Source organism: uncultured Microbacterium sp. (assembly GCF_945952435.1).
In the GTDB taxonomy this organism is placed as follows: domain Bacteria; phylum Actinomycetota; class Actinomycetes; order Actinomycetales; family Microbacteriaceae; genus Microbacterium.
Map to the genome: position 1 here is coordinate 1 of NZ_CAMFHZ010000003.1, position 57523 is coordinate 57523.

The 57523-nt window shown below is 70.9% G+C and carries 47 protein-coding genes and 4 tRNA genes (1 of these 51 cut by a window edge); 33 read left to right on the forward strand and 18 right to left on the reverse strand.

Annotated features, from left to right (window positions below; genetic code table 11):
• Positions 1-141 precede the first annotated feature (141 nt).
• Positions 142-1164 carry a sugar-transfer associated ATP-grasp domain-containing protein gene (locus Q0P88_RS01825; RefSeq protein WP_295010583.1) on the reverse strand — a complete coding sequence of 341 codons (1023 nt, stop codon included), beginning with the start codon at positions 1162-1164 and terminating at the stop codon, positions 142-144.
• Between the two features lie 113 nt (positions 1165-1277).
• Between Q0P88_RS01825 and Q0P88_RS01830 the strand changes: the two genes are divergently transcribed.
• Positions 1278-2000, forward strand: a complete 723-nt coding sequence (locus Q0P88_RS01830; protein WP_295010584.1) for an alanine racemase C-terminal domain-containing protein — start codon at positions 1278-1280, stop codon at positions 1998-2000.
• Positions 1988-3070, forward strand: coding sequence for an alanine racemase (locus Q0P88_RS01835; protein ID WP_295010585.1), 1083 nt, complete (start codon positions 1988-1990; stop codon positions 3068-3070). The genes Q0P88_RS01830 and Q0P88_RS01835 overlap by 13 nt, the downstream gene beginning before the upstream one ends.
• 75 nt (positions 3071-3145) lie before the next feature.
• On the opposite strand, the gene Q0P88_RS01840 is transcribed toward Q0P88_RS01835, so the two are convergent.
• Positions 3146-3358: a hypothetical protein gene (locus Q0P88_RS01840; protein WP_295010586.1), complete on the reverse strand. Its 213-nt coding sequence runs from the start codon at positions 3356-3358 to the stop codon at positions 3146-3148.
• 182 nt (positions 3359-3540) lie between these two features.
• Here Q0P88_RS01840 and Q0P88_RS01845 point away from each other — a divergent pair, with 182 nt between their 5' ends.
• Entirely contained in the window at positions 3541-5652 is a 2112-nt protein-coding gene (locus tag Q0P88_RS01845; RefSeq protein WP_295010587.1) for a type IIA DNA topoisomerase subunit B, read from the forward strand.
• A gap of 24 nt (positions 5653-5676) precedes the next feature.
• Complete coding sequence (locus tag Q0P88_RS01850) at positions 5677-6588, forward strand: arginase family protein (protein ID WP_295010588.1); 912 nt, start codon at positions 5677-5679, stop codon at positions 6586-6588.
• Between the two features lie 15 nt (positions 6589-6603).
• Here Q0P88_RS01850 and Q0P88_RS01855 read toward each other — a convergent pair whose 3' ends face one another.
• The gene (locus tag Q0P88_RS01855) at positions 6604-7812 is read right to left on the reverse strand and encodes a glycosyltransferase (RefSeq protein ID WP_295010589.1); all 1209 of its coding nucleotides are present in this window, start codon (positions 7810-7812) and stop codon (positions 6604-6606) included.
• 88 nt (positions 7813-7900) lie between these two features.
• On the opposite strand from Q0P88_RS01855, the gene Q0P88_RS01860 reads away from it, so the two are divergent.
• The 4 genes from Q0P88_RS01860 to Q0P88_RS01875 are packed head-to-tail and all read left to right on the forward strand — an operon-like array spanning position 7901 to position 11943.
• Positions 7901-8908: an NAD(P)-dependent oxidoreductase gene (locus Q0P88_RS01860; protein WP_295010590.1), complete on the forward strand. Its 1008-nt coding sequence runs from the start codon at positions 7901-7903 to the stop codon at positions 8906-8908.
• A complete protein-coding gene (locus Q0P88_RS01865; protein WP_295010591.1) occupies positions 8905-9702 on the forward strand; it encodes an MBL fold metallo-hydrolase in 798 nt (265 codons plus the stop codon). The genes Q0P88_RS01860 and Q0P88_RS01865 overlap by 4 nt, the downstream gene beginning before the upstream one ends.
• Positions 9702-11024, forward strand: coding sequence for a F390 synthetase-related protein (locus tag Q0P88_RS01870; protein ID WP_295010592.1), 1323 nt, complete (start codon positions 9702-9704; stop codon positions 11022-11024). The genes Q0P88_RS01865 and Q0P88_RS01870 overlap by 1 nt, the downstream gene beginning before the upstream one ends.
• Entirely contained in the window at positions 11011-11943 is a 933-nt protein-coding gene (locus Q0P88_RS01875) for a 3-oxoacyl-[acyl-carrier-protein] synthase III C-terminal domain-containing protein (RefSeq protein WP_295010593.1), read from the forward strand. The genes Q0P88_RS01870 and Q0P88_RS01875 overlap by 14 nt, the downstream gene beginning before the upstream one ends.
• Positions 11944-11999: 56 nt before the next feature.
• Here the strand turns inward: Q0P88_RS01875 and Q0P88_RS01880 are convergent, their stop codons facing one another.
• Positions 12000-14444, reverse strand: a complete 2445-nt coding sequence (locus Q0P88_RS01880; protein WP_295010594.1) for a DNA topoisomerase (ATP-hydrolyzing) subunit A — start codon at positions 14442-14444, stop codon at positions 12000-12002.
• Positions 14445-14534: 90 nt separating this feature from the next.
• Between Q0P88_RS01880 and Q0P88_RS01885 the strand changes: the two genes are divergently transcribed.
• Entirely contained in the window at positions 14535-15653 is a 1119-nt protein-coding gene (locus Q0P88_RS01885) for an alkaline phosphatase family protein (protein WP_295010774.1), read from the forward strand.
• Between the two features lie 21 nt (positions 15654-15674).
• Here the strand turns inward: Q0P88_RS01885 and sepH are convergent, their stop codons facing one another.
• Positions 15675-16745 carry a septation protein SepH gene (sepH, locus tag Q0P88_RS01890; protein WP_295010595.1) on the reverse strand — a complete coding sequence of 357 codons (1071 nt, stop codon included), beginning with the start codon at positions 16743-16745 and terminating at the stop codon, positions 15675-15677.
• A gap of 198 nt (positions 16746-16943) precedes the next feature.
• On the opposite strand from sepH, the gene Q0P88_RS01895 reads away from it, so the two are divergent.
• Positions 16944-17237, forward strand: a complete 294-nt coding sequence (locus Q0P88_RS01895; protein WP_295010596.1) for a DUF4193 domain-containing protein — start codon at positions 16944-16946, stop codon at positions 17235-17237.
• Between the two features lie 124 nt (positions 17238-17361).
• On the opposite strand, the gene Q0P88_RS01900 is transcribed toward Q0P88_RS01895, so the two are convergent.
• Positions 17362-17844, reverse strand: a complete 483-nt coding sequence (locus tag Q0P88_RS01900; RefSeq protein WP_295010597.1) for a DUF3093 domain-containing protein — start codon at positions 17842-17844, stop codon at positions 17362-17364.
• Positions 17845-17856: 12 nt separating this feature from the next.
• Between Q0P88_RS01900 and dut the strand changes: the two genes are divergently transcribed.
• The 4 genes from dut to acnA all read left to right on the forward strand — a co-directional run bounded on the left by dut (position 17857) and on the right by acnA (position 22729).
• Complete coding sequence (dut, locus tag Q0P88_RS01905; RefSeq protein WP_295010598.1) at positions 17857-18330, forward strand: dUTP diphosphatase; 474 nt, start codon at positions 17857-17859, stop codon at positions 18328-18330.
• Entirely contained in the window at positions 18327-18935 is a 609-nt protein-coding gene (locus Q0P88_RS01910) for a DUF3710 domain-containing protein (RefSeq protein ID WP_295010599.1), read from the forward strand. The genes dut and Q0P88_RS01910 overlap by 4 nt, the downstream gene beginning before the upstream one ends.
• Entirely contained in the window at positions 18932-19747 is an 816-nt protein-coding gene (locus tag Q0P88_RS01915; RefSeq protein WP_295010600.1) for a DUF3159 domain-containing protein, read from the forward strand. The genes Q0P88_RS01910 and Q0P88_RS01915 overlap by 4 nt, the downstream gene beginning before the upstream one ends.
• Before the next feature lie 159 nt (positions 19748-19906).
• Complete coding sequence (acnA, locus tag Q0P88_RS01920) at positions 19907-22729, forward strand: aconitate hydratase AcnA (RefSeq protein WP_295010601.1); 2823 nt, start codon at positions 19907-19909, stop codon at positions 22727-22729.
• A 190-nt stretch (positions 22730-22919) separates the two neighbouring features.
• Here the strand turns inward: acnA and Q0P88_RS01925 are convergent, their stop codons facing one another.
• Complete coding sequence (locus Q0P88_RS01925) at positions 22920-24089, reverse strand: citrate synthase (RefSeq protein WP_295010602.1); 1170 nt, start codon at positions 24087-24089, stop codon at positions 22920-22922.
• Between the two features lie 131 nt (positions 24090-24220).
• On the opposite strand from Q0P88_RS01925, the gene Q0P88_RS01930 reads away from it, so the two are divergent.
• A complete protein-coding gene (locus tag Q0P88_RS01930; protein WP_295010603.1) occupies positions 24221-25534 on the forward strand; it encodes a citrate/2-methylcitrate synthase in 1314 nt (437 codons plus the stop codon).
• Between the two features lie 60 nt (positions 25535-25594).
• Positions 25595-27577, forward strand: coding sequence for a 1-deoxy-D-xylulose-5-phosphate synthase (gene dxs, locus Q0P88_RS01935; RefSeq protein ID WP_295010604.1), 1983 nt, complete (start codon positions 25595-25597; stop codon positions 27575-27577).
• Between the two features lie 69 nt (positions 27578-27646).
• On the opposite strand, the gene Q0P88_RS01940 is transcribed toward dxs, so the two are convergent.
• The 3 genes from Q0P88_RS01940 to Q0P88_RS01950 all read right to left on the reverse strand — a co-directional run bounded on the left by Q0P88_RS01940 (position 27647) and on the right by Q0P88_RS01950 (position 30562).
• Entirely contained in the window at positions 27647-28354 is a 708-nt protein-coding gene (locus Q0P88_RS01940; protein ID WP_295010605.1) for a TetR/AcrR family transcriptional regulator, read from the reverse strand.
• A gap of 82 nt (positions 28355-28436) precedes the next feature.
• Positions 28437-29963, reverse strand: a complete 1527-nt coding sequence (locus Q0P88_RS01945) for a glycerol-3-phosphate dehydrogenase/oxidase (RefSeq protein ID WP_295010606.1) — start codon at positions 29961-29963, stop codon at positions 28437-28439.
• Complete coding sequence (locus tag Q0P88_RS01950; RefSeq protein WP_295010607.1) at positions 29960-30562, reverse strand: TetR/AcrR family transcriptional regulator; 603 nt, start codon at positions 30560-30562, stop codon at positions 29960-29962. Before Q0P88_RS01950 ends, Q0P88_RS01945 begins: the two co-directional genes overlap by 4 nt.
• A 20-nt stretch (positions 30563-30582) precedes the next feature.
• Between Q0P88_RS01950 and Q0P88_RS01955 the strand changes: the two genes are divergently transcribed.
• From Q0P88_RS01955 to Q0P88_RS01965, 3 genes are read left to right on the forward strand one after another with little or no spacing between them, the layout of a single operon-like run.
• Positions 30583-32259: an FAD-binding oxidoreductase gene (locus Q0P88_RS01955; protein WP_295010608.1), complete on the forward strand. Its 1677-nt coding sequence runs from the start codon at positions 30583-30585 to the stop codon at positions 32257-32259.
• Positions 32260-32263: 4 nt separating this feature from the next.
• The gene (locus Q0P88_RS01960; RefSeq protein WP_295010609.1) at positions 32264-33160 is read left to right on the forward strand and encodes a diacylglycerol kinase family protein; all 897 of its coding nucleotides are present in this window, start codon (positions 32264-32266) and stop codon (positions 33158-33160) included.
• Positions 33161-33164: 4 nt separating this feature from the next.
• The gene (locus tag Q0P88_RS01965) at positions 33165-34802 is read left to right on the forward strand and encodes a GMC oxidoreductase (RefSeq protein WP_295010610.1); all 1638 of its coding nucleotides are present in this window, start codon (positions 33165-33167) and stop codon (positions 34800-34802) included.
• A 197-nt stretch (positions 34803-34999) separates the two neighbouring features.
• On the opposite strand, the gene Q0P88_RS01970 is transcribed toward Q0P88_RS01965, so the two are convergent.
• The 4 genes from Q0P88_RS01970 to Q0P88_RS01985 form a co-directional block, all read right to left on the reverse strand.
• Positions 35000-37144 (reverse strand): 3-hydroxyacyl-CoA dehydrogenase NAD-binding domain-containing protein, encoded by a 2145-nt coding sequence (locus tag Q0P88_RS01970; protein ID WP_295010611.1) that lies wholly within the window; start codon positions 37142-37144, stop codon positions 35000-35002.
• An 11-nt stretch (positions 37145-37155) separates the two neighbouring features.
• Entirely contained in the window at positions 37156-38361 is a 1206-nt protein-coding gene (locus Q0P88_RS01975) for a thiolase family protein (RefSeq protein ID WP_295010612.1), read from the reverse strand.
• Positions 38362-38502: 141 nt separating this feature from the next.
• Positions 38503-39699 carry a ribonuclease D gene (locus Q0P88_RS01980; protein WP_295010613.1) on the reverse strand — a complete coding sequence of 399 codons (1197 nt, stop codon included), beginning with the start codon at positions 39697-39699 and terminating at the stop codon, positions 38503-38505.
• Entirely contained in the window at positions 39692-40273 is a 582-nt protein-coding gene (locus Q0P88_RS01985) for a DUF3000 domain-containing protein (RefSeq protein ID WP_295010614.1), read from the reverse strand. Before Q0P88_RS01985 ends, Q0P88_RS01980 begins: the two co-directional genes overlap by 8 nt.
• 25 nt (positions 40274-40298) lie before the next feature.
• Between Q0P88_RS01985 and Q0P88_RS01990 the strand changes: the two genes are divergently transcribed.
• Entirely contained in the window at positions 40299-41459 is a 1161-nt protein-coding gene (locus tag Q0P88_RS01990) for an alpha/beta hydrolase (protein ID WP_295010615.1), read from the forward strand.
• Between the two features lie 7 nt (positions 41460-41466).
• Here the strand turns inward: Q0P88_RS01990 and Q0P88_RS01995 are convergent, their stop codons facing one another.
• Entirely contained in the window at positions 41467-41913 is a 447-nt protein-coding gene (locus tag Q0P88_RS01995; protein ID WP_295010616.1) for a SufE family protein, read from the reverse strand.
• Between the two features lie 19 nt (positions 41914-41932).
• Positions 41933-42826, reverse strand: coding sequence for a sulfurtransferase (locus tag Q0P88_RS02000; RefSeq protein ID WP_295010617.1), 894 nt, complete (start codon positions 42824-42826; stop codon positions 41933-41935).
• A gap of 142 nt (positions 42827-42968) precedes the next feature.
• On the opposite strand from Q0P88_RS02000, the gene zapE reads away from it, so the two are divergent.
• The 3 genes from zapE (at position 42969) to Q0P88_RS02015 (ending at position 46013) form a co-directional block, all read left to right on the forward strand.
• Positions 42969-44012, forward strand: coding sequence for a cell division protein ZapE (gene zapE, locus Q0P88_RS02005; RefSeq protein ID WP_295010618.1), 1044 nt, complete (start codon positions 42969-42971; stop codon positions 44010-44012).
• A gap of 159 nt (positions 44013-44171) precedes the next feature.
• Positions 44172-45407, forward strand: coding sequence for an ammonium transporter (locus Q0P88_RS02010; RefSeq protein WP_295010619.1), 1236 nt, complete (start codon positions 44172-44174; stop codon positions 45405-45407).
• A 39-nt stretch (positions 45408-45446) separates the two neighbouring features.
• Positions 45447-46013, forward strand: coding sequence for a type II toxin-antitoxin system PemK/MazF family toxin (locus Q0P88_RS02015; protein ID WP_295010620.1), 567 nt, complete (start codon positions 45447-45449; stop codon positions 46011-46013).
• Between the two features lie 15 nt (positions 46014-46028).
• On the opposite strand, the gene Q0P88_RS02020 is transcribed toward Q0P88_RS02015, so the two are convergent.
• Entirely contained in the window at positions 46029-46628 is a 600-nt protein-coding gene (locus Q0P88_RS02020) for a GNAT family N-acetyltransferase (RefSeq protein ID WP_295010621.1), read from the reverse strand.
• A 78-nt stretch (positions 46629-46706) separates the two neighbouring features.
• Here Q0P88_RS02020 and pta point away from each other — a divergent pair, with 78 nt between their 5' ends.
• From pta to Q0P88_RS02055, 7 genes are all read left to right on the forward strand, one after another.
• On the forward strand, positions 46707-48845 hold the full coding sequence (gene pta / locus Q0P88_RS02025; RefSeq protein WP_295010622.1) for a phosphate acetyltransferase: 2139 nt from the start codon (positions 46707-46709) through the stop codon (positions 48843-48845).
• Positions 48842-50038, forward strand: a complete 1197-nt coding sequence (locus Q0P88_RS02030; RefSeq protein ID WP_295010623.1) for an acetate/propionate family kinase — start codon at positions 48842-48844, stop codon at positions 50036-50038. Before pta ends, Q0P88_RS02030 begins: the two co-directional genes overlap by 4 nt.
• A gap of 132 nt (positions 50039-50170) precedes the next feature.
• Positions 50171-50246, forward strand: a tRNA-Val gene (locus Q0P88_RS02035).
• Between the two features lie 173 nt (positions 50247-50419).
• Positions 50420-50495 (forward strand) — tRNA-Gly (locus Q0P88_RS02040).
• A 48-nt stretch (positions 50496-50543) separates the two neighbouring features.
• A tRNA-Cys gene (locus tag Q0P88_RS02045) sits at positions 50544-50614 on the forward strand.
• A 30-nt stretch (positions 50615-50644) separates the two neighbouring features.
• Positions 50645-50716, forward strand: a tRNA-Val gene (locus Q0P88_RS02050).
• A gap of 183 nt (positions 50717-50899) precedes the next feature.
• Entirely contained in the window at positions 50900-52996 is a 2097-nt protein-coding gene (locus tag Q0P88_RS02055; protein ID WP_295010624.1) for an MMPL family transporter, read from the forward strand.
• 66 nt (positions 52997-53062) lie between these two features.
• Here Q0P88_RS02055 and Q0P88_RS02060 read toward each other — a convergent pair whose 3' ends face one another.
• Positions 53063-54406, reverse strand: coding sequence for a deoxyribodipyrimidine photo-lyase (locus Q0P88_RS02060; protein WP_295010625.1), 1344 nt, complete (start codon positions 54404-54406; stop codon positions 53063-53065).
• A 114-nt stretch (positions 54407-54520) separates the two neighbouring features.
• Between Q0P88_RS02060 and Q0P88_RS02065 the strand changes: the two genes are divergently transcribed.
• The 3 genes from Q0P88_RS02065 to Q0P88_RS02075 all read left to right on the forward strand — a co-directional run.
• Positions 54521-55174, forward strand: coding sequence for a YdcF family protein (locus Q0P88_RS02065; RefSeq protein WP_295010626.1), 654 nt, complete (start codon positions 54521-54523; stop codon positions 55172-55174).
• Positions 55175-55436: 262 nt separating this feature from the next.
• Positions 55437-57374 carry a threonine--tRNA ligase gene (thrS, locus tag Q0P88_RS02070; protein WP_295010776.1) on the forward strand — a complete coding sequence of 646 codons (1938 nt, stop codon included), beginning with the start codon at positions 55437-55439 and terminating at the stop codon, positions 57372-57374.
• Positions 57375-57409: 35 nt separating this feature from the next.
• Positions 57410-57523, forward strand: partial view of an HIT domain-containing protein gene (locus tag Q0P88_RS02075; protein ID WP_295010779.1) — the 5' end (the start) only. 438 nt of this gene lie beyond the right edge of the window; 114 of the gene's 552 nt are visible here — the first part of the coding sequence; the start codon lies at positions 57410-57412; its stop codon lies off the right edge, out of view.

Consider the following 57523-nt stretch of genomic DNA (forward strand, 5'->3'; position numbering starts at 1 on the left):
CGTTCCTTTGAGGTCGTTGAGCGAGCGCCGGCGGAGCCGGAGCGAGACGAAACGGTGCGTGTGGAGGCGGCGTTTCGTCTCGGTCGCCTGCGGCGTCCTCGCCCAACGACCCCCCGAAAGGAAGCGAGACGACTCGGAGCGTCAGAACCCGATCGCGTCCCGGTAGCGGGGCTTGTGACCGGTACGGATTCCGGAGACGCTCGGCTTGTTCTCGTACACGCCGGCACCCCAGTTGCCCTCGACGAGAACGGGGCCGTCCGGGCCGACCACGATGTCCCAGCCCACGTACTGCACCTGCGGGACGACACGCGCCACCTGATCCACGAAGGCCTTGACCTCCTCGATCATCGGCAACTGGAAGTCGGCGATGCGGAATCCCGAGTCGGGGTGCACCTCGTGCACGTGCCCGTGCGAGTCGTACCCGGCGCTCACGGCATGGCCGTCGTCGTCGAGCATCGTGTAGAAGCCGCCGAACGACATCTGGTCGCTGACCTCGCCGCGTCCGAACTTCTGGGCCATCGCCAGGATGTGCGTGGTCGAGCCGTCGAAGAACGCGGTCACGCGCGTGGTGTTGACGGTGCCGGGGCAGACCGCGGCGAGATCGGGGTGCTGCCGGATGACCTCCTCGACCAGGAGCCGGCCCTGACCGAGCAGGTCGGCGTGGAACGCTTCCCAGTCCGTGACGTCGGCCGCGTGGTACCGGAACACGCCGGATCCCGCCTGGCCCATCGGCGTCTTCACGATGACGGTGCCGTGCCGCTGAACGAAGTCGCGGAGCTCGTCCGCGTTGCCGGGCTTCACGACCATCCAGTCGCGGCGGAGGAAGTCGCTGAACTTCTCGTCGAACTCGAGCTTGTCGTGGAACAGGTGCCGGAAGGCCGGATCCGAGTAGCGCTCCGAGATCTGGTTCGAAACGGGGTGCGTCATGTACGTCGCACGCTCGGCACGGTTCAGGATCGCGAAGTCGTAGTCGATGTAGTCCTGGAAACCGACGTTGTGCCGCCCGGCGGACCAGAGCATGTCCACCACGATGGCGGGCACGGCCTTGCCGTGCTGCGCCGAAGCCTCCTTCGCGCGCTCGATCACCGAGCCGACGTTGATGCGACGGGCACGCTCGGCGAGGTAGCCGAGTCGAGAGGTCAGGCCGAGGCCGTTCGAGGGCATGCGAACTCCGGGTCGAGGATGGGGGACCGGTCCATTCTAGGCGGCCCTCCTCCGAGACCCCCGGGTGCGCCCCGCCTCGGGACGTACGCGCAGGGCGCCGGTAGGGTGGACGGGTGAATGAGACGCCTTCCGCCCCTCCGTCGCGGAGCGCGATGCTGCGTTCGGTCGTCTCCCGCGCCGCGCTGGCGGAGGGGGCGGCCCGTGCGGTGGACTCCGGCGGAGCGGGCATCGCCGATCTCCGTCGCGACGCGTGGGGCCACGGACTCCTCGACGTCGCACACGCGGTGATCGGCGCCGGCGCCTCGGCCGTGCGCGTGGACGGCGCCGCCGAGGTCTCGCGGCTCACGGCGGCGGGGATCCGCGCGACCGCCGACCAGCCGGCGGACCTCGATCCGCGCCTGCTCTACGGACTTCCGGACGCCCAGGGCGTCCTGCCGGGGACACCGGCTCTGCGCCTGGTCGGCCGGGTGCTCTCGACCAAGGACATCGCCGCCGGAGGCGGTGTCTCCTACGGGTACATCCATCGCGCCCCGGTCGACTCCCGGCTCGCCCTCGTCACCGGAGGATACGCGCAGGGCGTCGTGCGTGCGCTCGGCAGCAGAGCCGTCGTCGAGATCGACGGGGCGGTGCGCCCGATCGTCGGACGGATCGCGATGGACGTGTGCGTGGTCGACATCGGCGACGCGGACGTGGCGCTCGGCGCCGAGGCGACGTACTTCGGCGGGCGGGGTCCGGTGGCGGCCGGGCTCGCCGACTGGGTGCGGATCACCGGCATGACCGCGGGGGAGCTCGTGGCCGTGGCCGGTCAGCGGACGGAGCGCGCATGGGAGGCCTGACGGTGCCCGACGGGATGCTGTCCGGGAACGGCGGTGCGGCGGTGCTGCGTGCCGACGCCGCGGTGCTCCGCGGCAATATCGCCGCGGTCCGCGCGCGGGTGGCCCCGGCCGAGCTGATGATGGTCGTCAAGGACGACGGATACGGCCTCGGGGCGGTCTGGGCTGCGCGGGTGGCCGCGGAGGCCGGTGTCGTCTGGATCGGGAGCTACGACATCCCGACCGCTGTGCACCTGCGCGACGCACTCGGGCCGGAGCCGCGGCTGTTCGCGTGGGTCACGTCCACCGACGAGGAGATCGCGGCTGCGCTGCACGCGCACGTCGATCTCGGCGTGGGGAGCATCGATTACCTGGAGCGCGTGATCGTCCAGGCCGACGCGACGGGATACCGGGCGAGGATCCATCTCAAGATCGACACAGGACTGCACCGGAACGGCCTCTCCGCGGCGGAGTGGGAGGACGGGGTGCGGATCGCGGTGGATGCGCAGCACCGGGGGATCATCGACTTGGTCGGGGCGTGGAGCCATCTGGCCGAAGCGAGCGATGCCGAGGACGATGCCGCGCAGCGTCGGTTCCTGGCGGCGATCGTACGTGCGCAGGAGCTCGGCGCCGAGCTCCCGTTCCAGCACCTGACCGCCTCGGCGGCGACCTGGGAGCGGCCCGAGCTCCGCGGCACGCTCGTGCGCGTGGGGGCGTTCTGCTTCGGCGTCCGTTCGGCGGGCGGTCCCGACCTGTCCGGCATCGCGCCCGCCGCCGAGCTGATCGCGTCGGTGCGCCGGGTCGACGGGGACGAGGTCGTCGTGGGGATGGGATCGTTCGACGGTCTTCCGAGCACCCTCGGGGGACGGGTGCAGGTGGGGACGCCCGCCGGCCCCCGCGATCTGCTCCGTGTCGACGCGGACGCGTCGCGCGTCGCGGCCTGGCCGGGCGCCGAGGTCGGCGACGAGGTGATCGTCTTCGGACGCGGCGGATCGGGCGACGTGTCGCCGACGACGCTCGCCGAGGCGATCGGCACCGTGGGCGAGGAGATCCTCTGCCGTCTCACGGACGGCGTGCGGCGCGAATACCGCTGACCCTGACAGCACACCGGGGCGGGAGCGCGCAAAACGCCCGGGGCCACCAGGGCTCCGGGCGTTCGGGTCGTGAGGTCAGGACTCGCTGAGGCGCGACGTCTCGTCGTGCCAGCTCGTCGCCACGGCGCGCAGCTTCTCCTCGTACTTTCGTCCGTGGTGGGCGCAATAGAGGAGCTCGTGTCCGTTGACCTCCGCGGCGATGTAGGCCTGGGCTCCGCAGGCGTCGCATCGGTCCATCGCCGTGAGGCGGGGGATGACCGTGGTCTCCCGTTCGGTCGTCGCGTTCATCTCGATGCCTCCTAGGTATTTCGGGTCCGCTCTGAGGTGTAGTAAATACAACCACGCCGGGCTGGGAGTCATGCCCGTGAGGCGGCGTGTTTCGCTCTGCGCGTACGCGGCCCCCACCGGTCCGCCGGCCGTTAGGAGTGTCTGCGGCCCGCTGTCTGCGGCCGTCGATACGATGGACGATTGTGACAGCCGAGTACTCCGCCCACCATCTCCAGGTCCTCGAGGGGCTCGAAGCCGTCCGCAAGCGACCGGGCATGTACATCGGCTCGAACGGATCCCCCGGGCTCATGCACTGCCTCTGGGAGATCATCGACAACTCCGTCGACGAGGCGGTGGCGGGTACCGGATCCCGGATCGACGTCGTGCTGCACGCCGACGGCAGCGTCGAGGTGCGCGACCGCGGACGCGGCGTGCCGGTCGACGTCGAGCCCCGCACGGGACTCACCGGCGTCGAGGTCGTCTACACCAAGCTGCACGCGGGCGGGAAGTTCGGCGGCGGCTCCTACGCGGCGTCGGGCGGTCTGCACGGCGTCGGGGCATCGGTCGTGAACGCGCTCTCAGAGCGTCTCGACGTCGAGGTCGACCGCGGCGGCAAGACCTACGCGATGTCGTTCCATCGCGGAGAGCCGGGCGTGTTCGACGACCGGGGCGGCGTCCCGCGCGCGGACGCGCCGTTCCGCCCGTTCGAAGAAGGCAGCGAGCTGCGGGTCATCGGCAAGGTCGCCAAGGGAGTGACCGGCACCCGCGTCCGGTACTGGGCGGACCGGCAGATCTTCACCAAGGACGCGACCTTCCAGTTGCCGGAACTGGAGACGCGGGCACGGCAGACGGCGTTCCTCGTGCCGGGGTTGGAGATCGTGGTGCGCGACGAGCGCGCCACGGCAGGGGACGGCGAGGACGGCGCGGCACCGGCGGCGAACGAGACCTCGTACCACTACGAGGGCGGGATCAGCGAGTTCGTCGAGTATCTCGCGGCCGACGCCCCGGTGACCGACACGTGGCGCCTGCAGGGCTCAGGAGGCTTCACCGAGACGGTGCCCGTGCTGCAGGCCGACGGCTCGATGAAGGCGACCGAGGTGCACCGCGAGTGCGCGGTCGACATCGCGCTGCGCTGGGGCACCGGCTACGAGACGTCGATGCGCTCCTTCGTGAACATCATCTCCACCCCGAAGGGCGGCACGCACCAGCAGGGCTTCGAACAGGAACTGCTGAAGACGTTGCGCTCCCAGGTGGAGCAGAACTCCCGCCGGCTGAAGGCGGGCAACGACAAGCTCGAGAAGGACGACGTGCTGGCCGGGCTCACGGCGGTGCTCACGGTGACGGTGCCGGAACCGCAGTTCGAGGGTCAGACCAAGGAGGTCCTCGGCACCCCGGCGGTGCGCACGGTCGTGGCGCAGGTGGTCCGCAAGGCGCTCGCGGAGCGCTTCTCCTCGACCAGGAGGGACGACAAGAACCAGGCCTCGATGCTCTTGGACAAGATCGTCGCCGAGATGAAGGCGCGCCTCTCCGCGCGGGCGCACAAGGAGACCCAGCGCCGCAAGAACGCCCTGGAGTCGTCCTCCCTGCCGGCCAAGCTGGTCGACTGCCGCTCGACCGACGTCTCCCAGACCGAGCTGTTCATCGTCGAGGGAGACTCGGCGCTGGGCACGGCCAAGCACGCCCGCACGAGCGAGTACCAGGCGCTCCTCCCGATCCGCGGCAAGATCCTGAATGTGCAGAAGGCGTCGATCAGCGACATGCTCTCGAACGCCGAGTGCGCCTCGATCATCCAGGTCATCGGCGCCGGATCCGGTCGATCATTCGACCTCTCGACCGCGCGCTACGGGAAGATCATCCTCATGAGCGACGCGGACGTCGACGGCGCGCACATCCGTACGCTGCTGCTCACGCTGTTCTTCCGGTACATGCGCCCCCTCATCGAGGACGGACGGGTGTTCGCCGCGGTTCCGCCGCTGCACCGCGTGATCGTCATGAATCCGGGCTCCAAGCCGAACGAGACGATCTACACCTACAGCGAGCAGGAGCTGCACACGCTCCTGGCGAAGCTGCGCAAGCAGAACAAGCGGTGGCACGAGCCGATCCAGCGCTACAAGGGACTCGGGGAGATGGACGCCGAGCAGCTCGCGTCGACCACGATGGATCGCTCGGGTCGTCTGCTGCGTCGCGTCCGCATGGAGGACGCCGAGGCCGCAGGACGCGTGTTCGAGCTGCTGATGGGCAACGAGGTGGCTCCGCGTCGGGAGTTCATCATCGACTCCTCGGATCGACTCGCCCGCGAGGCCATCGACGCGTGACGTCAGCGCGGAGAGACTGAGCCGATGGTCGTCCTGCTCTCGGCTCCCACGAATCTCGGTCTGCGCCCGCCCGTGCGCGGCGGCGTGCCCGGCACCGCGAAGGCCCCGGAAGCCCTCAGGGAGGCGGGACTGCATCGTCGCATGACGCAGGCGGGCGCGGTCGACGGTGGCGTCGTGCTCCCCGGGCGCTACGTGGACGACGACGGGCGGCGCGCACCGGGGACCGTGCGCAACCAGGAGGAGATCGTCGCGCACGCCCGTCGCCTCGCGCACCGGCTGCATCGGATCCACGCGTCGGGCGAGACGCCGCTCGTGCTCGGAGGGGACTGCAGCCTGGTGATCGGCGCGGGATTGGCGAACAGGACGGGTCCCCGCGGCGGACTCGTCCACATCGACGGGCACACCGACTTCCGCCATCCGGGCAACAGCGCGCACGTCGGCAGCGTGGCGGGGGAGGATCTCGCGGTCGCGGTCGGCCGGCATCTTCCCGCGCTCAGCGACATCGACGGGCTGGGCCCGTATTTCGCACCCGCGTGCAGCGCGCACGTCGGCCATCGTTCCGAGGACGAGCATGCGGAGGAGCTGCGGGGGTTGATCGGTGCGGTCGTTCCCGCCGAGGACGTGATCCTGCACGGCGGAGCGCGGGCGGCGTCGCGTGTGCGCGCGGTCGACGGGCTGGAGAGCGGCTACTGGATCCAGGTGGACGTCGACGTGCTCGATCCGAGCCACATGCCGGCCGTGGACAGCCCGGATCCGGGAGGCCTCGCACCGGAGGAGATGGTGGAGCTGCTCCGTGCGCTGGCGCCCCACGCCTGGGGTGCGGCGATCACCGTCTTCGATCCTGACCTCGATCCTGGCGGCGCGTACGCGCGGACCGTGGCCGAGATCGTGGCCGAGGGCTTCGGAGAGCTGGGCAGCGCTCTTGCCCGTGCGTGACGCCGGAGAGGCGGGTCAGTCCCCGGCGATCGCCGCCCGATAGACACCGAGAAGCGCGTCGCCGTGCGCGCGTTGTGCGATGCGAGGGCGATGCGCGATCGCCGCGCTGCTCATCCGTGCGATCTCCTCGGGCGCGTCCCGCAGCTCGGCGAGCGCGGCGGCGAGGCCGGCCGCATCCGGAGTGCGGGAGACCCTGTGACCGTCGGCGGGCAGCGCCTCCGCGAGATCCGGATCGGTGACGAGGATCGGGAGTCCGGTCGCGAGCGCCTCCAGCAGCACCATCGGCTGATTGTCGAAGTCCCAGGAGCTGGACACCAGAACGTGCGCTGACCGCATCTCATCCAGCACGGCGCTCTGCGGGACGGAACCGCGCACCTCGACGCGGCCCCGGCCGAGGCGGGCGGCCCGGCGTGCGACGGAGGACCGGGAGACGCCGTCGCCGAGGAGGACCGCCCTGACCCCCGTAGTACGGGCGATCGCGTCGAGGAACACCCCGGGGCGCTTCTCCGGGGAGAGCCGCCCGCACCACAGCACGCGCAGCGGCTCGGTGGCGGCGGGCCGGCGCACCGGGGGATCGGCGGTCGCGTCCAGCAACGAGTCCTCCAGGCCGTTCGAGAGCACCGTGCACGGCGTCGTCATGCCCTGGGCGGTCAGCTTCGCGGCGAAGTGCGCGGAGGGCACGATCACCTGATCCGCGCGCTCCGCCTGGCTCACCATGAGGCGCCACATGCGCCGGGCGGACCGGGTGCGCGCATAGGGGGCCTCGGGATCGAGCCGCACGTCCACGGCGCCGAGACCGCGACGATGCACGGCGGCGAGGATCGCGGTCGTCACCGCGGGGACGGGCAGCACGGCGTGCGTGTAGACGTCGATCCGACCGTGCATGGTCTGCACGAGCGGGATCCTCCGCCGGCTCGCCGCGCGATAGGCGGCGAGCGCCGCGAACATCTCCGTGTGCACGTGCACCACGTCGAAGCCGACGAGCTCCCGTTCGAGCAGCGCGGTCGCCGATCCGAGCGGCCAGGTGAAGGGATAGCCGTCCGGAGCGAACCGGCGCGCGGTCGGCAGCCGGACGACGTCCGGATCCGTCGAAGGAGCGGCGAGCGGGGCGAAGACGACCACCTCGTGCCCGGCGCGCACGAGCTCCTCGCGGTGCGCTTTGATCGCGGTCTGCACGCCGCCGAGCGTCGGCAGGTAGTAGTCCGTGACCATCGCGATGCGCACGGGATCACTCTAGGCGCGGTGTTCTCGCGCCCGTCGCTGCCGTGTCGATGCGGGCCGCCGTTCTCGGGAGATGCCCTAGCATCGGGGCATGCTCTCGTCCGCCCGGCCCGTGCTCGTGACCGGAGCGACGGGATTCCTCGGTGGGCACGTGATCCGCGCACTCGAGGCCGAGGGGATCCCCACGATCGCCTCCGGGCGCGATGCCGTGGCGCTGCAGCGGCTCGTGACCTCCGGCGGCACGGTCCGTGCGTCCCTCGACGAACTCGCGGACGTGCGCCGCGACGTCGATGCCGTCGTCCACTGCGCGGCGCTGTCGACGCCGTGGGGGCGACCGCGCGACGTCGCGCACGCCAACGTCGAGGGGACCAGGGCTGCGCTCTCCTTCGCCGAGCGCAACGGCGCGCGGCGCCTCGTGTTCGTCTCGTCGCCCAGCGTGTATGCGGCTGCCAGGGACCGGATCGGCCTCCGTGAGGGGGACGTCGCGCCCGGGAAGCCGCTCAACGACTACATCCGTTCGAAGCTCGCCGCCGAGGAGCTGCTGCGGAGGGCGCAGCGGGAGGGACGGATCGCGGAGCTCGTCATCCTGCGGCCCCGTGGTCTCATCGGTCGGGGAGACCCCAGTCTCGTGCCGCGTCTGGTGCAGGTGCACCGTCGGATCGGGATTCCGCTCTTCGACGGCGGGCGGAACCTCATCGACGTCACCGCCGTGGAGAACGTCGCGTTCGCGCTGCGTCTCGCCCTCACTCGCGGCGATCCGGCGGGCGGGGTCTACAACATCAGCAACGGCGAGCCGCGTCCGTTCCGCGCGCTGCTGGAGCAGCTGTTCCGTCGTCTCGGCGAGGAGCCGAGGTTCCGGACGATGCCCCGCAGGGCGGCCTGGGCGCTCGCGGCGACGTGCGAAGCGGTCTGCCGCGCGCTGCCAGGACGCCCCGAACCGCCGCTGACCCGGTACACGCTCTCCACGATCGCGTTCGCGCAGACGCTCGACATCTCCCGGGCCGTCGACGAGCTCGGCTATCGGCCCGCGTTCTCGCTGGATCACGCCCTCGACGGTGCCGCGGCGGACGTCCTCGAACGCCTCGGGGAGGGCGGATGAGCGGGCGGCTGCGCCACTACGCGTGCGGGAGCACGGCGCACGACACCCGCACGCTGTTCCGAGGGGGCACGCGCGACGTGCGGGAGTTCCCGTCCGGCGTCTTCCTGTACGAGCCGGGGGACGGGCGCAGGTTCCTCTTCGACACCGGGTACGCGCCGGATCCCTGGCCGACAGGCTGGAGGACGTCCGTGTACCGCCGGGTACTGCCCCCCTCGCTGGCCCCCGGCGACGACATCGGCGCTCAGCTGGCGCGGGACGGCGTGGATCCCGACAGCATCGGCCATGTGATCCTGTCCCACCTGCATCCCGATCATGTCGGCGGGCTGAAAAGCTTCCCTCGCGCGCGTCTCGTCATCACGTCGGGGCAGCTTGAAACCGATGAGAAGGCGCGGGTGCGAGACGCGGTCCTCCCCGGTCTCCTGCCCGCCGGCTTCCCGGGAGAGGACCCGATCGTGCTGACGCCGGCGGACTTCGCCCCTGTCACCGTCGCGGGGCGGCGTCTGCGGGTCGCCGAGCCGTGGGCGGGCGCGGGGATCCGTCTCGTGGACCTCCCCGGGCACGCCCGAGGGCATCTCGGCGCGCTCGTGGAGGACCGCGTGCTGCTCGCCGGCGACGCGGCCTGGGGGACCGACCTCCTCGATGCCGCGCCCCGCATGCGCGCTCTGCCACGCCGGCTGCAGCACCACCCCGCCGCCTACGCCGCCACGGCGCGGACGCTCTCCGCCCTGTCCGCGCAGGGCATCCGGATCGTGTGCAGTCACGATCGGGTCGTCGATCGCGAGTTGCTCCCCTGATGTCGCGCCTGCGTGTGGTCGGGGAGTTCATCGCCGCGCGATGGCTCCGGCCGTTGCGCACGCGGGCTTGCGTCGAGCGACGGCAGCGCCGGCTCCTCCGACGTCAGCTGCGGTTCCTGCGCACCCGCTCCGCCTACTTCGCCGCGCGCATCCCGCGTGGGACCACGGACCTGCGGTCCCTGCCGCTCATGGACAAGGGCGTTCTGATGGACCGCTTCGACGAGCTCAACACGGTGGGCGTCCGGCGCGCCGATGCGATGCGGATCGCGCTCGGCAACGAGCGCACCCGCGACTTCGCGCCCGGCATCGGCACGCACTCGGTCGGCCTGTCCAGCGGGACGAGCGGGCATCGGGGGCTCTTCCTCGTCGCGCGCGCCGAACGGGAACGCTGGGCCGGGAACGTCCTGGCCCGGACCCTCCCGCGAGGGCGGATCCTCGGCCAGCGGATCGCGCTGTTCCTGCGCGCCGACAACACGCTCTACGAGGAGGTCGCCTCGCGGGCGGTCTCGTTCTCCTTCTTCGACGTCTTCGCGGAGCTCAAGACGAACCTGGCACGACTGGAGGCGTACGCGCCGACGATCCTCGTCGCGCCGCCGTCCGTGCTCCTCGAGATCGCGCGTGCGGTGCAGCGCGGCGTTCTCGGCGTCGCGCCGACGAAGGTCTATGCGGTGGCCGAGGTGCTGGAGCTCTCCGACGAGCGCCGCATCGCCGCCGCGCTGGGGCAGGAGCGGATCCATCAGCTCTACCAGTGCACGGAGGGATTCCTCGCCCACACGTGCGACGAAGGCGTGCTGCACCTCAACGAGGACGGGATCCTCGTCGAAAGGGAGGAACTCGGCGACGGCCGCTTCGTGCCGATCCTCACCGACCTGCGCCGGCGCGCCCAGCCCATCGTGCGCTACCGCCTGGGAGATGTGCTCCGACTGCGGGAGGCGCCGTGCCCCTGCGGCAGCGCGCTCACCGCGATCGCCCGCATAGAGGGCCGCGAGGGCGACACGCTCTCGCTGCCAGGGCACGACGGTGGGATGGTGCCGATCTTCGCGGATCTCGTCTCGCGGGCGCTGCTCTACGTCGACGGCGTGGAGGAGTACCGGGTCGTCCAGACCGGGCGCCGCACGTTCGAGATCGGACTGCGGTGCTCCGACGACGCGGCGGAGGAGGCGGTCCGCGGCGGGGTCGTCGCGGAGCTGGGATCCTTGGCGGATCGGCAGAGGGCGGTGCGAGCCGAACTGCGTTTCGTGCCGTACGCGCCGGACGGCTCCCGTAAGCTGCGTCGCGTCGAACGTCGATGGAGGGGGGAGGCGGACGATGCGCAGCTGTGAGATCGTCGGATGGGGGAGCGTGCTCCCCGAACGGGTGGTGCGCTTCGGCGACGCGGTCCGGTACCGGATCGACGATGACACGACGCAGCGGGACATGCTCGCATCCGCGGCGGCGCGCGCGCTGGCGCACGCCGGGATGACGACCGACGACATCGACCTGGTGCTCGGCGCCTCGGCCGCAGGGATCCAGCCGATCCCGTGCACCGCGGCGCTGGTCTGGGAGCGCCTGACCCTCTCCGGCCATGCGGCGGCGTTCGACGTGAACTCGACCTGCACGAGCTTCATCACCGCGCTCGACGTCGCGTCGCGATACCTCCGCGACGGCGACCACTCGACGGTGCTCGTGGTCGCAGGGGACGTGGGCAGTCGCTTCCTCAACCCTGCGCAGCAGGAGAGCTTCGAGCTGTTCAGCGATGCCGCGGTGGCCGTAGTCGTGACCCGCTCGGCCGAACCGGGGCGCGGCGTGCTCGCGAGCAGGCAGCAGACCTGGCCCGCGCATGCGCACGACACGGAGATCCGCGGAGGGCTGTCCCGCTCGCCCGCGCAGGACTACGCGACGGCGGATCCCGCCGACTACCTCTTCGACATGGACGGCCGGCGCGCACTGCTCGGCATGATGCGGGTCCTGCCCGACTTCTTCGCACGGTTCCTCGGCGAGGCGGCGCTCTCGCACGACGACATCGCCCTCTGGATCCCGCATCAGGCCTCCGCGGCTCTCGGACCCATGCTCGACCGGATCGGCGTGCCGGCGGACAAGCGGGTCGACGAGGTGGCGTCCTTCGGCAACATGGTCTCGGCGTCCGTGCCGTTCATGCTCGTCCGCGCGCTCGAAGCCGGACGCATCGGACGAGGGGATCTCGTCGTGCTGTGCGGCACGGCTGCGGGCCTGACCGCGAACGCCCTCGCGCTGCGGCTCTGATCCGGAGCGGATCCCGCCGGGCGCAGGGTCGTCTGCGGTCGTCGTGGCGCCGGACCTCAGGCCCCGAGCGCCGCGCCGATCGAGCCGATCACTCCGTCGATCGGCTGCCCCGAGCCGTCCCGCTTCGCACCGGTCTCCGGAAGGGCGCGGGCGCTGCCGTCCGGGCCCACCGCGAGCGCAGGCTCGACGCCGACCCAGGCCAGGGTGAGCCGGTCCTCGCCCTTCAGGAAGGCGTGAGCGCGCACCCCGCCCGTCGCCCGGCCCTTGCCCGGGAACTCCGAGAACGAGGAGGACTTCGCGCGCCCGGCGTCCGTGCCCGCGATCATCCCGGTGCCGCCGGAGACGGTCACGACGATCGCCTCCTCGCCTGCCGGGAGCACGGAGAACGCGATCACCTCGGCGCCCGTGCCGAGCTTGATCCCCGCCATGCCGCCCGCCGGCGCCCCCTGGGGACGCACGCCGGCCGAGGGGAAGTGCAGCAGCTGCGCATCGCTCGTGACGAACACCAGCTCCGCGTCGTCGGGAGCGGACCCCGCACCGACCACGACGTCGCCGGGCTTCATGCCGATGATCTCGAGCTCGGGCTTGGGTGCGAGCGTCGACGGCACCACGCGCTTGACCACGCCGGACCGCGTGCCGAGCGCGAGCGGGGTGTCGTCGTCGAAGCGGACGAGGGCGAGGATCCGCTCGCTCTTGTCGAGCAGACCGATGTAGTCGCGCAGCGGGACGCCGGCGGCGAGGTGCACGGATGCCGATGGGACGGAGGGAAGATCCACCGCGGTGAAGCGGACGATCCGTCCCGCGGAGGTGATCGCACCGATCTCGGTGCGCGTCGTGGTGGGCAGCGTCGCCAGGATCGCGTCGTGCTTGCTGCGTCGCCCGGATGCGGGGAGCTCCTGCCCCGGCTCGAGGTCGACCCGCACCGCACGCCCCGTCGTGGAGAGCACCACGACGGTGGGTGCATCCGCGATCTGCGTGTCGACGGGGCCCTTGGCCGCACGCTGCTTGGGCGGCGCGGCGTTCAGCAGCAGGGTGCGCCGCGGGGTGCCGTAGGCCTCCGCGGCCGCGTCGAGCTCCTGAGCGACCTGCGCACGCAGGAGGGGTTCGCTGGCGAGGAGCTCCCGCAGAGCGGCGATCTCCGCCATGAGGGCGTCGCGTTCGGTCTCCAGCTCGATGCGGGAGAACTTGGTGAGCCGCCGCAGCCGCAGTTCGAGGATGTACTCGGCCTGCGGCTCGCTGAGATCGAACACTGTGCGCAGACGAGTGCGCGCCTGCTCGGAGTCGTCCGAGGAGCGGATGACCTGGATGACCTCGTCGATGTCGAGGATCGCGATGAGCAGCCCCTCGACCAGGTGCAGGCGCTCCTCCCGTCGCGCGAGCCGGTAGCGGCTGCGCCGCGTCACGACCTCCAGGCGATGCCGCACGTACACGCTGAGCAGTTCCTTGAGCCCAAGCGTGCGCGGCTGCCCGTCGACGAGCGCGACGTTGTTGATGCTGAAGGAGTCCTCGATCGGGGTGAGGCGGTACAGCTGTTCGAGCACCGCATTCGGGTCGAAGCCGGTCTTGATCCCGATCTGGATCCGCATGCCGTGATTGCGGTCGGTGAGGTCGTTGACGTCGCTGATGCCCTGCAGCTTCTTGGCCTGCACGGCGTCGCGGATCTTCTCGATCACCCGCTCGGGGCCGACCATGTACGGAAGCTCCGTGACCACGATCCCGGTCCTGCGCGGTCCGAGCGGCTCGATCGAGACCTTCCCGCGCACCTTGAAGGCGCCGCGCCCGTTCGCGTAGGCGTCGCGGACGCCGTCGAGGCCCATCACGATGCCGCCCGAGGGGAAATCGGGGCCCGGCACGAACTCCATGAGCTCTTCGGTGGTCGCCTCGGGGTGTTCGAGCAGATGCGTGGCGGCGGCGACGACCTCGATGAGGTTGTGCGGGGCCATGTTCGTCGCCATGCCCACCGCGATGCCGCTCGCCCCGTTGACGAGCAGGTTCGGGAACGCCGCCGGCAGCACCGACGGCTGCTGGAACTGGCCGTCGTAGTTCGGCACGAAGTCGACGACGTCCTCGTCGAGGCTCTCGGTGAGGGCGAGCGCGGCCGGGGCCAGTCGCGCCTCGGTGTACCGCGAGGCCGCGGGGCCGTCGTCCAGCGAGCCGAAGTTGCCGTGTCCGTCCACGAGCGGGAGGCGCAGGGCGAACGGCTGGGCGAGGCGCACGAGCGCGTCGTAGATCGCGGAGTCGCCGTGCGGGTGCAGCTTTCCCATGACGTCGCCGACGACGCGGGCGCTCTTGACGTGTCCTTTCGTCGGCACGAGGCCCATCTCCGCCATCTGGAAGAGGATCCTGCGCTGCACGGGCTTGAGCCCGTCACGGGCGTCCGGGAGTGCGCGCGAGTAGATGACCGAGTAGGCGTACTCCAGGAACGAGCCCTGCATCTCGCTCGAAAGATCGATGTCCTGGATGCGCTCGTCGATCGGCTCGGGCGGCGTGGTGCGGGGCATGGGCTTCCTGCGGGTTCGGGGGAGCGGCGGAGGGCGTCTCGACACCGTGACCGGATCCGCCTCTGTGCGAGACTGATTCGGGTGACCCTCATGTTACCGGCGATCCCTCCCGGCACCCGGAGCGTGACCGGGGTGGCGCACGACCTGCTCGCGGCTCTCGACGGCAGGTCGGCGCTGGGGGCACCGGCGCGTTCGGTGGTGCTCGTCGTGATCGACGGACTCGGCGCGATCCAGCTGCGGGCGCACGCGGGCCATGCGCGGACGCTCGCCGGCGCGATGGCGAAGAAGGACGTGATCTCCACCGTCTTCCCCTCGACCACGGCCGCCGCTCTCACGAGCCTGCTGACCGGAGCCGATCCGGGTCGGCATGGTCTGGTGGGCTATGCCGTCCGCGACCCCGCGACGGGCACCGTCGTCAACCAGCTCTCGGGATGGGAGTCCGCCGGGGTCGACGGGAGCGCCTGGCAGGCCGAGCCCACGGTCTTCGAGCGGGCTCGGGCCGCAGGCAGGCCGGCCTTCGCCGTCGGGCTGCCCGAGTACGCGCACAGCGGCTTCTCCGCGGCGACCCTGCGCGGAGCCGAGTTCCGTGGGGGTCGGTCCGCGGTGGAGCGCGTCGCCCTCGCCCTCGCCCTGGCCGAGGAGAACGACGGGGCGCTCGTCTACTGCTATCTGCCCGAGGCGGACAAGGCGGGACATCGCCACGGCGTGGACTCGGGGGCATGGGTCGCTGCGCTGGAGGATCTCGACGCCGCGTTGACGGTGCGGATCCCCGACGGCGTCGGCGTCCTCGTCACGGCCGATCACGGAATGGTCGACGTCCCGGTGCACCGTCATCTCGTCATCGACGAGCGCAGCCCGTTGCAGCGCGGCGTCGCGCTGATCGCGGGCGAGCCGCGCATGCTGCACGTCTATCTCGACGATCCCGCCGACGTCCTGCAGGTCGCCGAGGAGTGGATCCGCGGAACCGAGGGGGCTGCCGACGTGCTCACCCGTGATCAGGCGACCGCGGGTGGGCTCTACGGGCCGGAGGTGACCCCCGAGGCCGCATCCCGCATCGGCGATCTGGTCGTTCCTGCGCGCGGACAGTGGGCGCTGTACGACGGAGCAGCGGAGGACCAGCGGTCCCAGGGCATGATCGGCCAGCATGGCGCGCTCACCCCGGAGGAGCTCCGCGTGCCGCTCCTGCGGCTTGGCGCGTTCGCGCGGTAGCGGTGCGGCCGCGGCGCCGGCTCAGTCGTCGCTGCGCGCGCCGAAGACGATCTCGTCCCACGACGGCATCTCCCTGCGCCGTCGTCGGGGCGAGCCCTCTTGGTCCCCGCCTCCGGAGGGAGCGGAGTCCGCCGGCTCGGACGGTTCCGGCGTGTAGCCCGGCTCGAGGGCGTCGAAGAGGGCGAGGGGACGTGCGTCCTCCGGCTCCTCCTCGAAGACCGGACGCGACTCCCGCTGGCCCCTGCGGCGGCGGAGCGCCTCGAGCAGATCGGCCGTGTCGGCGGGGGTCGACGGTGCGAACGACGCGCTGCGGGTCGCCGCCTCCTGCGCGTTCGACGAGGACTGCGGGTGTCGCGCAGAGCGCGGTTCGGTGGCGTCGGCGATCCCGTGGTCCTCGGCGTCCTCGCTCGGAGCGGGCGCCGGGACGAGCCGCGGGCCGAAGGCGCCGGAGTCGAAGCGGGTGTCGTCCTTGTACGGAGACGGGCGCTGCTCCTTGTCGAGGGCACGCAGGCGGGGGATCAGACCCTCCGGGAGCGAGCCCTGCCGGGAGAGCTGGGTCGCGTCCGCGTTGAGCGGCGAGAGGGCGCTGCGCCGCGGATCGAAGCCCCAGCGCGCATCGTGGTCGACGTCGTTCGCCGTGAACTCGAGCTTGACGATCCAGCCGGAGTCGTCCTTCCACGCCACCCAGCGTTCGCCGGACGCGGCGAGATCGGCGAGCTTCGCGCGGATCGCGACCCCGAACGTGGGCTGCGCGTCGGGCTCCACCTCGCTGCCGATGAGCACCGGCACGGCGAGCGCCTGCCCGACGACGTGCTCGCGCTCGGCGAGCACCGGACCCTCGAACCGCTCGACCGCGGCGCGGCTCACCCCCAGCAGCTCCGCGACCTCGGCCGCGGACATCCCGGCACGGATGTGCGCCTGGATCTCACGAGGGGAGGCCGCCAGCGGCGGCGCCTTCTCCTCGCGACTGGCCCTGGCCCGGCGCAGTTCCGCGCGCAGCACCTCGTCGATCGGGAGGGCGAAACGCTCTCCGGACTCGGTGGCGAGGACGAGGACGTCGTCCTCGGCGCCGACGATTGTGACGTGTTCCATGGCTTCTGCCCCTCAGGATGGGTGTGCGTTCATGGTGTCACGGGTCGATCCGTCGGGGCGGGAATACCGTGGGCGCGCCGCCCGTTCGGTCCGGCGGAACGAATGGCATTTGCCAAACGCACGCGCGTCATGCAAACTATGGGCCGCCGAACACCCCCGGCGCCCGCCACTCGCAGGATGAAAGTGGAGATCCCCCCTATGGCAACCGATTACGACGCCCCTCGCAAGAGCGAAGACGAGAGCGAGTCGATCGAGGCTCTCAAGGAGCGCGTCCCCGACAAGATGTCGGGATCGATCGATGTCGAGGACTCGGACAACCCCGGTGGTTTCGACCTCCCGGGAGCGGACCTCTCCGACGTCGAGCTCGACGTCGTGGTGCTGCCCCCGCAGGAGGACGAGTTCACCTGTGTGAGCTGCTTCCTCGTGAAGCACCGTTCGCAGCTCGACCACGAGGAGAAGCTCGGCCCGATCTGCAAGGAATGCGCTGCCTGAGCCCCCTCGACGCCGCACGCGCCTGGACCCTTCGGTCCGGGCGCGTTCTGCGTTCCCGGGGTTGTTCCCGGGAACTCGCGGTCGGGGACGACACATCCCGTGCTCGCCCGAGGAGGGGGGGTGCTCAGGAGGCGCGGGCGCTCTCGGCGCGGGCCGCGTCGATCGCGGCCGCGAGCCGGTCGGGCGTGCGGGACGAGATCGTCCAGCTCGGCGCCGGGTCGTCCGGATCCGTGTTCGGCACGACGACGATCCCGTCGATCCCTCCGCGGATGAGATGCCAGCCGCGGGCGGGCAATCCGGGGCCGCGTGCCTGGCGCGCGTCCTCGCCCGTGCGGATCTCCGGCTCGCCGAGCCAGGAGGCGTCGATCCACGCCCGTCCCGCGCGCAGCGTCCGGCGGTCGACCCGGACGCTCGGCGAGCCGAGGACCATCAACGCGATGATCGCCGCGGTCGCGGCGATCCCGATCACCAGCGCGATCACGGATCCGGCGGGGACGAAGACCAGCGCGAGCATCGGGCCGCCGAGGGCCGCCGCGAGGAACAGCCACAGGCTCGGGGCGAGCCGTTCGCGGTAGCGCGGGCGGGGATCGCCGACTGCGTTCTGCATTAGCCTCTTTCCGTGACCGAATCCGTGGACCTCCCCATTATCGCGCCCGAGATCCCCGTCTACGCGCACCCCGGCGACGCGGGAGCCGACCTGGTCTCGGCCGAGGCCGTCCGTCTCGAACCGGGCAGGCGTGCCCTGGTCGGCACGGGCGTGCGCATCGCCCTGCCGCACGGGTACGCGGCCTTCGTCGTGCCGCGCAGCGGTCTTGCGGCCAAGCACGGCATCACGGTCGTGAACACGCCAGGCACGGTCGACGCCGGCTACCGCGGCGAGATCAAGGTGTGCCTGCTGAACACCGACAGCGAGGAAGCGTACGATGTGGCGGTCGGCGACCGCATCGCGCAGCTGATCGTGATGCCCGTCGTCCGGGCCCGGTTCCTCCCGGTGGACGAGTTGGACGAGAGCGATCGGGGCGCGGGCGGATTCGGATCCACCGGCTACCACACCCAGAGCGCCGTCCCCGTCGGCGTGGAGGAGAACGCATGAGCGACGAGAGCACCCCCGAGCAGGACAGCGACGAGCAGACCACGGAGGTCGCGCCGCGAGACCGTGCGACGGAGGGTCCGTTCGACGAGAGCGAGGCGAACCCCGTCCGCCCGTACATCGACCTCGGCGCGATCAAGATCCTGCCGCGCGAAGGCCTCAACCTGCGCCTCGAGGTCGAGGAGCAGACGCAGCGGATCGTCGCCGTCGGCCTGGACTACGCCGACTCCACGCTGCAGGTGCAGCCCTTCGCCGCACCGCGCTCGAGCGGACTGTGGGACGAGACCCGCGCGCAGATCCAGGAGCAGATCTCGCAGCAGGGCGGAACGGTCACCGAGCGCGAGGGGGCGCTGGGAGCCGAGCTGCTCGCGGAGATCCCGGCGGTCGCCGGAGACACGGCGACCACACGTCTCGCGCGCTTCGTCGGCGTGGACGGTCCGCGCTGGTTCCTCCGTGGCGTGATCGGCGGGGCCGCCGCATCGGACGCCGAGGCCGCCGCCTCCGTCGAGGACCTGTTCCGCTCGATCGTCGTGGTCCGCGGCGGAGCGCCCATGCCGCCCCGCGACCTCATCCCGCTGCGCATGCCCGCGGCGCCCGGCGGCGCGTGAGCTCCCCCTCCCCGGACGACCAGGGGCGGTCCACTCCGGAGGAATCGGTGCAGACGCCCGCGGAGAAGTACTCCCCGCCGCCCGCGCCCTCCTCGCCGGATGCGGTCCAGACCCTCGGCGCCGCCCTCGGCGGTGCGGCGCAGCGGCTCGGCCTCGATCCGTCCTCGGGCGAGAGCACGGGCCGCGTCGTCTGGCGTGCGATGGGCGGATGGCGCGGCGTCCTCGAATCCGTGCTGCCCAGCGCCGCGTTCCTCGTCATCTACACGCTGCGCCCGGATCCGCTGTGGCTCTCGCTCGTGGTGTCCGTCGGCCTCGCGGCCGTGCTCTCGGCGATCCGTCTGCTGCAGCGGTCCCCGGCCGCATCCGCGATCGGCGGTCTCGTCGCGGTGGCCGTGGCCGCGGGCCTCGCCTTATGGACGGGACGCGGGCAGGACAACTTCGTGCCGGGGTTCTTCACGAACGCGCTCTACGGGACGGTGCTGCTGGTCTCCGCGCTCGTCGGCTGGGCGGTGATCGGCCTGGCCGCGGGGTTCCTCATGGGGGACGTTCGGGGTTGGCGGCAGGATCGACGCAAGCGGCGTGCGTTCTTCTGGATCACGATCGCCTGGGCGCTGCTGTTCTACGCCCGCCTCGCGGTGCAGCTGCCGCTCTACTTCTCCGGCAACGTGCAGGCTCTCGGCACCTTGAAGCTCGTCATGGGCCTGCCGCTGTTCGCTCCGATGGTCGCGGTCACCTGGCTCCTCGTCCGGGCGCTCTATCCGGCCGAGAAGGCGACGGACACGCCTTCGTCCGGCTCGGATCGCGCCGCCTGATCGGTGTAGGATTTATCTTGACGTCAAGATAAATCGACACCTTTCGCTCGTTCGTGCCGAAGCGCACACTGGTAAGGCCCGCCTTGCTAGCCGCCTCGGGAGCAGCCGAGCAAGATGGAGTCGCCTGTCGCTTCCATCCGAACAGAAGGAGACGGATCCGTGCCCACGGTGAACAGCTTCGGTGCCCAGAGCACCCTGACGGTCGGCAGCACCGACTACGAGATCTTCCGGATCGACACGGTCCCCGGCTACGAGAAGCTCCCGTTCAGCCTCAAGGTGCTCCTGGAGAACCTGCTTCGCACCGAGGACGGTGCGAACGTGACGAAGGCGCAGATCGAGGCGCTCGGATCCTGGGATCCCGCCGCGGAGCCCGACACCGAGATCCAGTTCACGCCGGCCCGCGTGGTCATGCAGGACTTCACCGGCGTGCCCTGCATCGTCGACCTCGCCACGATGCGCGAGGCGGTCACCGCGCTCGGCGGCGACCCGAGCAAGATCAACCCGCTGTCCCCGGCGGAGATGGTGATCGACCACTCGGTCATCGCCGACCTGTTCGGCCGACCGGACGCGATCGAGCGCAACGTCGAGATCGAGTACGAGCGCAATGGCGAGCGCTACCAGTTCCTGCGCTGGGGCCAGACTGCGTTCGACGACTTCAAGGTGGTCCCCCCGGGGACCGGCATCGTGCACCAGGTCAACATCGAGCACCTGGCCAAGGTCATCTACGACCGCACGGTCGACGGCACGCTGCGCGCCTACCCCGACACGTGCGTCGGCACCGACTCGCACACCACGATGGTCAACGGCCTCGGCGTGCTCGGCTGGGGCGTCGGCGGCATCGAGGCAGAGGCCGCGATGCTCGGCCAGCCCGTGTCGATGCTCATCCCGCGCGTCGTCGGCTTCAAGCTGACCGGCGAGATCCCCGCCGGCGTCACCGCGACCGACGTCGTCCTCACGATCACCGACATGCTCCGCAAGCACGGCGTGGTCGGCAAGTTCGTCGAGTTCTACGGCGAGGGCGTCGCCTCCGTGCCGCTCGCCAACCGCGCCACGATCGGCAACATGTCGCCGGAGTTCGGCTCGACCGCCGCGATCTTCCCGATCGACGACGTGACGCTCGACTACCTGCGCCTGACCGGCCGCGACGAGCAGGCCGTCGCTCTCGTCGAGGCGTACGCCAAGGAGCAGTCGCTCTGGCATGACGCGGCGAACGAGCCGAGCTTCAGCGAGTACCTCGAGCTCGACCTGTCCACGGTCGTCCCGTCCATCGCCGGCCCGAAGCGTCCGCAGGACCGCATCCTCCTCTCCGAGGCGAAGGCGCAGTTCGAGAAGGACATCCTGAGCTACGCGACCGGACCGATCGACGTCGCGGACGCCGGATCGTTCCCCGCCTCCGACCCGGGTTCCGTGCCCGGAGAAGAGATCGAGACGAACGAGATCCCCGTCGTGCTCAACTCGGGGGCCCCCGCCGAGGCCTCCAAGCCGGTCAAGGTGAAGACCCCGGACGGGCAGAAGTACATCCTCGACAACGGCGCGGTCACCCTGGCCGCGATCACGTCGTGCACGAACACATCCAACCCCTCGGTCATGATCGCCGCGGGCCTGCTCGCTCGCAAGGCGCGGGAGAAGGGCCTGAAGCAGAAGCCGTGGGTCAAGACGACCCTCGGCCCTGGATCGAAGGTCGTCACGGACTACTACGAGAAGTCCGGTCTCGACAAGGATCTGGAAGGCCTCGGCTTCTACACGGTCGGCTACGGCTGCACGATCTGCATCGGCAACTCCGGCCCGCTGATCGAGGAGGTGTCCACGGCGATCAACGAGAACGACCTCGCCGTCACCGCGGTCCTCTCCGGAAACCGCAACTTCGAGGGCCGGATCAGCCCCGACGTGAAGATGAACTACCTCGCCAGCCCGCCGCTCGTCGTCGCCTACGCCCTCGCCGGATCGATGAACTTCGACTTCGAGACGCAGGCGCTCGGCACCGACACCGAGGGCAATGAGGTGTTCCTCAAGGACGTCTGGCCCGACCCGGCCGAGGTGCAGGAGATCATCGACTCGTCGATCTCGCGCGACCAGTTCATCAAGCAGTACGCCACGGTGTTCGACGGAGACGAGCGCTGGACGAGCCTGCCCACGCCGACCGGTCCGGTCTTCGAGTGGGACGCGGACTCGACCTACGTGCGCAAGGCGCCGTACTTCGACGGCATGGAGGCCACGCCGGCCCCCGTCACCGACATCTCCGGCGCTCGGGTGCTGGCGACGCTCGGCGACTCGGTCACGACCGATCACATCTCGCCGGCCGGCAACATCAAGGCGGGCACCCCCGCCGCGCAGTACCTCACCGAGCACGGCGTCGCGCAGAAGGACTTCAACTCCTACGGCTCGCGTCGTGGCAACCACGAGGTCATGATCCGCGGCACGTTCGCCAACATCCGTCTGAAGAACGCGCTGGTCAAGGCCGTCAACGACGGGCAGCAGATCGAGGGCGGCTTCACCCGCGACTTCACGCAGGAGGGCGGCCCGCAGGCCTACATCTTCGACGCGTCGAAGAACTACCAGGAGCAGGGCACGCCGCTGGTGATCTTCGGCGGCAAGGAGTACGGCTCCGGGTCCTCGCGCGACTGGGCGGCGAAGGGCACCAACCTCCTCGGCGTCAAGGCGGTCATCACAGAGAGCTTCGAGCGCATCCACCGCTCGAACCTCATCGGCATGGGCGTCGTCCCGCTGCAGTTCCCGGCGGGGGAGTCGTGGGAGTCGCTGGGCCTGGACGGCACGGAGATCGTGTCGATCGCGGGGCTCGAGGCGCTGAACGAGGGCACCACGCCCAAGACGGTGCGCGTCACCGCCGAGCCGAGCGAGTTCTCGCCCGAGGGCAAGCAGCCGATCGTGTTCGACGCGGTCGTGCGCATCGACACCCCCGGTGAGGCCGACTACTACCGCAACGGCGGCATCCTGCAGTACGTGCTGCGCTCGCTGGTCTGATCCACGCGCGACGACGGGGCCGGTTCCTTCGGGAGCCGGCCCCGTTCGCGTGCCGCGGTGCGTGCTCTCGTTCTCGTCATCGGCGCCACACCCACCGACGCGGTGCGCGTGAGTTCTCCTTCAGGTGCGCGTGAGTTCTCCTTCAGTGGAAGCGGTGGTGGAACGACCGAGACGAGCCCGCGGCGATCCGTCACTGAGAGGGCGACGGCGTTCCGACGTAGCGGGACGAGGGTCGAAGGATCTTGCCGTCCTGCGCTTGTTCGCAAGCATGGGCGCCCCAGCCGATCAGGCGCGCCGAAGCGAACGTCGGCGCGAACAGCGCACGGGGGATGCCGCACGCCTCCATGACGACCGCGGCGTAGAGCTCGACGTTCGTGCGCAAGGTTCGGCCGGGCTTGAGCTCGTCCAGCACGCGCAGCACGGTCTGCTCCACGGCCACGGCGAGGTCGACGCGGTCCGACGCGAGCCCGTCGGCGCGCAGCCGCTGGGCGACCCCGCGCAGCAGACGGGCGCGGGGATCCTCCGTGCGGTAGACCGCATGTCCGAACCCCATGATCCGCCCGCCGTCCAGCACGCGCTCGCGCACCCAGGCGTCCGCCCGGTTGGGCGATCCGATCTCGTCCAGCATGTCGAGAGTGCGCGCCGGGGCGCCACCGTGCAGCGGGCCGGAGAGCGCTCCGAGGGCACCGCCGACGCACGACGCGAGGTCGGCGCCGGTGGATGCGATGACCCGCGCGGTGAACGTCGACGCATTGAAGCCGTGATCGATCGCCGCGGTCAGATACGTGCCCAGTGCGGTAGCGAGGCGGGCGTCGGGGGTGACACCCGTGAGCATGCGCAGATAGTCGGCGACGGGATCGAGATCGCCGTCCGGCTCGATCGCGTCGCGCCCCTCGCTCCGTCGGTGGAGCGCGGCGATCAGGGCCGGCGCGACCGCCGCGAGCCGGATCGCGTCATCGATGCGCTCCGTCTCGGACTCGTCGTACAGAGCACGCCTGCCGTCCGCGGCCGAGATCAGGGCGAGGCCGGTGCGCAGCTGTGCCATGGGCTCCAGGCTCGACGCTGCGATCGCCGACAGGGCTTCGTGCAGGCTTTCGGGGATCGCGCGCGCGGCCGATGTGCGGGCTCGGAAAGCGGCGGCGGCTTCGCGGCCCTGGGGAAGTCCGCCGAGCGTGACCAGGTTCCAGGCGTCCTCGAATCGGGCTTCAGCTGCCAGCTCGACTCCCGAGACGCCCCGGTACTGGAAGAAGCCCTCCTCACCGCGGACGTCGCCGATCGAGGTCTCGGCGACGACGACGTTGGTGAGCCCTCGCGGGACGTCGATGAGCTGCGTGTCGTTGCGATCGATGGTGATGGCCATGTCGGCTCCTCTCTGTCGAGTCGCGGATGGCGGCTCTGTGCTCCTCGGAGGCGCGATGCGGCCTCTCCCTCACCCTGCAGAGTGGATCCGGATATCGTCAATGTTGATCCGATCAATGACGGGAGTCGCACATGGAAGCACTCACGGCGGCGCAGACCGCGGCGCGTCTCGGCGTGCGGACGGAGACGCTCTATGCGTACGTCTCGCGCGGCCTGATCTCGCGGGAGCGCGGGGCGCACGGCTCCCTTTTCGACCCGCTCGAGGTCGAGCGCTTCGCCCGTACCCGCCGCCGGGCGACCTCGCCTTCGCACGGCGCCGCTCCGTCCGCCGGCGCCGACGGAAGCCCGTTGGCGGTTATCGACACCGACATCGCGTTGATCGAGGACGGGGAGCTCTGGATCCGCGGGGTGCCCATCGACGAGCTGGTCGCGCGTGCGGGCGATCAGCCGAGGTTCGACGCGGTCGTGCGGTGGCTCTTCGCGCGCACCGATGCGCCGTCGGACGTTGCGCTGCCGCTGGAACGCCCCGAGAGTGCCGCGGCGCTTCGCGTGGTCGCCGCGCTGCCCCCCGCTGCCGGGGCGTTCAGCCGCCTGCTCGCGGCGGTCGCGGCTCTCGCGGCCGACGATCCGGAACGCTACGATCTTCGCACGGAAGCCGTGGCGCGCGTCGCGCCCCGTCTCGTGGCCGGACTCGTGGACGCGCTCCCGACGGTCGGCGTCGAGCAGGACGTGAGCGAGGGGACGACGTCGACTCGTGTCGCCGGCGTCGAGCATGTGGCTGCACGGCTCTGGCCCCGACTCACGGCGCTCCCGGCGTCGCCCGACCGTGTGCGGGTGCTCGACGCCGCGCTCGTGCTGCTCGTCGACCACGACATGGCGGCGTCGACGCTTGCTGCGCGGGCTGCGGCGTCGGCGCGCGCCCATCCCTACGCGGTCGTGGCGGCGGGATTCGGCGCGCTCGACTCGGCGCTGCACGGCGCGGTGAGCGCGGCCGTGCATGCACTGCTGCGGCAGGTGCAGGACGGAGCGGACCCGGCAGCCGCGGTGGCGACCGCGACGCGTCTCGGCGGCGCGGGCATCCCCGGCTTCGGGCAGCTGCTGTACCCCGAAGGGGATCCGCGCGCGCGGCTGCTGCTCCGGCTGATGCGGGAGACCGGCGATCCGCGAGCACACGCCGCGCTCGGCCTGGGGGAGCGGGTCGCCGCCGTCGTGCGAGCGAGGACGGGACTTCACCCGACCGTCGACCTCGCGCTCGCGGTGATGGCGCTCGCCTGGAACATGCCCGCCGACGCCGGGGAGACGGTCTTCGCCGTGGCCCGTGCGGCCGGCTGGTGCGCGCACGCGCAGGACGAGTATGGACGGGCGCCGCTGCGACTGCGACCGATCGGGCACTACGTCGGTCCGGATGCGGCGGATCTCCAGCGCCCCGGGCGCAATGCTCGGTAGTCTGGATCGGTGCGGAGGCCTTCGGACCGCCGCACCGATCCGCTTCAGGAGGCAGACACGGTGGCGATCCTTCCCGGCATCTCCGGTCCCCGCGACCTCGATCGGCTGACCCCCGAGCAGCTCACGGCGCTGGCCTCGGAGATCCGCTCCTTCCTGATCGAGAACGTCGCGCGCACGGGCGGGCACCTCGGCCCGAATCTGGGTGTGGTGGAGCTGACCATCGCGCTGCACCGGGTTTTCTCCTCCCCGGACGACCCGATCATCTTCGACACGGGGCACCAGTCGTACGTGCACAAGCTGCTCACCGGACGGCAGGACTTCTCCGGGCTGCGTTCGCGCGGGGGACTCGCGGGTTATCCGCAGCGGTCGGAGAGCGCCCATGACGTCGTGGAGTCCTCGCACGCGTCCAGCTCGTTGAGCTGGGCGGACGGCGTGTCGCGCGCGCTCACGGCGACGGGGCGAGGCGATCGGCACGTCGTCGCTGTGGTCGGCGACGGAGCGCTCACCGGTGGCATGACGTGGGAGGCGCTGAACAACATCTCCGACGACAACGAGCGCAACCTCGTGATCGTCGTGAACGACAACGGTCGCTCCTATGCGCCCACGATCGGCGGTATGGCGCGCTACATGAACCGCGTGCGCACCGCGGGCGTCTACCGCGATCTGCACCGCAGGTCGGATCGGCTGTTCCGTGCGTTCGGTCCTCTCGGACGCGCGCTCTTCCGCGGCGTCCGGGGTGGAACGCACGGCTTCCTCTCCCGCTTCTCGAACAACGAGGAGCTCTATTCCAACCTCGACATCAAGTACCTCGGTCCCGTCGACGGGCACGACATCCAGGCGCTCACGGAGACGCTCGAGCTCGCCAAGGACTATGGCGCACCCGTCATCGTGCACGTGATCACCGAGAAGGGGCACGGCTACCAGCCTGCCCTGGACGACGAGGCCGATCAGTTCCACGCCGTGAACAAGATCGATCCGAAGACCGGCGACGCGCTGTCCGCGTCCGCCCGGGGGTGGACGGACGTCTTCGCCGATGCCCTCGTCGACGTGGGCGCGCGGACCCCGAACGTGATCGCGATCACCGCGGCCATGCTGCGACCCACCGGTCTCGCCCCCTTCGCGGAGCGCTTCCCGGATCGTGTCTACGACGTCGGCATCGCCGAGCAGCATGCGGTCGCGGCGGCGGCGGGTCTCGCGTACGGCGGGTTGCATCCGGTCGTGGCGCTGTACGCGACGTTCATGGGCCGCGCCTTCGACCAGGTGCTCATGGACGTCGGCCTGCATCGCGCGGGCGTCACGTTCGTCCTGGATCGCGCGGGTGTCACCGGACCGGACGGCGCGAGCCACCACGGCCTGTGGGATCTGTCCCTGCTGCAGATCGTCCCGGGGATCCGGATCGCTGCGCCGCGTGACGGCGAACGGCTGCGCGAAGAGCTCGAAGAGGCCGTGGCGGTGCACGACGCGCCCACCGTCATCCGCTACCCGAAGGGCGGCGTGACGCCGGAGATCCCCGCACTGGAACGCCTGCGCGACGGCGTCGACGTGCTGTCGCGCGGCGAGGGGGAGGATGTCCTCCTCGTGGGGATCGGCCCGTTCGCGACGCTCGCCCTCGACGTGGCGGACCGACTCAAGGCGCAAGGGATCGGCGCGACGGTGGTCGACCCGCGGTGGGCCATCCCCGTCCAGCCGTCCGTGGTCGAGCTCGCCGCCCGCCATCGCCTCGTCATCACCCTGGAGGACGGGATCCGCGTCGGCGGCGTCGGTACGCGGGTGCGTCAGGTGCTTCGCGAAGCCGGGATCGACACTGCGGTGGACGAGCTGGGGCTGCCCGACGAGTTCATCGATCACGCGAGCCGAGAGCAGATCCTGGAGGATGCGGGGCTGACGGCGGGCAAGATCGCGCAGGACGTGGTCGCGCAGGTGCTCGGCACGCGTGTGCCGATCGCGCGCCCCACGGGCGAGGTCCCGTTGCACACCGGCGGCATGGACGTCATCGCGGGCGCGAGGGCGGATTCCGACGCGGAACGACGCGGACGGGGCTGACCCTCGGGCGTCGGAGCCTGCCTCGCCCGACCTGGCGCTCCGCGGCGTCGTGCGTCTTCGGGCCGTCACTCATGGCCGGACGTCCGCGAGCTGGTCGAGCAGGTCTCGGACGACGCCTCGAACTCCGGGGAGGCCGAGGAACGGGAGCGCCGCGGCGAAGAGGCGGAGGCCGGTGTCGAGCAGGCGAAGGGTCTTGGCCTGATCCGGTGACGCGTCGTACGTCCAACGGAGCACGAGTGCCAGGTAGGCCGGGAAGAGCGCGTCGGGCAGGCGTTGCGCGAGATCGTCCGGCAGACGGTGCGACGCACCGGACACGGTCTCCTGGAGGAGCCCGAGCGTGAGGTCGCGTGCATCGGACGACGCCTCGGAGAGCGGGTTGATCGGGGAGTCGGGGGAGACCATGGCGCTGAGGAAACCGGGCGCGACGGCGCGGTACGGAGCCACCGCGGCGAGTCCCGTCTCGAAGAAGACGCGCAGCCGGTCGACGAGACCGGTCTGCAGAGCGAGGAGCGGCTCGGCGCGCCGTCGATGATCCTGCTGGACCTGCTCGTAGAGCTCCTGGACGAGGTGCTCCTTCGACGGGAAGTAGTAGTAGGCGTTGCCGACCGACACGCCGGCCTCCGTCGCGATCAGGCGGATCGTCGTGTCCGGGTAGCCGCGTTCGACGAACGAGGTCATGGCCGCGTCGCGGATGCGAGCCCTGGTCGCCTCGGCCTTGGGCGTCAGAGGCTTCTGCGGGGTGGGCTTCCGCGGGACGTCGGCGGATGAACTGAACATGTTCAAAGCCTATCGTGCGACTCCGCGCCTCGATCGTTCCCGGGGACTCATCGGCGTGGGGTGCTCGGAAGAAGGGCGTCGCTCAGGCGAGCTCGGCGAGCGCCTCCTCGACGATGACGGCGACCTCGTCGTGTGCGCGGGCACGATCCTCGTCGACCAGCCCGATGCGGGTGCGACGGTCCAGGACGTCGTCGACCGTCAACGCCCCCTCCGCACGTACGGCGAACTCGATCTCGGCGCGGGTGACCTCGATCCCGGGGGCGATGTGCTGTGCGGGATCCGCGCATCGCGCCCGGGCGAGGATCCGCCCTGCCTCCGCGCCGTAGCGCCAATCGATCGTGCGCGCGGGAGGCGTCGGCGCGGCGATCGCGCCGATCAGGGGCAGCGTCCCTGTCCGCGAGGGACCTGCGGACAGGGACGCGATCGAGATCGCGCGGTCCACCGCGTCCTCGGCCATCCGTCGGTAGGTCGTGAGCTTGCCACCGAGCACCGTGACGAAGCCGCCGTCGGACACGGCGACGAGATGGCGCCGAGAGACGTCCGCGGTCGTCGCGGCGCCGGTGTCGACCAGCGGCCGAAGGCCGGCGAAGGCGCCGCGGACCTGGTCGCGGCGGAGCGGAGTTCGCAGGCCCCGATTCAGCGTCTCGAGCAGGAACCGGATCTCCGGCTCCGTCGGTGACGCGACCGGGGGCACCGGACCCGGCGCCTCCTCGTCGGTGAGCCCGACGACGACCCGGCCGAGCTGCTGGGGCAGGGCGAAGACGAAGCGGCTGACGGATCCGGGGTGGGGGATGGTGAGCGCCGCCGTCGGATCGCCGAGAGCGTCCGCATCGAGCACGAGATGCGTCCCCCGGCTCGGACGCATCCGGATGGCGCCGTCGAGGTCGCCCGCCCACACGCCCGTCGCGTTGACCACGGCCTTCGCGCGCAGGTCGAAGGTCTCCCCGCTGAGCGCGTCGGCGACCCTGGCGCCGCTCCTGTGGAGCTCCAGGGCGCGGACACGCGTGAGGATGCGGGCCCCGTGCGCTGCGGCGCTGCGTGCGACGGCGACGACGAGCCGCGCATCGTCGACGAGCTGTCCGTCCGCGGCGAGGACTGCACCACGCAGCCGCCGGGGATCGAGCGCGGGCACCATGTCCAGGGCTGTGCGTGCGCGGATCGGCCTCGGGGCGGGCAGAGTCGACCGCGGCGTGCCCGCGCGCACGCGCAGCAGGTCTCCCAACGCGAAGCCCACGGCGCCCGTGGCGCGCTGTCGCAGGCTCACCGCTGGAGAGAAGGGCAGCAGTTGCGCCATCGGCCGGATGAGGTGCGGCGCGATGCAGGTCATGAGGCGGTGTCGTTCGAGGGCGCTCTCGCGCGCGGTCGACACATCGCCGGTGGCCAGGTACCGAAGGCCTCCGTGGACGAGCTTGGAGCTGAAGCGGCTCGTGCCGAACGCGAGATCCTCGGCTTCGACGAGCACGACGCTCAGCCCTCGGGAGGCCGCGTCCAGCGCCACGCCGGCGCCGGTGATACCGCCGCCGACGACCAGGAGATCGGCCTCCTGCTCCGCGGCGAGCGCGAGCTCGTGGCGGCGACGCACGGCGTTGAGCATCGGGGAGCCGGTCATGGGCGGAGAAGTCCGTCCAATGCGGCGCGCAGCTCGCGTTCCCAGGACGCCTCGTCGATCAGTTCGCTGACGGTGCCGTGCGAGAGGAGCGCGGACTGGGTGATGAGCAGCATCATCACCGCCATCGCCTGCGGATCGTCGCGGCGGACAGTGCCACTGTGCTGCGCGGTCGCGATCGCGGCTGCCAGCCAGCCGAGGATCGCGCGCTGACTGGATCCGACGCGTTCCAACGTGTATCGCGTGAAGACCTCCGGCTCGTCCGCCAGCAGGTGGCGGTAGACCGGATCGGCTCGGAAGCGCGAGGAGAAGCGCAGGACGTCGTCGACGATCGCATCGCGGCCCGCGGGCGAGGAGGCGTCGAACGCGGACAGGAGAGCCGCCACGCGTCGCAGCAGAGCGGCGCGCACGACGTCGTCCGCATCGGACCAGCTGCGGTAGATCGTGGGGCGGCTCACCTGCGCCCGGCGGGCGAGCTCTGCGATCGTCACGCCGCGCACTCCGCGCCCTGCGATGAGGGTGTCAGCGGCGTCGAGGATCCGTTCCTGGGTCGGCTCCCACGTCGGCAGCGCGACGGAGGCATCTGCTTGACGTTTTGTCATGATCTGTCACACTGTAACGCATGGCGACGGAGCATGGCACGCAGCAGGACGGCGCGAACGACTCGGCGCCGCGGGCGACGGATCCCGCCATGCGATGGGACGGATGGGGGGATCCAGCACGGGCGGAGACGCTTCCGTTCGCTGTCCGCGCCCTTCTGCCCCTCCTGTTGGGGCGCCTCAGGAAGCCGAGTGCGCGACCGGAGCTCACGGACGTGCGCCCGGCCTCCTCGGGCCTCGCCGGCGAGGATGCCGACGCGTTCGCGGCGCTCCTCGGCCGGTCGCACGTGCGGACAGACGCCGAGAGCCGGATCCGTCATGCCGGCGGCCGCTCGACCCCGGATCTGCTGCGGCGCCGGGAGGCGAGCCAGGCGGTCCCGGACGCGGTGCTGAGACCCGGCGGACACGAGGAGGTCGTCGCGTGCCTGCGGCTCGCGTCCGATCTCGATCTCGCAGTGATCCCCTTCGGCGGGGGCACGAGCGTGGTCGGGGCGCTCGATCCGGAGCGCGGCGCCCACCGCGGCGTCGTCAGTCTCGACCTCACCCGGATGAGCGAGCTCCTCGAGTACGACGCGGTGAGCGCGGAGGCGCTGTTCGCGGCCGGCACGACCGGCCCCGAGGCCGAGCGCCTCCTCGCCGCCCACGGGAGCGAGCTGGGCCACTTCCCGCAGAGCTTCCGTTACGCCACCCTCGGCGGATTCGCCGCCGCACGATCCTCGGGGCAGAACTCCGCAGGGTACGGACGCTTCGAGACGATGGTGACCGGGCTCCGGGTCGCGACGCCGACCGGTGACCTCGTGCTGGGCCGGTCGCCGGCGAGCGCCGCGGGGCCCGACCTGATTCGGCTGTTCCTCGGGTCGGAGGGCATCTTCGGCGTCATCACCGAGGTGCGGGTGCGCGTGCATCCTCTGCCCGCCGAGCGGATCAGGGAGTCGTGGAGCTTCACGGACTTCGGCGCGGGCGTCGACGCGCTGCGGCAGGTCGCGCAGCACGGCGGCGGTCCGACCGTCCTCCGCCTCTCCGACGAGGCCGAGACCGGCGTGAGCCTCGCCCAGATCGGGAAGGTCGGCAAGGCGCTCGCGAAGGGCGCGAGCGCGATCACCGTGTACGAGGGGGACCATGACGACGTCGTCGCCCGGCGCGCACGGACTGCGGGGATCCTCCAGGCCGCCGGCGGCACCTCCCTCGGGCAGGAGGCCGCGGAGGACTGGCAGCGGACGCGTTTCGACGGACCGTATCTGCGCGACGCGCTTCTCGACGCCGGGGTGTTCTGCGAGACGTTGGAGACCGCGACGACCTGGTCTCGGCTCGCGGCGCTGCGGGAGGCTGTGACGTCTGCGCTCACCCGCGGGTTCGGCGAGGTCGGGCGAAAGGCGTTCGTGATGTGCCACGTCTCGCACACGTATCCCACCGGCGCGTCCCTCTACTTCACCGTGCTCGCGCCGCTCGGGGCGGATCCACTCGACGCGTGGGCCGGCGTCAAGCGGCGGGTCGGCGACGCGATCATGGCCGCCGGCGGCACGATCAGCCACCACCACGCGGTGGGTCGCGACCACGCCCCGTGGCTCGCCGAGGAGATCGGGACGACGGGGATCCGCGTGCTCGCCGCCATCAAGCGGGAGCTCGACCCGCAGGCCATCATGAATCCCGGCGCGATCCTGGGGGCGGCGACCCCCGTCCCACGGACCGGGGGAGCATAGGACGGTGCCGACCATCTCGCTCATCGCCAATCCGTCCGCCGGGAAGGGGCGCGCAGCCGCCGCCACGGAGACCGCCGTGGCGGCCTTGAGAGCGGCCGGTGCCGACGTGCAGGTGCTCGTCGGCGGATCCGTGGCGCAGACCCGGGCGTCCGTCGACGTGGCGCTGCGGGAGCCCCCCCGCGCGATCGTCGTGGTCGGGGGCGATGGGACGGTGTCCGCGATCCTGCCCCGTCTCGTCGGTGCGTCCGTCCCCCTCGTTCTCGTCCCGGCGGGCACGGGCAACGATCTCGCCCGCGCTCTCGGCCTGCCGCTGCACGATCCGGCCGGATCCGCGCTCCTGGCCCTGCACGGCGTCCCGCGCCGCATCGACGTGGGCGAGATCGTGACGGAGGGACGGGTCGTGCCCTTCCTCACCGTGGCGGCGCTCGGCTTCGACGCGAAGGTCAGCGATCGCACGAACCGTCTCCGATGGCCGCGCGGGGCCGCTCGTTACTACCTCGCCATCCTCGTCGAGCTCGCCCGCCTCCGGCCGACACGCTTCCGCATCGCGATCGAGGGGTCGCCGATGCGCGACGCCCCGGGAACGCTCATCGCCGTCGGCAATACGACCAGCTACGGCGGCGGCATGCGGATCGCTCCGTCGGCGGCTCTGGACGACGGGCTCCTCGACGTCGTCCACGTCGGTCCGCTGCGCCGCGGAACCTTGATGCGCCTGTTCCCCGAGCTGCTTCGGGGACGCCATCTCGCGCGTCCGGAGGTCACGCATCAGCGCGTCAGCGAGATCGTCGTCGAGGCTCCCGATCTCGTGGTCTACGCGGACGGCGAGCGGATCGCGGAGAAGCAGTGCGCCATCCGGGTGCGGCCCGGCGCCCTCACGATGCAGATCCAGGAAGGGGAGTGAGCAGATGCCCGAGTTCGACGAGGACGTCGTGGTGATCGGATCCGGCTTCGGTGGTTCCGTCGCCGCGCTCCGGCTGGCGGAGAAGGGCTACCGCGTGCGGGTCTACGAGGCGGGGCGGCGCTTCGCCGACGAGGACTTCGCGAAGACCAACTGGAACGTACGGCGCTATCTGTGGGCGCCATCTCTCGGGTGTTTCGGGGTGCAGCGCATCCATCGTCTTCCGCACGTGATGATCCTCGCCGGGGCGGGCGTCGGCGGAGGCTCGCTCAACTACGCCAACACGCTGTACCAGCCCGGGGCCGCCTTCTTCGCGGACCCGCAGTGGGCAGGCGTCGCCTCGTGGCAGGAGGAGCTCGCCCCGCACTACGCCACCGCGAAACGGATGCTGGGCGTCGTCGAGCACTACCCGCACACGGGCCCTGTCGAACGGATCATGGCCGGCGCCGCGGACGACCTCGGCGTCGCGCAGTCCTTCCGACGCGCTCCTGTCGGCGTGTACTTCGGCCGGCCGGGGGAGACGGTTTCTGACCCGTTCTTCGAGGGGCACGGGCCGGCGCGCACAGGGTGCACGCTGTGCGGCAACTGCATGGTGGGGTGCCGGGTGGGCGCGAAGAACACGCTCATGAAGAACTACCTCGCGCTGGCCGAGCGCCGCGGCGTGACGATCGAGGCGCTCCGCACCGTCGTCGAGCTGCGCGAACTCCGCGGCGGAGGGTTCGCCGTGACGACGCGCCGTACCGGGGCCTGGGGGCGAGGGACACGGCGCACCGTCACCGCGGAGAAGGTGGTGCTCGCCGCAGGCACGTGGGGAACCCAGCAGCTGCTGCATCGGATGAAGGCGTCCGGAGCGCTCCCGCGTCTCTCCGACGCCCTCGGACGGCTGACCCGGACGAACTCCGAAGCGCTCGACGGCGCGGTCTCCACGGCGGTCGACGAGGCGGCAGGGTTCGCCCGCGGGGTGGCGATCACGACGTCGTTCCACGTCGACGCACGCACCCACGTCGAGAACGTGCGCTACGGACCGGGGTCGAATCTGATGGGCCTGCTCGCGACCGTGCTCGTGCCCGGGGACCGTTCGCTGTTGCGCCGGCTGGGGGCGCTGGGCGGCGCCGTGCTTCGCCATCCGATCCGCCAATGGCGCCTCGGGTCGCTGCGACGGTGGAGCGAGCGCGGCATCATCGCCCTCGTCATGCAGACGGCCGACAACTCGCTGACGCTGTCGTTGCGGCGGCGTTTCGGTCGCCACGTGCTCACGAGCTCGCAGGGTCACGGCGCACCGAACCCGAGCCATCTGCCCGAAGCGCATCGCGCGGTGGAGGCCATCGCCGCGCGGATGACGCGGGAGACCGGGGTGCCCGCCTTCGCCCGCGGATCCTGGCCCGAGGTGTTCGGCATCCCGCTCACGGCGCACTTCCTCGGAGGCGCGGTGCTGTCCGACTCGCCGGCGACGGGAGTGGTCGATCCGTACCACCGCGTGTGGGGGCATCCCGGGCTCTCCGTCGTGGACGGTTCCGCGGTGCCGGCGAATCCGGGGGTGAACCCTTCGCTGACGATCACCGCCCTCGCCGAGCGTGCGCTCTCGTACTGGCCCCGAAAGGGCGAGACGGATGCGCGGCCTGCGCAATCGAGTGCGGCGCACTGACCGGCGCGGGGACGAGGACGACGAAACGCCGCCTCCGGGAGGAAGCGGCGTTCGTCTCGGTCGCGCTGCGCGCATCCTCGCTCAACGACCCCGGAAGACCGGGGTGCGCGTGCGCGGCGGACGACGCGGATGACCGGGGTGCGCGCGAGTGTCGCCGGACGAGCCCCGGGTGCGCGGGCTCGTCCGACGACGCGGGATCAGCGGTGCGCGATCCCGCGGATCGCCGGCGTGTGGAACGTCCCGTCAAACACGCGCTCCGACGCGCCCTCGCGGTCGAGGTAGGGCGACGCGCCGCCGTCGATGAAGGGCCAGCCTGCGCCGAGGATGAGGCAGAGGTCGATGTCCTCGACCTCGGGCACGACCCCCTCGTCCAGCATGAGCTTGATCTCCTGCGCCAGGCCGTCCTGCACGCGGCGCAGGATCTCCGCGGCCGGGGTCGGCGTGGAGCCTGCGGCCCCCTTCACGAGCTTCTCCGCGGCCTTGGTGAATCCGGTGACGCGTCCGCCCTTGTCCTTCTCGACGACCTCCGGCAGCTCCGCGAGCGCATGGAAATTCTCGTTGGCGTAGAAGCGGTCGGGGAACGCGTGGACCATCGTGTCCTGCACGTGCGCGGCGACCTTCCAGCCGACCAGGTCGATGAGCTGGAACGGACCCATCGGAAGGCCGAGCGGCGCGAAGGCCCTCTCGACGTCCGCGACCGGGGTTCCCTCGTAGACGGCACGCGCTGCCTCGCCCATGACCTTGGCGAGAAGGCGGTTGACGACGAACCCCGGCGCGTCGGCGGTGAGCACCGCGTTCTTACCCAGTCCCTTCGCCACCACGAAGGCGGTCGACAGTGCGGCGTCCGTGGTCGACGGCGTCTTCACGATCTCGATGAGCGGCATGACCGCCACCGGGTTGAAGAAGTGGAAGCCGACCAGACGCTCGGGGTGGGCCAGTTTCGCACCGATCTCCTCGACGGAGAGCGACGAGGTGTTGGTCGCCAGGATCGCGTCTTCGGCGACGATCTTCTCGATCTCGCCGAACACCGCCTGCTTCACCCCGACCTCCTCGAAGACCGCCTCGATGACGAAGTCGCAGTCCGCGTAGAGGCTCTTGTCCGTGGTGCCCGTGACGAGCCCGCGCAGCTTGTTGGCGGTGTCGGCGTCGAGCCGGCCCTTCGCCTCGAGCTTGCCGATCTCGTCGTGGATGTACGCCACGCCCTTGTCGACGCGCGCCTGATCCAGGTCGGTGATGAGAACCGGAACCTGGAGCTTGCGCACGAACAGGAGGGCGAACTGGCTGGCCATGAGGCCGGCGCCGATGATGCCGACCTTGGTGACCTTCTTGGCGAGGGCCTTGTCCGGCGCACCCACGGGCCGCTTGGCCCGCTTCTGCACGAGGTCGAACGCGTACATCGACGCGGCGAACTGATCGCCGGTCACGAGGTCGGCGAGTGCCTCGTCCTCGCGCGCGAAGCCTTCCTCGCGGGTGCCGCTCTTCGCCTTGTCGAGCAGGTCGAGCGCGACGTAGGGCGAGCGCGGCACGGTGCCGATCTTCGACTCGAGCATGCCGCGGGCCATCTTGATCGCGATCGGCCACTTGGTGAGGCGCTCGATCTTGCCGGGCTCGTTCTTGCGCTCGACCTTCTTGCCGCCGAGCACCGCGTCGGCCCAGAGCAGCGAGTCCTCGAGGAAGTTCGCGGCAGGGAAGATCGCGTCCATCATGCCCAGCTCGAACGCCTGCTGCGGCTTGAGCATGCGGTTCTGCTTGAGCGGGTTCGAGATGACGACCTCGAGGGCGTTCTCGATGCCGATGAGGTTCGGCAGCAGGTACGCGCCTCCCCATCCCGGGATGATCCCGAGGAACACCTCGGGGAGGGCGATCGCGGCGGCGGAGGCGTCGACCGTGCGGTACGTCGAGTTCAGCGCGATCTCGACACCCCCGCCGAGCGCGAGGCCGTTCACGAACGCGAAAGACGGCACGCCCAGGGTGCTGAGAGAACCGAGGACCTTGTGGCCGAGCTGCGCGATGAGGCGCGCGTTGTCGCGGGAGCCGACCTTGGTGATGTCGCTGAGGTCGGCGCCGGCGGCGAGGATGTACTGCTTGCCGGTGATGCCGACCGCCTGGATCTCGCCGGCGGCCGCGCGGGCGGTGAGCGCCGCGAGGGTCTCCCCGAGCTCGGTGAGCGTGGTGGGGCCGAGCGTGTTCGGCCGCGTGTGATCACGCCCGTTGTCCAGGGTGATGAGGGCGAGGACCTTGCCCGAGGGCAGGCGCACGTCGCGCACGGGGGAGTGCGTGACGACCTCGCCGTCGGCGAGAGCCATGAGAGGCGAGAAGTCGATGGCGTCGTAGTTCGTCATTCCGCGGATCCTTACTTGCGCTTCTTGCCGTCGAAGAACGGGTTCTCCCAGATGACCGAGCCGCCCTGGCCGAGACCCACGCACATCGCGGTCAGGCCGTAGCGCACGTCGGGTCGCTCGGCGAACTGGGCCGCGAGCTGGATCATCAGGCGCACGCCGCTCGCGGCCAGCGGGTGGCCGAGCGCGATCGCGCCGCCCCAGGCGTTGACGCGGGGGTCGTCGTCGGCGATGCCGAAGTGGTCGAGCAGCGAGATGACCTGGATCGCGAAGGCCTCGTTCAACTCGAAGAGACCGATGTCGGAGATCGACAGGCCGGCCTTCTTGAGCGCCTTCTCGGTCGACGGGATCGGACCGATGCCCATGATCTCGGGCTGCACGCCGGCGAAGGCGAAGGAGACCATGCGCATCTTCGGCGCCAGACCCAGCTCCTTGACCGCTCCCGAGCCGGCGAGCAGCGACATCGTCGCGCCGTCGGTGAGCGGCGAGGAGGTGCCGGCGGTGACGCGTCCGTGCGGCCGGAACGGCGTCTTCAGGTTCGCGAGGTCCTCCATCGTGGTCTGCGGGCGGCGGCCCTCGTCCTCCGTGGCGAGGCCCCAGGCGCCGTCGGCGTCCTTGATCGCGACGGGGACGAGGTCGGGCTGGATCTTGCCGGCGTCATACGCCGCCTGCACCTTGTGCTGGCTGAGCATGCCGAAACGGTCGGAGCGCTCCTTGGTGAGGTGCGGGAAGCGGTCGAAGATGCGCTCCGCCGTCACGCCCATGTTGAGCGCGCCCGGGTCCACCATCCGCTCGGCCACGAACCGCGGGTTCGGGTCGGCGTTGCCGCCGATCGGGTGATGACCCATGTGCTCGACGCCGCCGGCGAGGGCGAGGTCGTACATGCCGACACCGATCGAGGCCCCCATCGTGGTCACGCTTGTCATGGCTCCCGCGCACATGCGCTCGACGGCGAGGCCGGGCACGGTCTGCGGGAGCCCGGCGAGGATCGCGACCGAGCGACCGAGCGTGAGGCCCTGATCTCCGGTCTGCGAGGTCGCGGCGATCGCGACGTCGTCGATGCGGTCGAGCGGAACGTTCGCGTTGCGCTCCATCAGGCCGATCGTGGCCTTGACGGCCAGATCGTCCGCGCGGGTGTTCCAGTACATGCCCTTCTCGCCGGCGCGCCCGAACGGGGTGCGCACTCCATCGACGAAGAAGACGTCCGAGATCTCGGCCACTTTGCCTCCAGTTGATCCGTCCGCGTACGGGACGGAGCGTCCAAGTTCGCACGACCGCGCGGGTGCGCGATCTGCGGAATTCAGGGTCGGAACCAGCCTAGGAGTGGCCCCCGACGGCGGGACGAATCGGTTGGGCTGAACCTACGAAACGGGCGCGGAGGGAGGATCGGACGTTTGCGCGGCCTCGACAAAGGCATCCGCGATCCGCTGTGCGGTCTCCTCAATCTGCCACGGTCTCGCCTCGCGCAGCGCGAGGGCCTCGGCGATAGACGCACGGTCGATCACGGCGGGCGGCTCCCAGGCGATGCGCCGCAGGGTCTCCGGGGTGAGCAGGTTCTCCGTGGGCATGCCGAGCTCCTCCGCGCGCGCCTCGACCACGGGCCGTGCCGCCTTCAGCCGCGCATCGGCCTCCGGGTTGCGGTCGGCCCAGGCGCGTGGCGGCGGGGGAGCGTCGCTGGGAACACGCTCCCGGGGGAGGGCGGTGCTGGCGCGGCCCTCCTCGATCGCCTCCCACCAGCGGTCGAGCTGGCTGCGGCTCGCGCGACCGGTGAACGCGGCGACGCCGGCGAGGGCGCCCTTGCTCTGCGGGCTCGCCATCACGGCGGCGATGAGCGCGCGGTCCGGCACGAGCCGTCCCGGGGAGACGTCCTGTTCGCGGGCGTACTCCTCACGGGCCTCCCAGAGCGCGCGCGCGACGGCGAGGTTCTTCGCCCCGCGCACCTGGTGCAGTCCGCTGAGGCGCCGCCAGGGCTCTTCCCGCGGAGGCTTCGGCAGGCGCGTGCGCGTCGCCTCGAACTCCTGTGCGGCGATCTCGCTCTTGTTCGACTCCGCGAGCTCCGCGGCGATGACGTCGCGGAGATCGATCAGATGCAGGACGTCCAGCTCGGCGTACTCGAGCCACGAGTCCGGGAGCGGACGGGTGGACCAGTCGGCGGCCGAGTGCTCCTTCTTCAGCACGATGCCGAGGTCACGTTCGACGACGGCGGCCAGTCCGACGCGCTCGTAGCCGAGGAGACGCGCGGCGAGCTCCGTGTCGAAGACACGGGCGGGCTCGAGTCCCAGCTCGTGCAGCGAGGGCAGGTCCTGGCTCGCGGCGTGGAACACCCATTCCTCGGAGCCGATCGCCTCCGCGAGCGGAGCGAACGACGAGATCGCGATCGGATCGAAGAGGAACGCGCCGGATCCGCGCCGGAACACCTGCACGAGATATGCGCGCTGCGAGTAGCGGAAGCCCGATGCGCGCTCCACGTCGACGGCGACGGGTCCGCTGCCCGTGGTCAGAGCACGGCACGCGGCGAGGAAGGCCTCGTCGGTGTCGATGACGGCGTAGTCACTCACGGATCGTTCTCCTGGCGCCGAACACGGCGATGTCCTCTGAGCCCGGCGGCAAGCCCGCGAGCATTCCGACCAGCTCGGCCCACGCCTCGGCGTGTGGGGCGAGCGGTCCCTCCGGCGACCATGAGGCGCGGAGCTCGATCTGCGCGCCGTCGCCTTCCGCGGCGAGCCCGCCGAAGCCCTTGGAGAGGGTCTTGGTGGACGTGCCCGACGCGGAGTGGTGCTCCGCGTCGCGGGAGGCGAGCGCGTCGATCAACCAGGACCACGCTACCTCGGCGAGCAGGGGATCGGTGCCGATCTCGGGCTCGAGGGGTGCCTGCGCGAAGGCCACGATGCGCCACGCGCCGCCCCAGGCCGCCGGCTCCGCCGGGTCGTGCAGCAGGACGAAGCGGCCCGTGCCGTAGATCGAGTCGCCGTGGTCGTCCGGGCGCACGTCGGCCGCGAAGGCCACCGCGGACGGTGCGAGACCCGTCGGCGCGGGGATCTCACGGACGACGAGGTCGTCGCGGAAACGCAGCGCGCGCACCTCTGCGACGGCCTTCGCGAAGTCGCCGTCGGATCCGGGATGGTCGCTCACGCGGACAGACTAGAGTCAGGAGGCGATGAAGAGTCTCAGGCACGCCGCGACCCTCGGCGCGATCGCCCTGGCCGGCGTCGCGGCTCTCGGTGCCGCCGCGGGCGGAGCGCTCGTTCTCCGCGTCGCACGAGCCGTGGTCACCCCCGAACCGCGCCGGTTGGGCACCGACATCCACGCGGTGGACACGGCCGCGCAGACGATCGAACTCGCACGCGATGCCGACACCGAGCTCCCGGGACGCTACGGCCTCTACGTCGACGGCACGCCGGGATACGTCAAGCTCGGTGCGGTACTCCAGGCCGATGAGAGCAGGGTGCGACGCAAACTCCTCACCCAGATCGATCCCGGTGCGGAGATCGGGCGCAAGGCCGCGTTCAGCGGGTACTACTACCTCACGCCGGGCGAGCTCCACCTTCCGTACGAGTCCGTGCTGATCGGTACTCCCGCGGGGCCCGCGCCGGCCTGGTACTTCCCGGCCGACGCGACCACCTGGGTGATCCAGGTCCACGGACGGGGCGCCACCCGCTCGGAGTGCCTCCGTGCGGTGCCGGTTCTGCACGCCGCAGGCCTGCCGGTGCTCATCGCCTCGTACCGGAACGACGGCGAAGGGCCGCGCAGTCGGACCGGCGGTTACGGCCTGGGCGTCACGGAGTGGCGCGACGTCGACGCGGCGATCGGCTGGGCGCTGCGTCACGGCGCCGAGCGCATCGTGCTGATGGGCTGGTCGATGGGCGGTGCCATCGCACTGCAGACGCTGATGTCGTCGGCGTCCAACGACGCGGTCGTCGGGATGATCCTCGACTCCCCGGTGGTCGACTGGCGCAGTGTGCTGCGCTTCCAGGCGCGGGAGATGAAGCTGCCGGACCCGCTCCCGCAGCTGGCGATGGACGCCCTGCGCCAGCCCTGGTCCGCGCGTCTCAGCGGGGCGGACCAGGCGATCGACTTCGACGCGCTGGACATGGTCGCGAGGGCGGGCGAGCTGGACGTGCCGATCCTGCTCCTGCACAGCGACGACGACGGCTATGTGCCCGCGGACGCCTCGCACGCCCTCGCGGCCGCGCGGCCGGACATCGTCACCATGCCGCCGTTCACCGGGGCGCGGCACACCAAACTGTGGAACTACGACCAGGACCGATGGAGCGCCGCGATCACGGGGTGGCTCGGGGCGAACGGCTTCCTCGGCTGAGTCCGGCTCAGGCGGCGAGGCGTTCGCGGACCTGACGCTTCGCGCGCAGCAGCATGCCCGTCATGCCCGAGATGCGCAGCGGGGAGACGATCTTCGTCAGTCCGATCGACTGAGGGAAGTCGTCGGGGATCGCCAGCACTTCCTCGGGCGCGAGACCCGCGATGCCCTGAGCGAGGATGCTCGCGAAGCCGCGGGTCGTCGGCGCCTCGGCCGGCGCCGTCGCGTGCATGGTGACCCTGCCGTCCGTCAGCTCCACGTAGATGTAGACGGGCGACTGGCACTCGGCCACGCGCTCGGCCATCTCCGGATGCGCGGCGACCTCCTCGGACACCGCGGGGAGCTCGTTCGAGAACTCGAGCAGCAGCTGCAACCGGTCCGATTCCGGCAGCTCGAGGAACGCGTCGCGGATCTCCGCCAGCTGCGGAGGGAGGAGGGAGGCGGGGGAGTCGGTCATCCCCGCCATCCTCGCACGTTCAGAGCGCGCCGGGCTGATCGCCGGTGACGATCGGGACGCGCACCGCGCTGCCCCACTCCGTCCAGGATCCGTCGTAGTTGCGCACGTTCTCGAAGCCCAGCAGGTGCTTGAGCACGAACCAGGTGTGCGCGGAGCGCTCGCCGATCCGGCAGTACGCGACCACGTCGTCTCCCGGCGTCAACCCCGCGCCGTCGAGGTAGATGGCCTCGAGCTCCGCACGCCCCTTGAAACCGCCGTCCTCGGCCACCGCCTTGGCCCAGGGCACGTTCTGCGCGGTCGGGATGTGTCCCGCTCGGAGCGCGCCCTCTTCCGGATACGCGGGGGCGGAGGTGCGAGAGCCGTTGTACTCCTCGGGGGAGCGCACGTCGATGAGGGGGCTCCCGAGGTGCGCGAGCACGTCCTCCTTGTACGCGCGGAGCACCGAGTCGTCGCGCTCGACGACCGGGTAGTCGGTCTGCGGACGATGCGTGGCCTCGGTCGTGAGCGGACGTCCCTCCGCGATCCAGCGGTCGCGGCCGCCGTCGAGCAGGCGCACGTCCTCGTGGCCGAAGAGCGAGAACACCCACAGGGCGTAGGCGGCCCACCAGTTGTTCTTGTCGCCGTAGACGACCACGGTGTCGTCGCGGGAGATGCCCTTGCGGCTCAGGAGCTCGGCGAAGCCGGCACCGTCGACGTAGTCCCGGACGACCGGGTCGTTGAGCTCGGTGTGCCAGTCGACCTTCACCGCGCCGGGGATGTGCCCCGTCTCGTAGAGGAGCACGTCCTCGTCGGACTCCACGACGACGAGTCCCTCGTCGCCGAGGTGGTCGGCGAGCCATTCGGTCGTGACCAGTCGTCCCGGCTCGGCGTACTCGGCGAAGGATGCGGACGAAGTGTCGAACTCGACGGTCACGGCGGGCTCCTCAGGGTCTGGACGCCGGGTGGGCGCAGAGGCGGGCGATGGGGACGGCGTAGTGTTGTTCCGTCCCCTTCGACCCTAGATCTCCGGCGCGCCCCGCGCATCCGCAGGGGTAAGACTTCGACACAGGATCCGCATGACCGCTCAGGCCGCCCCTTCCGGCGTCGTCCATCTCACCGACCGTCAGCCGCAGATGACCGGCACCGAGTTGCTGGGGGGTCTCGTCCCACCCCCGCAGTTCGACGGCGCGACGTTCGAGAGCTACCGCTCCGACGACGCCTATCCGTCCCAGGAGGAGGCGAAGCAGAAGCTCCTCGCCTTCGCCACGGGCGCGCAGCCCGTCAAGCGCGGGGGACTGTTCCGTCGCGCGCCGAAGCAGCCGGAGACGAAACCGGGCGTCTACCTCGACGGCGGGTTCGGCGTCGGCAAGACGCACCTGCTCGCGTCGATCTACCATGCGATGCCGGCACGTCGGAAGTACTTCGGATCCTTCATCGAGTACACGGCCCTCGTGGGAGCGCTCGGGTACCGCAACACCGTGGACCTGCTGCGCGGATCCGACCTGCTCTGCATCGACGAGTTCGAGCTCGACGATCCGGGCGACACCATGGTGATGACCCGGCTGCTCGGCGAGCTCGTCGGCAGCGGCACGAAGCTCGCGGCGACCTCGAACACGCCGCCCAACGCGCTCGGCGAGGGTCGCTTCGCGGCGCAGGACTTCCTGCGCGAGATCCACGCGATGTCGGACAGCTTCGAGACGATCCGGATCGACGGCGTCGACTTCCGCCAGCGTGCGCTCGACGGTCACGCCGTGTCGCTCGACGCCGGCGACTACGCGCGGGAGATCGCCGACCTCGCGACGACGCACCGCGTCTCCGACGACGCGTTCGACGACATCGTCTCGCATCTCGCGCAGGTGCATCCGTCCCGCTACATCCGTCTCATCGCCGGGCTCGACGCGCTCGGCATCCGCGACGTCCGTCAGCTGACGGACCAGTCGGAGGCCCTGCGCTTCGTCGCCTTCGTGGACCGCGCCTACGACGCGCAGATCCCCGTGCTCGCGACCGGGCGCCCGCTGGACGAGGTGTTCAGCGAGGAGATGCTCGGCGGCGGATACCGCAAGAAGTACCTGCGAGCGATCTCCCGGCTGAACGCGCTCTCGCACGCCGCCCGCCCCTGAGACGCGGCGACCTCCGGCGCGGGGCCCAACCGTCGCTGCGAAACATGCTGTTCACAGGAGGCGCGTTCCTGTAACACGGCCGCAACACACGCAGCGGCGCTCCGAAACACGCCCTCGCCACACTGAAACGCACAACGCGATCAGCGGAGGCGAGGAAACATGGACGCAACGGGCAACATCTCCTGGGGAGTCACGGCGACGGCACTGGTGCTGCTGATGACCCCGGGCGTCGCCTTCTTCTACGGAGGGCTCGTCAAGGCGAAGAGCGTCATCAGCATGATGATGATGAGCTTCGGCGCGATCGGGCTCGTCGCCGTCCTCTGGATCCTCTACGGCTCGTCGATGGCCACCGTCTCCGCTCCCGGGCAGTTCGCCGGCGATCCGTTCGCCGACTTCGGCCTGGCGTCGATGGCGAGCGGCAAGGGCGCGAACGTGGCGCTGCTCACGGTCGGCTACGGCGCGACGTTCGCGGTCATCACGGTCGCCCTCATCTCCGGCGCGATCGCGGATCGGGCCAAGTTCGGCCCCTGGCTCATCTTCGTCGGCGTCTTCGCGACCGTCGGCTACTTCCCGATCGCGGCCTGGGTGTGGGGCGGCGGGTGGATCATGCACCTCGGCGCGACGCTGTTCGGACAGGACAGCGGGATCGAGTTCATCGACTACGCGGGCGGAACGGCCGTGCACATCAATGCCGGGGCGGCGGCGTTCGCGCTGGCCATCGTCCTGGGCAAGCGGATCGGCTTCCAGAAGGGCATCCAGAAGCCGCACAACGTGCCGCTCACCCTGCTGGGCGCCTCGCTGCTGTGGTTCGGCTGGTTCGGCTTCAACGCGGGCGCGCAGTGGACCACGAAGGGCATGGACGGGGTCGGCCTCATCATCATCAACACGTTCGGCGCGGCGGCGGCGGGCATCCTCGGCTGGATCCTCGTCGAGCGGATCCGCGGGGGCAAGGCGACGTCGATCGGCGCGGCCTCCGGGGCGGTCGCCGGCCTCGTCGCGATCACCCCGGCCTGTGCGAACCTCACACCGGGCTGGTCGTTGCTGCTCGGCGCGATCACCGGCGCGGTGTGCGCCCTCGCCGTGGAGCTCAAGTTCCGCCTCGGCTACGACGACTCGCTCGACGTCGTCGGGCTGCATCTGGTGGGCGGCTTCCTCGGCACGATCTACCTCGGCTTCTTCGCCACGGGCCAGGGGCTGTTCACGGGCGGCGACGTGCGGCTGCTCGTCGTGCAGATCCTCGCCTCGGGCGGCGTGCTCGTCTACTCGTTCCTCGTCGCGCTGATCATCGGGTTCGCGATCGAGAAGACCATCGGATTCCGCGTCACCAACGAGGACGAGATCGCCGGGGTCGACCTCGTGGAGCACGGCGAGGAGGGCTACGCGCTCACCTCCTGAGTCCCACGCGGGGACGGATCGCGCGGATAGGGTGTCGGTGTGTCCACAGACCTCACCGGCATCCTGTCCGCGCTCGTCGTGGTCGTCCTGGCCGCGTTCGGCGTCGTGGTCGGCCGCAGAGGAGCGCGCAACCGTTCCGGCGCCGGTTCCCGCGTCGCGGTCCCGACCGCGGTCGACTCGCCGGGCAGCGACGGCGGAACCGCCACGATCGAGGTGGATCCGCGCACGGTGCGGACGCTGCGGCTGGCCTATGCGCCGCAACGCGACGGGCAACCGGACGCGGGCGAGGTGGTCTGGACCTGGGTGCCCTACGCCGAGCGCGATGGGCGCGGCAAGGACAGGCCGGTGCTGGTGATCGCGCGGCAGACCCCGGACCGGTTCTACGCGGTCAAGCTCACGAGCGTCTCGCACGACGGCGACCGCGACTTCCTCTCCCTGGGATCGGGGCCGTGGGACGCGCAAGGGAGGGAGAGCTGGGTCGACGTCGACCAGCTCTACAGCGTGCATGCCGGCGGTGTCCGCCGCGAGGCTGCCGCGCTGGACCGCGCGAGGTTCGAGCGGGTCGCGGGCGTGCTGCAGAAGCGGTTCGGATGGAGCGCGCCCTGAGCTCTCGTCGCGACGTCAGGCCGGAAGGGCGTCCCACTCCTCGGCGAGCAGCCCGTAGTTCATGCCGTCGTGCCAGGTCCCGCGGCGGTGCAGGGCCGTGCCGCGGCTGTGCTCCTCGCGACGCATGCCGAGTCGCTCCATCATCCGCCAGGACGGCTCGTTGTCCGCGAAGCAGCCGGCGTGCACACGGCGCAGGCCGATCGGACCGAAGCAGGCCGCGATGACCGCGCGCAGCGCCTCGGTGGCGTAGCCGCGACCCTGGAACGCCGGGTCCAGGGTCCAGCCGAGCTCCGCCTGGGTGCCGCGCGCGGCGTCGAGGACCTCGGCCTGAGCCCAGCCGTCCTCGACCCGCAGCATGACGTCTCCCACGAGCCGCCCCGCGTCGTCCGGAGCCTCCGGATCGCGAAGCTCGATCACGAGCTGGATCGCGAGCCGGGCGGGGTCGTCGAACTGCGCGCGGAACGTCTCCAGATCCGAGGGCGCCCGGGTGACCCATTCCGAGACCTCGGGCAGACGGCGCCACGCCCAGGACGGCTCGGCGTCCTCCGGCGTCGCACGGCGCACGCTCAGCCGGGACGTGCGCAGGGGCCAGTCGACGCGGGAGAGGGGATCCATGCCCTCAGCGTATCGACGTGGGGCGGAGCGGAGCGCCGTCCGAACCCGCCGCCACGGCCTCCGCGTAGGCTGGGCCGCGTGGCGAAGAGCATCCTCATCACCTCGGTCGAAGGACATTCCGGCAAGTCGCTGATCGCGCTGGGCGTGATCGATGCGCTGAGCAGGGCGACCGCGCGGGTCGGGGTGTTCCGCCCCGTCTCCCGCAACGACGACGGTACGGACGACGTGCTCGAGATGCTCCTCGCCCGCACCGACGTCGGCCTCGATCTCGCGGAGTGCATCGGCGTGGGGTACGACGCGTTGCGCGCCGACCAGGAGCAGGCTCTCGGCCGGATCCTGGAGCGCTATCGCGCGGTCGAGGCGCAGTGCGATGCCGTCGTGATCCTCGGAAGCGACTACACCGACGTCGCGGGCCCCGCGGAACTCGGCGTGAACGCACGGATCGCCGCGAACCTCGGCGCGCCCGTGCTGCTCGTGCTCAACGGACGCGAGCACCTGGGGCACGGCGATCAGCTCGGCATCACCGAAGCCCGCACCCCGGCGCAGCTCGCCCAGATCGCGCGCCTCGGCGTCTCCGAGCTGGCGCAGGAGCGTGCAGCTCTCGCCGCGGTGGTGGTCAACCGGGCGGATCCGTCCGCCGTCGATGCGATCGTCGACCGGGTGAGCACCGAGCTCTCCGAGCTCGATCCGATCGGGGCCGCGGCCACGGTGCCCGTCTGGGCCATCCCCGAGGAGCGCACGCTCGTCGCGCCGTCCGTGCGCGGTGTGCTCCAGGCCCTGGACGGACGGATGGTGCGCGGGGACACGGCGCTGCTCGACCGGGAGGTGCTCGACGTCGTCATCGCCGGCATGTCGATGGTCAACGTGCTCCCGCGGCTGCTCGAGTCGTCCGTCGTCGTCATCCCCGCCGACCGCGAGGACGTGCTGCTCGCGACGCTGCTGGCGCAGGCATCCGGAACGTTCCCCTCGATCGCGGCCATCGTGCTGAACGGGCCGTTCGCGCTGCCGGAGCAGATCGAGCGGCTGCTCGACGGCCTCGGTCCGACCGTCCCGATCATCGCGACCGATCACGGCACCTACGACACGACGGTGCGCGTGATGAACGCGCCGGGGCGGCTCTCCGTCGACGCACCGCACCGCGTGGATCGCGCCTTGGCGCTGTTCGAGCAGCACGTGGACGTGCCTCGTCTCATCGAGCTGCTCGGCGTCGCGCACTCGGACGTGGTCACCCCGCTCATGTTCCAGTACGAGCTCTTCGATCGTGCGCGCACCGAACGGCGCACGATCGTCCTTCCCGAGGGGAGCGACGACCGTGTGCTGCGCGCGGCGGGGACCGTCCTGCAACGCGGGATCGCGGATCTGGTGATCCTGGGCGATCCGGCGGCGATCCGCTCCCGGGCACAAGAACTCGGGGTCGACCTCACGGCGGCGCGCCTCGTCTCGCCGACCGATCCGACGCTGGTGAAGCGCTTCGCCGCGGAGTACGCGCGACTGCGTGCGCACAAGGGCGTCACCCTCGCGCAGGCCGCGGACACGGTCACGGACGTCTCGTACTTCGGCACGCTCATGGTGCACCTCGGCCTCGCCGACGGCATGGTGTCCGGCGCCGCCCACACGACCGCGCACACGATCCGACCCGCCTTCGAGATCATCAAGACGCGGCCAGGCGTGTCCGTCGTCTCGTCCGTGTTCCTGATGTCCCTCGCCGACCGCGTGCTCGTCTACGGCGACTGCGCCGTGATCCCGGATCCGACGAGCGAGCAGCTCGCGGACATCGCGATCTCCTCCGCCGCGACGGCGTCGGCCTTCGGGATCGAACCGCGGGTCGCGATGCTCTCGTACTCGACGGGCGACTCCGGTACGGGTGCCGACGTCGATAAGGTGCGTCGCGCGACGGAGCTGGTGCGCGAGAGGGCGCCCGAACTCCCCGTCGAAGGGCCGATCCAGTACGACGCGGCGGCGGACGCCGCCGTCGCACGCGCGAAACTCCCCGGTTCGAGCGTGGCGGGCCGCGCGACGGTGTTCGTCTTCCCCGACCTCAACACGGGCAACAACACGTACAAGGCCGTGCAGCGTTCGGCGGGAGCGGTCGCGATGGGACCGGTCCTGCAGGGTCTCAACAAGCCGATCAACGACCTGTCCCGGGGAGCCCTGGTCGAGGACATCGTCAACACGATCGCGATCACGGCGATCCAGGCGCAGGAGGAGCGCGCGTGAGCACCGTTCTCGTCATCAACAGCGGCTCGTCGTCGTTCAAGTACCAGCTCGTCGACGTCGACAGCGGGAACGCTCTCGCGTCGGGACTGGTCGAGCGCATCGGGCAGCCGGAGGGGCGCGCGACGCACACGGGCGCGGACGGCACGACGGCCGAGCGGATCCTCCCCATCCCGGATCACACCGCGGGGTTCCGGGTGATGCTGGATGCGTTCGCCGAACACGGGCCGTCGCTGGAGGACGGCCCGCCCGTGGCGCTCGGCCACCGCGTCGTCCACGGCGGCGCCCGGTTCTTCGCGCCCACCGTCATCACGCCGCGCGTCGAGAACGACATCGACGAACTGTCGGCGCTCGCTCCGTTGCACAACCCCGGTGCCCTCCAGGGCATCAGGGCGGCGAGGGCCGCATTCCCGGACGTGCCGCACGTTGCGGTGTTCGACACGGCGTTCCACCAGACGCTCGAACCGGCGGCGTACACCTACGCGATCGACCGCGAGCTCGCGGAGGCGCATCGGATCCGCCGCTATGGATTCCACGGCACGTCGCACAAGTACGTGTCCGAGCAGGCGGCGGCGTTCCTGGGCGGCGAACGCCCCGACCTCCGCCAGATCGTCTTCCACCTCGGCAACGGCGCCTCCGTGACCGCGATCCGCGGCGGTCGTTCGATCGACACGTCGATGGGCATGACACCCCTCGAAGGCCTGGTCATGGGGACACGGTCGGGGGACATCGACCCTGCCGTCCTGTTCACGCTGGCGCGGCGCGCCGAGATGACGATCGCCGATCTGGACGAGCTGCTCAATGCGCGCAGCGGTCTGCGTGGTCTCTCGGGCCTCTCGGACATGCGCGACGTGCTCGCGCGCGCGGCCGCGGGAGACGAGGCGGCGCAGCTGGCCTTCGACGTCTACATCCATCGGCTGCGGGCCTACGCCGGCGCCTACCTGGCCCAGCTCGGCGGCGTCGACGTGATCTCGTTCACCGCGGGGGTGGGGGAGAACAACGCCCTCGTGCGCCGTGAGGCGCTCGCGACGCTCGGGTTCGCGGGAGTGGAGGTCGATCCTGTCCGCAACGAGTCGCCCGAACGGGGCATCCGACGCATCTCCTCGGATGCGTCGCGCGTCACGGTGCTCGTCGTGCCGACCGACGAAGAGCGTGAGATCGCCCGGCAGACGGTCGAGACCATCTCTACAAGATGACGCGCGCATCGCGGGCCGTGTCACGGTGGGCGGCGTGCACGTCGCCACGCCCGGCGGACGTGCGCTGTCGGTTCGTCCCTCGGTCATCCGGTATGCTCTTTACCTGTGCCTCAGGGCGCGAAAACTGAAGAGGGGCGATTGGCGCAGTTGGTAGCGCGCTTCCTTCACACGGAAGAGGTCGTCGGTTCGAGTCCGGCATCGCCCACCATCGAGAAGCCCGGTCAGGTCATCCTGACCGGGCTTCGTCGTCGTCTCGGCGCGTCCGCGAACCCGCGTGGACGCCGCGGCCAAGGACACGCCCGAGAACGGGCGCCGGTTTGGCGAAGGGCCGAACCTCGGCTAATGTATTTCAAGTGCCCGGGACACCGGGAAGCACACAACGCGGATGTAGCGCAGTTGGTAGCGCACAACCTTGCCAAGGTTGGGGTCGCGAGTTCGAGTCTCGTCATCCGCTCCAGTGCAGGAGCCCCTCCGGGGGCTTCGGCATGTGGGTTCGAATCCACATGGTGGTGTGGCCGAGAGGCTAGGCACCGGCCTGCAAAGCCGTTTACACGGGTTCGAATCCCGTCGCCACCTCGCTTCTCTCCAACTGAATAGCCTGAACAGGCGCGATTGGCGCAGCGGTAGCGCGCTTCCCTGACACGGAAGAGGTCACTGGTTCGATCCCAGTATCGCGCACAACAGAAACCCCCGGTTCGCCGGGGGTTTTGTCGTTTGCGGACTGGTCGACGCGTCGTCGGTCGGGACGCGCCGCGGACACCGATCACCCCGGTCGCAGGCACCGCCTCCATCGAAGGGTGGAGCCCGCGTTCCATCCAATGGGCGATCCGGGTTCGGGCGCCGCTCGATGGACTGGGACGCATGAGATCTCCGCGCGTGCACAGACCCTTGTCCCAACGATTGACCTCGCGGGGCGGTGCCTGGATCTCCCTCGGGATCGTGCTGCTGATCATGATCGCGATGTTCGGCGCGTTCGGCTCGGCGAAGGCTCCCGCCAAGAACGAACAGGCGCCCGCAGACGCGGAATCCACGCGCGTCAGCGCGCTGCTGGATCGCTTCCCGGATGCGGACCGTCCGTCCGTGCTCATCGTCGCGTCCCGCGCCGATGGGGCGGCTCTTACGGCGGCGCAGCGGGAGGAGCTGGCGTCCCTGCGTGCGGCGCTGAGCAGGGGCGGTGCCGCCGACCCGGGCAGGCCGATGGTGAGCGAGGACGGAAGGGCCGCGGTCCTCGTCGTGCCCGTCGACGCCGGTACGACGACCGCCGAGTCCGCCAAGGCCGTCGACACGCTGCGCACCGCGGTGCGGGAGCACGCCCCGCGGGACCTGACCCTGCAGGTGACGGGGGGTCCCGCCTTCGGCGCGGACATCGCCGCGGCGTTCGACGGGGCGGACCTCACGCTCCTGCTGGTCACGATCCTGATCGTCGCCGTGCTGCTCATCCTCACCTACCGCTCGCCGCTGCTGTGGATCCTGCCGCTCGTGGTCGTGGCGCTGGCGGACGGCCTCGCCGGACGAGTGACCGCGGCGGCGGGCGCGGCATGGGGTCTGCAGTTCGACGCGGGCATCATCAGCGTCCTCGTCTTCGGGGCGGGCACGAACTACGCCCTTCTGCTGATCTCGCGCTACCGCGAGGAGCTGCACGACCGCGCCGATCACCGGATCGCGCTCTCCGTCGCGTGGCGCAGGACCGCGCCGGCGATCCTCGCCTCGAACGTGACGGTCGTGCTCGCCCTGCTCACGCTGGTGCTCGCGGTGATCCCGGGAACGCGGGGTCTCGGCATCTCCTCGGCGATCGGCCTGCTCATCGCCCTCGCGGCCGTCCTGCTCCTGCTCCCGCCGCTGCTCGCCGTCTGCGGGCGGGGCGTGTTCTGGCCGTTCGTGCCGCGCCCCGGTGCGCCGAGGCGGCAGGGCACCGTCTGGCGCAGGGTCGCATCCGGCGTGACGCGGCGTCCCGTCAGGGCGCTCGTCGCCGGGGGCGTGCTGCTCGCCGTCATGGCGTCCGGTCTGCTCGGCACGAGCATCGGACTCGATCAGCTCGGGAAGTTCCGCGTCCCGACGGAATCTGCGGCGGGCCTCGAGGTCCTCTCCGCGCACTTCCCGCCCGGTGAGGCACAGCCGATCCTCGTCGTCACGAAGAGCGCCCACGCCGATGCGGTCACGGCCGCGGCCGAGAACACAGAGGGGGTGGTCCGGGCAACCGCGGCAGGCACCACGGACGACGGCGCCCTGACCAAGGTCGTCGTGACGAGCGCCTACGCCCCCAGCTCTCCGCGGAGCCTCTCGCAGATCAGCGCGTTGCGCGAAGCCGTGCATGCGGTTCCCGGCGCCGATGCCCTCGTCGGGGGCGCTGTCGCGACCGATGTCGACGCCCGCGCGGGCGCTCAGCACGATCTCTGGCTCATCGCCCCGGTGGTGCTCGCGGTCAGTTTCCTCGTGCTCCTCATCCTGCTCCGCTCACTCGTCGCCCCCGTCGTGCTGATCGCCGTCAACCTCGCCAGTGCGGTCGCCGCGATCGGCGCCGGGGCCTGGTTGAGCAGGGTCCTTCTCGGACAGCACGCTCTCGACCTCCCCGTGCCGCTCCTCGCGTTCCTGTTCCTCGTGGCGCTGGGGATCGACTACACGATCTTCCTCGCGCACCGCGCCCGCGCCGAGTCCGCGGACCACGGGACGCGCCAGGGGATCGTCGAGGCGGTCGCGCACACGGGTGGGGTGATCACCAGTGCAGGGATCGTCCTGGCAGGCGTGTTCGCCGCACTCGGCGTTCTGCCGCTCGTCACGCTCGGACAGCTGGGCCTGATCGTGGGGGTCGGCGTGGTCGTGGACACCCTCGTCGTGCGGACCGTGATCGTCCCTGCGATCTTCGCGCTGCTGGGCGACCGGGTCTGGTGGCCGGCACAGCTGCGCAGGGCCGGGTCGGATGAAGTCCGGACCGTGGCGCCGAGCGAGGTTCGCGCCTGATCCGTCCCGCGCGGTCACGGAGCCGCCGTGCGATCTCGATCGCCGGGCATCGTGACCGCGCGGGAGTCAGGAGCGCGCCGCGCGCTTGACGTCTTCGTACGCGGCGAGCGCGGCTCTGCGGGTGTCGGCGAGGTCGACGAGAGGCTCGTCGGGCGCGTCCGCCGCCCAGTGCGAGACGTACAGCCCGTCGGGATCGAACTTCTTCGCCTGCAGTTCGGGATTGAAGATCCGGAAGTAGGGGGCGGCGTCCGCGCCGGATCCGGCGACCCACTGCCAGTTGAACGGATTGCTCGCCTCGTCCGCGTCCACGAGCGTGTCCCAGAACCACTCCTCGCCGTGACGCCAGTCGATGAGCAGGTTCTTGATGAGGAATGAGGCCGCGACCATCCGCACACGATTGTGCATGTAGCCGGTGGCCCAGAGCTCGCGCATCCCTGCATCGACGAGGGGGATGCCGGTGTCGCCGTGCTGCCACGCCCGCAGATGGGACGGTCTGAGGCGCGGCCAGGGGAAGGCGTCGAACTCGGATCGGAGGTTCTTGGTCGCGAGGTGCGGGAAGTGGTAGAGCGTGTGCCAGGCGAATTCGCGCCAGCCCAGTTCCGACAGGAAGCGTCCCGACCCGTCTGCGCCCACCGCGTCGTGCCACACGGTGAACGGGCTGATCTCCCCCCAGCGCAACGCGGGGGAGAGCAGAGAGGTCGCGCCGGCCGACGGTTCGTCCCTGGCGCGGTCGTAGGCGGTCAGATCCTCGTCGAGGAAGGTGCGCAGACGACGCCGTGCCGACAGCTCGCCCGGCTCCCAGGCTTCCCGCAGCCCCGCGGCCCAGTCGGGCTTCGCGGGCAGGAGCGCCCAGTCCGCGAGCGTGTCGGATGCCGGGGTGCGCGCGGCCCCGGCGATCTCCCGCGGCTCGGGCAGCGGCCGGCGAGGAGCGGGCAAGGCGAGACACGCCCGCCAGAACGGGGTGAAGACCGAGAAGTGCGTGCCGGCACCGGTCTGCACGGTCCACGGTTCGTGCAGCAGCGAGGCGGCGAAGGAGACCGCCTCGAGACCATCGTGGCGGAGCGACTCCTTGAGCGCCGCGTCGATCCGCCGCTCGGGGCCGCCGTAGCGTCGGTTCCAGAAGACCGCATCGACGCCGGACTGGGCGACCACCTCGGGGACCACCCTCTCGGCGGGCCCTCGTCTCAACATGAGCGTGGCGCCGTGCTCTCGGATCCGCTGACCGAGTTCGGTGAGGGAGTGGTGCAGCCACCAGCGCGCGGCCCCACCCAGGGGACGCACGCCGGGCGATTCCTCGTCCAGTACGTAGAGGAGGACGATGGGCTCGCCGCGATCCACAGCCGCGCGCAGAGCGGGGTTGTCGGCGAGCCGGAGGTCGTCGCGGAACCAGACGAGGGATGCAGAGCCCATGCAGGCATTGTCGGGCCACGGCGGGCGCGGGCACAGCCCGTGGCGCCGATGGCTCCGGGCGTGGTAGCGCGGCCGGCGGCCTCTCGAGCCCGTCTGGCTGAGTAGTCTGAACGCATGCGGCGAGGCGCGACGATCGGGATCTGCGCGGCCGCAGGCGTCGTGAGCTTCCTGATCTGGGGCGAGATCGTCTCGGCGCGGGCCAGCCGTCGGGGGCTCCGCCCGGCGTCACCCGGCGCGCCGCTCGTCGTGCTCGTGCTCGGGTACGGCAACAGGGGCGAGCGTGCGAACGCGGTCAACCGTTACCGGGCCCGTGCCGCCGTACGCACCGCGACCGGACCGGACGACGTCGTGATCGCCTCCGGCGGGTCCGTGCAGGGGACCAGAGCGGAGGCGCGGATCCTCGCCGACGCGATCGAGGAACGGGGCTTCCGCGGCCGGATCCTGGTCGAGACGTCGAGCCGATCCACGCCGGAGAACATCGAGAACTCGATCCCGCTCCTGGAGCGCGCGTCGCAGATCGCGGTCGTCTCCAACTCGCTGCATGCGGAGCGTGCACGAGCCCTGCTGCGCGCACGTCGCCCGGATCTCGCGGAGCGGCTCGTGCGCGGTGAGGAGTACCGCTTCGGCGAGATCCCGGTGATCAAGGCGGTCGCGGCGGCCATGGCACGGCTCGAACGCTGGCGCCCGTGGCGCCGCGGGCGTGCGGCTCTCAGCGGTCTGCGCCATCGCCGCGCGGTCCTGAACCGCGGCGCCGAGCGCGCGGCGTAGGATTCACCTATGGACTTCGCCCGGCAGACCCGCACGACCTCGGTCGTGGTCGCCGGCACGCGAACGCTCAAGGCCTGAGCGGGCAGGGCGCGATCGCGCCCGAAGCTGAGTGCCGAGACCATCGCTTAACAGGAGAACTCCCTTGTCAGAGAACCCCGTGTCCGAATCCGCCGCGCCTGCATCGGCCGCGCTCGTCTATCCCTGTGACGGCTTCGCGCTGTACGGGGCCGACGGGCCCTACAGCGATCGTTCCGTGATCGCGATGCTGGTGAACGGCGAGCAGAAGGATCTCGCCACGCTCGTCCACGAGGACGACGTCGTGGAGCCGATCCGGATCGACAGCCCGCTCGGGCTCGCGATCCTGCGTCACTCGGCCGCGCACGTGCTCGCCCAGGCCGTGCAGCGCATCAAGCCGCAGTCCACCCTCGGCATCGGGCCGCCGATCACCGACGGCTTCTACTACGACTTCGGAGTGGACACTCCGTTCACGCCCGAGGACCTCAAGGCGATCTCCAAGGAGATGCAGCGCATCCAGCGCGAGGGGCAGCGGTTCGTGCGTCGCGTCGTGACCGACGAGGAGGCGCGGGCCGAGCTGCACCGCGAGCCCTTCAAGCTCGAGCTGATCGGGTTGAAGAGCCCGTCCGCATCCGGCGCGGAGGTCGCCGAGGGAGCCTCCGTCGAGGTGGGCGAGGGCGAGCTCACCATCTACGACAACGTGTCGAAGGACGGGGAGGTCGTCTGGAAGGATCTCTGCCGCGGTCCGCACCTGCCGAACACGCGCCTGATCGGCAACGGCTGGGATCTCACCCGTGTCGCCGCCGCGTACTGGCGAGGCAGCGAGAAGAACCCGCAGCTGCAGCGCATCTACGGCACCGCGTGGCCCACCAAGGACGAGCTGCGGGCGTACCAGGAGCGCCTGGCGGAGGCCGAGCGTCGCGACCATCGCCGCCTCGGGGCGGAGATGGATCTCTTCTCGTTCCCGGACGAGATCGGATCCGGCCTCGCGGTGTTCCACCCCAAGGGCGGGATCATCCGCTACGAGATCGAGCAGAACCTGCGCCGCCAGCTTCTCGCCAACGGCTACGAGCTCGTGAACACGCCGCACATCACCAAGAAGGACCTGTTCCAGACCTCGGGGCACCTGCAGACCTACGCCGACGGCATGTTCCCCCCGATGCACCTGGACGAGGTCGTGGACGGCGAGGGCAACATCACCAGGCAGGGTCAGGACTACTACCTGAAGCCGATGAACTGCCCGTTCCACAACCTCATCTTCCGCGCCCGCGGGCGCTCCTACCGGGAGCTTCCGCTGCGCCTGGCGGAGTTCGGTACCGTCTACCGCTACGAGAAGAGCGGCACCCTCTCCGGCCTCACCCGGGTGCGCGGTCTCACCCAGGACGACGCGCACATCTACGTCGCGCAGGATCAGGTCAAGGAGGAGCTCACCACGAACCTGGAGTTCGTGCTGAAGCTCCTGCGCGACTACGGGCTGAACGACTTCTACCTCGAGCTCTCGACCAACGAGGAGGGCAACCCGAAGTTCCTGGGCGAGCCGGAGCAGTGGACCGAGGCGATCGACACGCTCCGCGAGGTGGCGCTCGCCTCGGGGCTCGAGCTCGTGGCGGATCCCGGAGGCGCGGCGTTCTACGGTCCCAAGATCTCGGTGCAGGCGCGCGACGCGATCGGCCGCACCTGGCAGATGTCGACGATCCAGCTCGACTTCAACCAGCCGGAGCGGTTCGAGCTGGAGTACACGGGACCGGACGGTCTCAAGCACCGCCCCGTGATGATCCACCGTGCTCTGCTGGGCTCCGTGGAGCGCTTCTTCGCGATCCTGCTGGAGCACTACGCCGGCGACTTCCCGCTCTGGCTCGCCCCGGCCCAGGTCGTGGGCGTGCCCGTCGCCGACGAGTTCGCGCCCTACCTCGACGACGTCATCGGTCGGCTTCGCGCGGCCGGGATCCGTGCCGAGCTCGACCACTCCGACGACCGGATGCAGAAGAAGATCCGCAACCACACGACCGCGAAGGTGCCGCTGATCCTCATCGCCGGCGCCCAGGACCGCGAGGCGGGAACCGTCTCGTTCCGGTTCCGCGACGGCACCCAGGAGAACGGCGTCCCGATCGCCGACGCCCTCGCCCGCATCCAGGGCGCCGTCGCCGCGCACACGCGGGTGATGACCGCCGAGGACCTCGCGTGACGGACGCGTCGGAAGGATCCGCGGTCGCCGGCGACGTGCCCGCGGATCCGTTCGCGAGGCTGGAGGACGCCGCGCATCTCGCCGGCGTCCCCGACGAGTTCCAGCGGCTCTGGGTGCCGCATCGGATGACCTACATCGAGGCCGGCCCC

Coding starts and splice junctions, on each gene's coding strand:
- Q0P88_RS01860 (WP_295010590.1), top strand. CDS start 7,901: ATGCTCTCGTCCGCCCGGCCCGTGCTCGTGACCGGAGCGACGGGATTC.
- Q0P88_RS01940 (WP_295010605.1), bottom strand. CDS start 28,354: ATGTTCAGTTCATCCGCCGACGTCCCGCGGAAGCCCACCCCGCAGAAG.
- Q0P88_RS01865 (WP_295010591.1), top strand. CDS start 8,905: ATGAGCGGGCGGCTGCGCCACTACGCGTGCGGGAGCACGGCGCACGAC.
- Q0P88_RS01875 (WP_295010593.1), top strand. CDS start 11,011: ATGCGCAGCTGTGAGATCGTCGGATGGGGGAGCGTGCTCCCCGAACGG.
- Q0P88_RS01990 (WP_295010615.1), top strand. CDS start 40,299: ATGAAGAGTCTCAGGCACGCCGCGACCCTCGGCGCGATCGCCCTGGCC.
- Q0P88_RS01850 (WP_295010588.1), top strand. CDS start 5,677: ATGGTCGTCCTGCTCTCGGCTCCCACGAATCTCGGTCTGCGCCCGCCC.
- Q0P88_RS02020 (WP_295010621.1), bottom strand. CDS start 46,628: ATGGATCCCCTCTCCCGCGTCGACTGGCCCCTGCGCACGTCCCGGCTG.
- Q0P88_RS02010 (WP_295010619.1), top strand. CDS start 44,172: ATGGACGCAACGGGCAACATCTCCTGGGGAGTCACGGCGACGGCACTG.
- Q0P88_RS02055 (WP_295010624.1), top strand. CDS start 50,900: ATGAGATCTCCGCGCGTGCACAGACCCTTGTCCCAACGATTGACCTCG.
- Q0P88_RS02060 (WP_295010625.1), bottom strand. CDS start 54,406: ATGGGCTCTGCATCCCTCGTCTGGTTCCGCGACGACCTCCGGCTCGCC.
- zapE (WP_295010618.1), top strand. CDS start 42,969: ATGACCGCTCAGGCCGCCCCTTCCGGCGTCGTCCATCTCACCGACCGT.
- Q0P88_RS01825 (WP_295010583.1), bottom strand. CDS start 1,164: ATGCCCTCGAACGGCCTCGGCCTGACCTCTCGACTCGGCTACCTCGCC.
- Q0P88_RS01870 (WP_295010592.1), top strand. CDS start 9,702: ATGTCGCGCCTGCGTGTGGTCGGGGAGTTCATCGCCGCGCGATGGCTC.
- Q0P88_RS01910 (WP_295010599.1), top strand. CDS start 18,327: ATGAGCGACGAGAGCACCCCCGAGCAGGACAGCGACGAGCAGACCACG.
- Q0P88_RS01885 (WP_295010774.1), top strand. CDS start 14,535: ATGTTACCGGCGATCCCTCCCGGCACCCGGAGCGTGACCGGGGTGGCG.
- Q0P88_RS01840 (WP_295010586.1), bottom strand. CDS start 3,358: ATGAACGCGACGACCGAACGGGAGACCACGGTCATCCCCCGCCTCACG.
- Q0P88_RS01835 (WP_295010585.1), top strand. CDS start 1,988: ATGGGAGGCCTGACGGTGCCCGACGGGATGCTGTCCGGGAACGGCGGT.
- Q0P88_RS01945 (WP_295010606.1), bottom strand. CDS start 29,963: ATGACCGGCTCCCCGATGCTCAACGCCGTGCGTCGCCGCCACGAGCTC.
- Q0P88_RS01930 (WP_295010603.1), top strand. CDS start 24,221: ATGGAAGCACTCACGGCGGCGCAGACCGCGGCGCGTCTCGGCGTGCGG.
- thrS (WP_295010776.1), top strand. CDS start 55,437: ATGCTGGTGAACGGCGAGCAGAAGGATCTCGCCACGCTCGTCCACGAG.
- Q0P88_RS01950 (WP_295010607.1), bottom strand. CDS start 30,562: ATGACAAAACGTCAAGCAGATGCCTCCGTCGCGCTGCCGACGTGGGAG.
- sepH (WP_295010595.1), bottom strand. CDS start 16,745: ATGGAACACGTCACAATCGTCGGCGCCGAGGACGACGTCCTCGTCCTC.
- Q0P88_RS02065 (WP_295010626.1), top strand. CDS start 54,521: ATGCGGCGAGGCGCGACGATCGGGATCTGCGCGGCCGCAGGCGTCGTG.
- Q0P88_RS01880 (WP_295010594.1), bottom strand. CDS start 14,444: ATGCCCCGCACCACGCCGCCCGAGCCGATCGACGAGCGCATCCAGGAC.
- Q0P88_RS01900 (WP_295010597.1), bottom strand. CDS start 17,844: ATGCAGAACGCAGTCGGCGATCCCCGCCCGCGCTACCGCGAACGGCTC.
- Q0P88_RS01925 (WP_295010602.1), bottom strand. CDS start 24,089: ATGGCCATCACCATCGATCGCAACGACACGCAGCTCATCGACGTCCCG.
- Q0P88_RS01895 (WP_295010596.1), top strand. CDS start 16,944: ATGGCAACCGATTACGACGCCCCTCGCAAGAGCGAAGACGAGAGCGAG.
- Q0P88_RS01965 (WP_295010610.1), top strand. CDS start 33,165: ATGCCCGAGTTCGACGAGGACGTCGTGGTGATCGGATCCGGCTTCGGT.
- Q0P88_RS01970 (WP_295010611.1), bottom strand. CDS start 37,144: ATGACGAACTACGACGCCATCGACTTCTCGCCTCTCATGGCTCTCGCC.
- Q0P88_RS01955 (WP_295010608.1), top strand. CDS start 30,583: ATGGCGACGGAGCATGGCACGCAGCAGGACGGCGCGAACGACTCGGCG.
- Q0P88_RS01995 (WP_295010616.1), bottom strand. CDS start 41,913: ATGACCGACTCCCCCGCCTCCCTCCTCCCTCCGCAGCTGGCGGAGATC.